51 protein-coding genes and 1 pseudogene (1 of these 52 cut by a window edge) are annotated in these 53,349 nt (G+C 40.1%); 25 read left to right on the forward strand and 27 right to left on the reverse strand.

The genetic code is table 11. The features are described 5' to 3' along the window. Window positions 1-979: the 5' portion of an HD-GYP domain-containing protein gene (locus tag H5125_RS07445; RefSeq protein WP_101086932.1), read on the reverse strand. Its footprint begins 245 nt before the window's first position; 979 of the gene's 1,224 nt are visible here — the first part of the coding sequence; its start codon is at window positions 977-979; the stop codon falls past the left edge of the window. A gap of 400 nt (window positions 980-1,379) precedes the next feature. Here H5125_RS07445 and H5125_RS07450 point away from each other — a divergent pair, with 400 nt between their 5' ends. The 7 genes from H5125_RS07450 to H5125_RS07480 all read left to right on the forward strand — a co-directional run bounded on the left by H5125_RS07450 (window position 1,380) and on the right by H5125_RS07480 (window position 6,211). Beyond that, window positions 1,380-2,096 (forward strand): SIMPL domain-containing protein, encoded by a 717-nt coding sequence (locus tag H5125_RS07450; protein ID WP_101086931.1) that lies wholly within the window; start codon window positions 1,380-1,382, stop codon window positions 2,094-2,096. 4 nt (window positions 2,097-2,100) lie between these two features. Beyond that, window positions 2,101-2,658 carry a histidine phosphatase family protein gene (locus tag H5125_RS07455; protein ID WP_182743911.1) on the forward strand — a complete coding sequence of 186 codons (558 nt, stop codon included), beginning with the start codon at window positions 2,101-2,103 and terminating at the stop codon, window positions 2,656-2,658. Between the two features lie 95 nt (window positions 2,659-2,753). After that, window positions 2,754-3,020: a Rho-binding antiterminator gene (locus tag H5125_RS07460; RefSeq protein WP_162023310.1), complete on the forward strand. Its 267-nt coding sequence runs from the start codon at window positions 2,754-2,756 to the stop codon at window positions 3,018-3,020. A 167-nt stretch (window positions 3,021-3,187) separates the two neighbouring features. Then, window positions 3,188-3,625 (forward strand): acyl-CoA thioesterase, encoded by a 438-nt coding sequence (locus H5125_RS07465; RefSeq protein WP_101086928.1) that lies wholly within the window; start codon window positions 3,188-3,190, stop codon window positions 3,623-3,625. A gap of 182 nt (window positions 3,626-3,807) precedes the next feature. Beyond that, window positions 3,808-4,470, forward strand: a complete 663-nt coding sequence (locus H5125_RS07470) for a response regulator transcription factor (protein WP_101086927.1) — start codon at window positions 3,808-3,810, stop codon at window positions 4,468-4,470. Further along, complete coding sequence (locus H5125_RS07475; protein WP_182743912.1) at window positions 4,470-5,084, forward strand: DUF938 domain-containing protein; 615 nt, start codon at window positions 4,470-4,472, stop codon at window positions 5,082-5,084. Before H5125_RS07470 ends, H5125_RS07475 begins: the two co-directional genes overlap by 1 nt. Window positions 5,085-5,365: 281 nt before the next feature. Beyond that, window positions 5,366-6,211, forward strand: a complete 846-nt coding sequence (locus tag H5125_RS07480; RefSeq protein ID WP_101086925.1) for a D-hexose-6-phosphate mutarotase — start codon at window positions 5,366-5,368, stop codon at window positions 6,209-6,211. A 182-nt stretch (window positions 6,212-6,393) separates the two neighbouring features. On the opposite strand, the gene H5125_RS07485 is transcribed toward H5125_RS07480, so the two are convergent. The 6 genes from H5125_RS07485 to H5125_RS07510 all read right to left on the reverse strand — a co-directional run bounded on the left by H5125_RS07485 (window position 6,394) and on the right by H5125_RS07510 (window position 11,736). Beyond that, entirely contained in the window at window positions 6,394-6,567 is a 174-nt protein-coding gene (locus H5125_RS07485; protein WP_174839642.1) for a hypothetical protein, read from the reverse strand. Window positions 6,568-6,765: 198 nt separating this feature from the next. Beyond that, entirely contained in the window at window positions 6,766-8,484 is a 1,719-nt protein-coding gene (gene ushA / locus H5125_RS07490) for a bifunctional UDP-sugar hydrolase/5'-nucleotidase UshA (protein ID WP_101086924.1), read from the reverse strand. A gap of 311 nt (window positions 8,485-8,795) precedes the next feature. After that, the gene (locus H5125_RS07495) at window positions 8,796-9,464 is read right to left on the reverse strand and encodes an alpha/beta hydrolase (RefSeq protein ID WP_182743913.1); all 669 of its coding nucleotides are present in this window, start codon (window positions 9,462-9,464) and stop codon (window positions 8,796-8,798) included. 130 nt (window positions 9,465-9,594) lie between these two features. Beyond that, window positions 9,595-9,822, reverse strand: coding sequence for a DUF3389 domain-containing protein (locus H5125_RS07500; RefSeq protein WP_101086922.1), 228 nt, complete (start codon window positions 9,820-9,822; stop codon window positions 9,595-9,597). A gap of 99 nt (window positions 9,823-9,921) precedes the next feature. Next, window positions 9,922-10,404: a peptidylprolyl isomerase gene (locus H5125_RS07505; protein ID WP_101086921.1), complete on the reverse strand. Its 483-nt coding sequence runs from the start codon at window positions 10,402-10,404 to the stop codon at window positions 9,922-9,924. Window positions 10,405-10,488: 84 nt separating this feature from the next. Beyond that, complete coding sequence (locus H5125_RS07510) at window positions 10,489-11,736, reverse strand: lytic murein transglycosylase (RefSeq protein WP_182743914.1); 1,248 nt, start codon at window positions 11,734-11,736, stop codon at window positions 10,489-10,491. Window positions 11,737-12,223: 487 nt separating this feature from the next. Between H5125_RS07510 and H5125_RS07515 the strand changes: the two genes are divergently transcribed. Together H5125_RS07515 and H5125_RS07520 are read left to right on the forward strand one after the other, a co-directional pair. Further along, the gene (locus H5125_RS07515; RefSeq protein WP_041413601.1) at window positions 12,224-12,583 is read left to right on the forward strand and encodes a DUF2750 domain-containing protein; all 360 of its coding nucleotides are present in this window, start codon (window positions 12,224-12,226) and stop codon (window positions 12,581-12,583) included. A 64-nt stretch (window positions 12,584-12,647) separates the two neighbouring features. After that, on the forward strand, window positions 12,648-13,307 hold the full coding sequence (locus H5125_RS07520) for a hypothetical protein (RefSeq protein ID WP_101086919.1): 660 nt from the start codon (window positions 12,648-12,650) through the stop codon (window positions 13,305-13,307). Between the two features lie 25 nt (window positions 13,308-13,332). Here the strand turns inward: H5125_RS07520 and H5125_RS07525 are convergent, their stop codons facing one another. Beyond that, window positions 13,333-14,274: a chemotaxis protein CheV gene (locus tag H5125_RS07525; protein ID WP_101086918.1), complete on the reverse strand. Its 942-nt coding sequence runs from the start codon at window positions 14,272-14,274 to the stop codon at window positions 13,333-13,335. A 516-nt stretch (window positions 14,275-14,790) separates the two neighbouring features. Between H5125_RS07525 and H5125_RS07530 the strand changes: the two genes are divergently transcribed. From H5125_RS07530 to H5125_RS07545, 4 genes are all read left to right on the forward strand, one after another. Continuing rightward, entirely contained in the window at window positions 14,791-15,381 is a 591-nt protein-coding gene (locus H5125_RS07530) for an LON peptidase substrate-binding domain-containing protein (RefSeq protein WP_101086917.1), read from the forward strand. Between the two features lie 137 nt (window positions 15,382-15,518). Then, entirely contained in the window at window positions 15,519-16,181 is a 663-nt protein-coding gene (locus H5125_RS07535) for a sigma-70 family RNA polymerase sigma factor (RefSeq protein WP_101087219.1), read from the forward strand. Next, complete coding sequence (locus H5125_RS07540) at window positions 16,174-16,857, forward strand: ChrR family anti-sigma-E factor (protein ID WP_182743915.1); 684 nt, start codon at window positions 16,174-16,176, stop codon at window positions 16,855-16,857. The genes H5125_RS07535 and H5125_RS07540 overlap by 8 nt, the downstream gene beginning before the upstream one ends. Before the next feature lie 682 nt (window positions 16,858-17,539). Next, window positions 17,540-17,713, forward strand: coding sequence for a hypothetical protein (locus H5125_RS07545; RefSeq protein ID WP_011637775.1), 174 nt, complete (start codon window positions 17,540-17,542; stop codon window positions 17,711-17,713). 223 nt (window positions 17,714-17,936) lie between these two features. Here H5125_RS07545 and H5125_RS07550 read toward each other — a convergent pair whose 3' ends face one another. After that, entirely contained in the window at window positions 17,937-18,908 is a 972-nt protein-coding gene (locus H5125_RS07550; RefSeq protein ID WP_182743916.1) for a 1-aminocyclopropane-1-carboxylate deaminase/D-cysteine desulfhydrase, read from the reverse strand. 196 nt (window positions 18,909-19,104) lie between these two features. Here H5125_RS07550 and H5125_RS07555 point away from each other — a divergent pair, with 196 nt between their 5' ends. Both H5125_RS07555 and H5125_RS07560 read left to right on the forward strand, forming a co-directional pair. Beyond that, window positions 19,105-19,518, forward strand: a complete 414-nt coding sequence (locus H5125_RS07555; protein ID WP_101086914.1) for a YccF domain-containing protein — start codon at window positions 19,105-19,107, stop codon at window positions 19,516-19,518. A gap of 156 nt (window positions 19,519-19,674) precedes the next feature. Continuing rightward, a complete protein-coding gene (locus tag H5125_RS07560) occupies window positions 19,675-20,142 on the forward strand; it encodes an EVE domain-containing protein (RefSeq protein ID WP_182743917.1) in 468 nt (155 codons plus the stop codon). Between the two features lie 187 nt (window positions 20,143-20,329). On the opposite strand, the gene H5125_RS07565 is transcribed toward H5125_RS07560, so the two are convergent. Next, on the reverse strand, window positions 20,330-21,118 hold the full coding sequence (locus tag H5125_RS07565) for a TIGR00266 family protein (RefSeq protein ID WP_011637779.1): 789 nt from the start codon (window positions 21,116-21,118) through the stop codon (window positions 20,330-20,332). Between the two features lie 173 nt (window positions 21,119-21,291). Continuing rightward, window positions 21,292-22,221 carry a LysR family transcriptional regulator gene (locus H5125_RS07570; protein WP_101086911.1) on the reverse strand — a complete coding sequence of 310 codons (930 nt, stop codon included), beginning with the start codon at window positions 22,219-22,221 and terminating at the stop codon, window positions 21,292-21,294. A 219-nt stretch (window positions 22,222-22,440) separates the two neighbouring features. On the opposite strand from H5125_RS07570, the gene H5125_RS07575 reads away from it, so the two are divergent. The 3 genes from H5125_RS07575 to H5125_RS07585 all read left to right on the forward strand — a co-directional run bounded on the left by H5125_RS07575 (window position 22,441) and on the right by H5125_RS07585 (window position 25,433). Beyond that, the gene (locus H5125_RS07575) at window positions 22,441-23,601 is read left to right on the forward strand and encodes a homogentisate 1,2-dioxygenase (RefSeq protein WP_101086910.1); all 1,161 of its coding nucleotides are present in this window, start codon (window positions 22,441-22,443) and stop codon (window positions 23,599-23,601) included. Window positions 23,602-23,671: 70 nt separating this feature from the next. Then, window positions 23,672-24,712, forward strand: coding sequence for a 4-hydroxyphenylpyruvate dioxygenase (gene hppD / locus H5125_RS07580; protein ID WP_182743918.1), 1,041 nt, complete (start codon window positions 23,672-23,674; stop codon window positions 24,710-24,712). A 103-nt stretch (window positions 24,713-24,815) separates the two neighbouring features. Further along, window positions 24,816-25,433, forward strand: coding sequence for a LysE family translocator (locus H5125_RS07585; RefSeq protein ID WP_101086908.1), 618 nt, complete (start codon window positions 24,816-24,818; stop codon window positions 25,431-25,433). Between the two features lie 41 nt (window positions 25,434-25,474). On the opposite strand, the gene H5125_RS07590 is transcribed toward H5125_RS07585, so the two are convergent. Next, complete coding sequence (locus H5125_RS07590; RefSeq protein ID WP_182743919.1) at window positions 25,475-26,653, reverse strand: GNAT family N-acetyltransferase; 1,179 nt, start codon at window positions 26,651-26,653, stop codon at window positions 25,475-25,477. A gap of 112 nt (window positions 26,654-26,765) precedes the next feature. Here H5125_RS07590 and ggt point away from each other — a divergent pair, with 112 nt between their 5' ends. The 5 genes from ggt (at window position 26,766) to H5125_RS07615 (ending at window position 35,366) form a co-directional block, all read left to right on the forward strand. Further along, complete coding sequence (ggt, locus tag H5125_RS07595; RefSeq protein WP_182743920.1) at window positions 26,766-28,517, forward strand: gamma-glutamyltransferase; 1,752 nt, start codon at window positions 26,766-26,768, stop codon at window positions 28,515-28,517. Between the two features lie 457 nt (window positions 28,518-28,974). Next, the gene (locus tag H5125_RS07600) at window positions 28,975-30,591 is read left to right on the forward strand and encodes a methyl-accepting chemotaxis protein (protein ID WP_182743921.1); all 1,617 of its coding nucleotides are present in this window, start codon (window positions 28,975-28,977) and stop codon (window positions 30,589-30,591) included. A gap of 80 nt (window positions 30,592-30,671) precedes the next feature. After that, a complete protein-coding gene (locus H5125_RS07605; RefSeq protein WP_162023324.1) occupies window positions 30,672-31,895 on the forward strand; it encodes a hypothetical protein in 1,224 nt (407 codons plus the stop codon). A gap of 11 nt (window positions 31,896-31,906) precedes the next feature. Further along, complete coding sequence (locus H5125_RS07610; RefSeq protein ID WP_182743922.1) at window positions 31,907-32,302, forward strand: phosphate ABC transporter substrate-binding protein; 396 nt, start codon at window positions 31,907-31,909, stop codon at window positions 32,300-32,302. 964 nt (window positions 32,303-33,266) lie between these two features. Further along, the gene (locus H5125_RS07615; protein ID WP_182743923.1) at window positions 33,267-35,366 is read left to right on the forward strand and encodes a bifunctional 2',3'-cyclic-nucleotide 2'-phosphodiesterase/3'-nucleotidase; all 2,100 of its coding nucleotides are present in this window, start codon (window positions 33,267-33,269) and stop codon (window positions 35,364-35,366) included. A gap of 126 nt (window positions 35,367-35,492) precedes the next feature. Here H5125_RS07615 and H5125_RS07620 read toward each other — a convergent pair whose 3' ends face one another. Both H5125_RS07620 and cobB read right to left on the reverse strand, forming a co-directional pair. After that, complete coding sequence (locus H5125_RS07620) at window positions 35,493-35,939, reverse strand: ATP-binding protein (protein WP_162024356.1); 447 nt, start codon at window positions 35,937-35,939, stop codon at window positions 35,493-35,495. A 31-nt stretch (window positions 35,940-35,970) separates the two neighbouring features. Beyond that, window positions 35,971-36,693 (reverse strand): Sir2 family NAD+-dependent deacetylase, encoded by a 723-nt coding sequence (gene cobB / locus H5125_RS07625; RefSeq protein WP_182743924.1) that lies wholly within the window; start codon window positions 36,691-36,693, stop codon window positions 35,971-35,973. A gap of 358 nt (window positions 36,694-37,051) precedes the next feature. Here cobB and fur point away from each other — a divergent pair, with 358 nt between their 5' ends. Next, on the forward strand, window positions 37,052-37,483 hold the full coding sequence (gene fur, locus H5125_RS07630) for a ferric iron uptake transcriptional regulator (RefSeq protein WP_101086900.1): 432 nt from the start codon (window positions 37,052-37,054) through the stop codon (window positions 37,481-37,483). 80 nt (window positions 37,484-37,563) lie between these two features. Here fur and H5125_RS07635 read toward each other — a convergent pair whose 3' ends face one another. The 9 genes from H5125_RS07635 to sdhC form a co-directional block, all read right to left on the reverse strand. After that, window positions 37,564-38,490, reverse strand: a complete 927-nt coding sequence (locus H5125_RS07635) for an AEC family transporter (protein WP_162023328.1) — start codon at window positions 38,488-38,490, stop codon at window positions 37,564-37,566. Window positions 38,491-38,627: 137 nt separating this feature from the next. Next, window positions 38,628-39,500, reverse strand: a complete 873-nt coding sequence (sucD, locus tag H5125_RS07640) for a succinate--CoA ligase subunit alpha (RefSeq protein ID WP_101086898.1) — start codon at window positions 39,498-39,500, stop codon at window positions 38,628-38,630. Next, a complete protein-coding gene (gene sucC / locus H5125_RS07645) occupies window positions 39,500-40,666 on the reverse strand; it encodes an ADP-forming succinate--CoA ligase subunit beta (protein ID WP_101086897.1) in 1,167 nt (388 codons plus the stop codon). Before sucC ends, sucD begins: the two co-directional genes overlap by 1 nt. Before the next feature lie 76 nt (window positions 40,667-40,742). After that, window positions 40,743-41,939, reverse strand: a complete 1,197-nt coding sequence (gene odhB, locus H5125_RS07650; protein ID WP_182743925.1) for a 2-oxoglutarate dehydrogenase complex dihydrolipoyllysine-residue succinyltransferase — start codon at window positions 41,937-41,939, stop codon at window positions 40,743-40,745. Window positions 41,940-41,967: 28 nt separating this feature from the next. Continuing rightward, window positions 41,968-44,790 (reverse strand): 2-oxoglutarate dehydrogenase E1 component, encoded by a 2,823-nt coding sequence (sucA, locus tag H5125_RS07655; RefSeq protein ID WP_182743926.1) that lies wholly within the window; start codon window positions 44,788-44,790, stop codon window positions 41,968-41,970. Window positions 44,791-44,992: 202 nt separating this feature from the next. Continuing rightward, the gene (locus H5125_RS07660) at window positions 44,993-45,700 is read right to left on the reverse strand and encodes a succinate dehydrogenase iron-sulfur subunit (protein ID WP_101086894.1); all 708 of its coding nucleotides are present in this window, start codon (window positions 45,698-45,700) and stop codon (window positions 44,993-44,995) included. A 16-nt stretch (window positions 45,701-45,716) separates the two neighbouring features. Beyond that, window positions 45,717-47,483, reverse strand: a complete 1,767-nt coding sequence (gene sdhA, locus H5125_RS07665) for a succinate dehydrogenase flavoprotein subunit (RefSeq protein WP_101086893.1) — start codon at window positions 47,481-47,483, stop codon at window positions 45,717-45,719. After that, the gene (gene sdhD, locus H5125_RS07670; RefSeq protein WP_101086892.1) at window positions 47,484-47,831 is read right to left on the reverse strand and encodes a succinate dehydrogenase, hydrophobic membrane anchor protein; all 348 of its coding nucleotides are present in this window, start codon (window positions 47,829-47,831) and stop codon (window positions 47,484-47,486) included. After that, window positions 47,825-48,199 (reverse strand): succinate dehydrogenase cytochrome b556 subunit, encoded by a 375-nt coding sequence (gene sdhC, locus H5125_RS07675; protein WP_101086891.1) that lies wholly within the window; start codon window positions 48,197-48,199, stop codon window positions 47,825-47,827. The genes sdhD and sdhC overlap by 7 nt, the downstream gene beginning before the upstream one ends. Before the next feature lie 429 nt (window positions 48,200-48,628). Here sdhC and H5125_RS07680 point away from each other — a divergent pair, with 429 nt between their 5' ends. Next, entirely contained in the window at window positions 48,629-49,915 is a 1,287-nt protein-coding gene (locus H5125_RS07680; protein WP_101086890.1) for a citrate synthase, read from the forward strand. Between the two features lie 680 nt (window positions 49,916-50,595). Here the strand turns inward: H5125_RS07680 and H5125_RS07685 are convergent. The 4 genes and pseudogenes from H5125_RS07685 to H5125_RS07700 form a co-directional block, all read right to left on the reverse strand. Next, window positions 50,596-51,033 carry a hypothetical protein gene (locus tag H5125_RS07685; protein ID WP_182743927.1) on the reverse strand — a complete coding sequence of 146 codons (438 nt, stop codon included), beginning with the start codon at window positions 51,031-51,033 and terminating at the stop codon, window positions 50,596-50,598. Beyond that, the gene (locus tag H5125_RS07690; RefSeq protein WP_182743928.1) at window positions 51,020-51,910 is read right to left on the reverse strand and encodes an N-acetylmuramidase family protein; all 891 of its coding nucleotides are present in this window, start codon (window positions 51,908-51,910) and stop codon (window positions 51,020-51,022) included. Before H5125_RS07690 ends, H5125_RS07685 begins: the two co-directional genes overlap by 14 nt. A gap of 88 nt (window positions 51,911-51,998) precedes the next feature. Beyond that, the gene (locus H5125_RS07695; RefSeq protein ID WP_182743929.1) at window positions 51,999-52,475 is read right to left on the reverse strand and encodes a hypothetical protein; all 477 of its coding nucleotides are present in this window, start codon (window positions 52,473-52,475) and stop codon (window positions 51,999-52,001) included. Window positions 52,476-52,561: 86 nt separating this feature from the next. Then, window positions 52,562-53,203, reverse strand: a pseudogene (locus H5125_RS07700) (ADP-ribosylglycohydrolase family protein); the annotation flags it as partial. Window positions 53,204-53,349: the final 146 nt, after the last annotated feature.

The following is a 53,349-nucleotide window of genomic DNA, read 5'->3' on the forward strand; positions in this document are numbered from 1 at the left end:
CACTGCCATCCCACTTTTCATGGTGAGCGCCGGCAATGTCACGTCCCATTCGTATAAATGTGCACTGAGGGGCATACGCTAATAAACTGTTAAGCACTTTTTCTCCAATCACTGGATGAGCCTTAATCTGCTCAAATTCTTCTACCGATAAGCGCCCTGGTTTTAACAAAATATGATCGGCGATACCCACTTTGCCAATATCATGCAAAATGGCTGAGAGGCTAATTTCTTGAATAAAAGCGTCAGTTAACTCTTCTGGAACATGTTCATCGGTTAATCTTTGTTTTGCCAGCATATTGGCATACTGCTGCATTCTAATCAGATGCGCACCGGTTTCATTATCACGATACTCTGCCAATTTAGCTAAGCCCATAACCGTTGCCGTACGAGAGGCTAAAGTGGACTCTAATGAGTGAGTTAACTTACCCAATAAATAAGAGGTCGACTGAGTCACTATTGCATTAGTGACGAGAAAGTTAATCACCACTACGTACCAAATTAAGGTTGAAAACCCGTTTATATCAGGCCATACAACAAGCTCATAATGATAAGCGATACCGATTAATAATAACGATATACCATTAGCCACCTGGGCCCATACCGCCATTTTTTCGCCAAGAAGAATACTGCTCAAAGGAGGGAAAACGAATAACCAGAAAAAACCTGCCCCAGAAGGGCCAATAGCGAGTAAAAAACCGATGCCGATACCAAATGCAAGATAACACCCAATAGTAAATTTTTGTGTATCGCTAATTCGTGGATAAAACAAAATGAATAATAATACCCCGTAAGCCACAGTATCAAATAGTGCCATGCCCCAAAGGTTTTGAACAATACACAGATATACGCTGGTGATGTAAATCGGGATACATAACAAAGCCAACACACTAAACAGTCGCGTGAAAATGATCCGACGCCATATTGGTAAACCATCATCAAAACCATGTTGAATAAGCGGTGCTGTTAACCGAGATGACATATTAATTCCTTTTAAAACGATGTAAATCTAACACCATTACATTCCATTAATCGCGCAAACAGACTTATTTAGATGACCGAGTCGTATAAATGTCAGATCGATTTAAATAACAACATGAGCCAGTCATACGCCAACCTAAGTATTGTTGCTAGACAAGCATTAAGCAAAACTAGGATTAAAATTAATCCATAAAACCAATATTCAACTCATATTCGATTATGATTGTCATTAATTTGGGTGCTTACCATTGCCAATAATCCATAATATTAGCGAAAATATTGACGTTTCATGACGTTCCATGACGGTGTGATGCGACAATTAACACGCTATAACAAAAAGTAACGTTAGCCACAAAGCCAACGCTACTCCATCACTCCCCACCTATAATAAGGATGTTGTTATGCAAAGTTCGTCTCGTAGTGCTGCTATTTTCGGAATATTAATTGCACTGGGCTTAGGCGCATTAGGCGTATTACTCAAACAAGCCATTGTTGAGTACAAGTTACTCGACCGCAGCGTCACGGTAAAAGGCCTGGCAGAAAATGAATATCCTGCCGACATCGTCATTTGGCCGATACAATTCACCGCAGCCAATAATAATCTCGATGAACTCTACAAACAGCTTGAAACACAAAACAACCAAGTGGTTAACTTTTTAGCCGAACAAAATATCGATCCCAAACAGATCACTCTCGCCGCGCCCACTATTACCGATAAATTGGCGCAACAGTATGGTGGAAATCAACCAGTAGAATTGCGCTATACGGCGTCGCAAACCATTACGGTATATTCTAATGACATAGATAAAGTTCGCGGGGCTATGCCTCAATTAACTGAGCTAGGTAAAATGGGAATTGTTTTCTCACAAAATAACTATGATGCCCAAGTCGAATATATTTTCAGCCGCTTAAATGACGTTAAACCGAAAATGATCGAAGAGTCGACCACTAATGCACGTTCAGTTGCTGAAAAATTTGCTACCGATTCACAAAGCCGATTAGGTAAGATAAAAAAAGCGACTCAAGGACAATTCAGCATTAACAATAGAGATAAAAACACGCCATATATTAAACAGGTACGGGTCGTATCTACCATCGAATATTATTTAGCGGATTAACACCATGAAACAATCAATCATTAGAGCCGTTTTCGGCTGTATGAGTTTAATCAGCGTATCACTAATGGCACAGACGCCAATCGTTGCTCCGATTGCGCTTAACAATACCGCCGTAAATAGCGATAACAATACTAAGAGCAATCAAGTTATTTTTATTGTCAGACATGCAGAAAAATTTGCTGGAAAAGACCCTAGTTTATCTGCACAAGGACAATTACGAGCCCTGCGTTTAGCTAAAGTACTGTCCAGTACGCATTTAGATAAAGTGTACACAACGGATTATAATCGCACCCGTGAAACGGCCACCGCCGTAACGCAAGATCAGCAAGTGGATTTAAGTGTTTATGACCCACGTGATATGGCGGCATTTACCCAACATCTATTAACTCAACAGGGTAATATTTTAGTGGTCGGACACAGTAATACTTCAACAGATTTAGTTGAAGGTCTCGGGGCAGAAAAACAAATACCCATTGCAGATGCAAGTGAGTTTGATCGCTTATACATAGTGACCCTCAATGCGAACAAGCAAATGGTTTCTACTGTGTTGTTACGCTATTAGCGGGTCATTGAAAGTGAGTAAATGATAGCTGGTAAATGATTGTTAGTGAGTGATGGTTTTTAGCAAAAGACATAGCAGACAAATAGGAGACGGACATGAACCCAATTAAATGTGAGATTTACGATTATATTGAGATCATCTGTTTGTATCGCTATAGGGTCAAACTAACATTAACAGATGGAACCCATCTTCAAGGTCAATTTGATCGAACATTGTATGTCAGTCGCAATCAACAAAAACATGAAGCCATTGCGGGTATTAATCAACAACAGCAAGCGATTGAAGTGATATTAACCGATATCACTTCAATTGATGTTCTCAGCAAAAATGCCTCATTTAGCCATATCTCGTTAATCGAATAGTTTACTCTACCCAACTCATCGGAACATTTACCTTAAAGGCCCGCGAAATTTGGCCCTTGGGTGACTAAACAGGCGCTACAACATCGACAGAGATCCGCGCAATACAGTATAATACGCGGCTTTTTTCGCTGAATTCTTTGTTGATCTGCATAACATTAGGTAGTTGTATGTCCCTTGCTCAAAACCCTGCTCAAACTCAAAACCATTTCCCTGATGACATTGCTGCACGTATTGCTCAATCAGAAGCGCGCGTTATAAAGGCTATTTTCCCGTCTAATACCAATCACCATAACACCTTATTTGGTGGTGATGCTTTAGCATGGATGGATGAAACAGCCTTTATCGCCGCCACCCGTTTTTGTCGTAAATCATTAGTGACCGTCAGTTCTGACCGTATCGATTTTAAAAAAGCGATACCCGCAGGCAGCTTAGCAGAGCTGATTGCTAATGTGATTCATGTTGGTAATACATCACTCAAAGTTGAAGTGAACATTTATGTCGAAGATATGTACAACGATCATCGAGAACATGCAATACGCGGAGTATTTACTTTTGTTGCGGTAGATGAAAACAGAAACCCAACCCAAGTGTGGCCACACAATTAATACATCCTTGCTAATGTAGTCAGATAGATGGCTGCATTAGCACTTTATTTACTCGACTAAAGTCTATAATTTTACGGTTTTTATTCAAATCAATCACAATGTGACATAAAGCAATAGAATACTCGATTACTTTTCTGTTACATTGAGTTTATCTTCACGTGCAACATAGAATAAAAAACGCCATGAAGCTCGAAAATTTAAACATCATCATTGCAGATGATCATCCATTATTCCGTAATGCCTTAAGGCTAGCGCTGAGTAATGCGTTTGAACAAACTCAATGGTTTGAGGCCGATAGTGCCGAAGCGTTACAAAGGGTTCTTGATCAAAAAGAGACCCCATTTGACTTAATCCTGCTGGACCTACAAATGCCTGGATCGCACGGTTACTCAACCCTGATCCACCTTAGAACTCATTATCCAGATATCCCCGTAGTGGTGATATCTGCCCATGAAGACATCAATACCATCAGCCGAGCGATACATTATGGCAGTAGCGGATTCATTCCTAAATCTGCGTCAATGGAAGCGTTGGCAGAAGCATTAAATGCGGTGTTATACGGTGATATTTGGTTGCCAAAAGGTACTCAAATCGTGCCAGTTTCTGATGACCCAACCGATAAAATGGCCAGCCGATTATCAGACTTAACCCCGCAACAATATCGCGTGTTACAGATGTTTGCAGAAGGGTTACTCAACAAACAAATTGCTTATGATTTTGGGGTATCAGAAGCAACCATCAAAGCGCATGCCACGGCGATATTCCGTAAACTGGGTGTTCGCAATCGCACTCAAGCGGTGATAGCATTGCAGCACTTAGAAATGGACAGAATTGATATCTCGTAATGCCTCAATCATTATCGCTACAACAGCTGCCTTTTTCACAAGCGTGTGAAAATAATAAACAGCCTATCTTAACCCTATTGGCAGAGTGGTTTGCCAATAGGCAACATATACTCGAAATAGGCAGTGGTACAGGCCAACACAGCGTCTATTTCGCTGAACACCTTCCTCATGTCCGCTGGCAACCAAGTGACCAACAACATTATTTACCTACCCTACAAGCTCGACTCAATTTGCAAACACAACCCAACTTACAACAGGCAATCGGGCTTGATGTCACTCAACCATGGCCCCTGCTTGTATCTGATATAGATGCCATATTCAGTGCTAACACCTTGCACATTATGAGTAAGCCAATGGTTGAAGCGTTCTTTGCTGGCGTTGGTAGTGTATTGCTTAATTCAGGCTCATTAGCAGTTTATGGTCCCTTTAATTATCAAGGCCAATTTACCAGTGACAGTAATCAACAATTCAATTTATGGCTGCAACACAACAACCCTGATAGTGGTATCCGTGATATTGAATGGATCTGCCAGTTAGCACAACAACAAGGGCTAATACTTCAAAAAGACATCGCCATGCCAGCCAATAACCGTCTGCTACATTTTAGTAAATAACCTAAACTCTACATTAGAGATGGGTTAAATCGATACAGTGTGATGATTTCAAATCTGTAATATCAAAACGCGTTATTTTGCTCACAAGGCGAATTGAACTCGTAATAGCCTATCGATGGCAAGTGATGCAATGCTTGGTACTGAATCAATAGCGGTTTGATGTTTACTTATTGACTAAAGTTGACCGTTAACACCCGTAAATCATCCAAACGATTAGTGACTTACTTGCCAAAAACCTTGTAAGCTATCGACTAGAGTCAAAATACACAAGGACACACGCTATGGGTTCGGTTACCACTAAAAGACATCCCAATGGTCTTGATTATGTTGCTGTTGACACTGCACTTTGCCAAGCACGTATTTTTATGCAAGGTGCACAAATAGATCAATTTATACCTGTAGGCAAAGCACCACTATTATGGGTTTCAAGTGCAGATGATTACCAACCTGGTAATGGTATCAGAGGAGGAATCCCCATTTGTTGGCCTTGGTTTGGTATGAGCGACACTCCAGGGTTTCCGCAGCATGGTTTTGCACGAAACAAAACCTGGTCGCTTGAATCAGTCAAAATGCGTAACCAATTAGTAGATTTAGTTTTCACCCTGCCCGCCAGTGAAATGGATAAACAATATTGGCCCCATAATACCCAAGTAAAGGTGCTATTCACCTTAGGCGAAACCTTATCAGTCAGCTTGGTGAATACTAATAATGGAAATGATAACGTGAAGCTTACCCAAGCATTGCATAGCTACTTTCCTATTGAAGATATTCATCAATTGCAAGCGAGTGGCTTTAGCGGGTCACAATACATTGAATTTGGTGAAGGGCCGTTTAAACAAGTCGATGATGTCGTTAAATTTGAACGAGAAACCGACAGGGTTTATACCCTATTAGGTGATACTCAGGAGTTACATACACAAAATGGCACCATTGTAGTCAGTCGCGAAAACAGTCAATCAGCGGTTCTTTGGAACCCTTGGATAGACAAGTCGATGCGCCTTTCACGCTTTAATGCAGACGATTACTTAACCATGGTGTGCTTAGAAGCCGCTAACGTGTTGGAAGACTGCGTGGTGTTAGCACCTGGACAAAGTCATACATTAACCACTCATATTGGCTGGAAATAACACACCTAATTGAGTGAGATAAACAGCCATTCAGAGAACGTCATAGCTTTATAATAGAAAAGGCAACCTAGGTTGCCTTTGTTACTTTCAAATATCCATTTACGATTTCAATATTCTGCCCAATACCATCATAAGCAATTCAACAAGCAACCTCTGATAACCGATAACTGTTTAAGTTAATATTAACTAATGCTTCTATTTTTAGATTTTTTAAACAAGCCAAACCAAAAGGCTGTTTCAAGCAATCCACCTGCCACAAAAAAAGTCACCGCTCCCGTTTGGCTACCGGCTAGATAACACGTTAGTGCAAGCACAATTAAAGTGACTAACAACAATAATCTGTAGGTACCTGTCATATTAATTTCTCTCAATCCTATACATGCACTGTTCAACAATAGTAACAAAACCTATTGATTACATTACCGCTTTATTAAACCACGAGTCAACTAAACTCTCGCCAATAAAAAAGGCAGCCGAAGCTGCCTTTGTTGCAATCTAACCTTAGCTCGGAATAATAAATGGGTACCCCATCTATTAACCTAAATTGAGTTTAATTAGTTTGCAGTAACTTCACAACCTAGTGGGCTGTTTGAGTTTTCATAAACAATGTCACCTATTGGCGCATAGTCAGCGGCAGCAATAGTGCCTTTGTCTTTGAAGAAAGTGTATAACACTTCAGCATCAACATAACCTGTTTGGATTGGGTCTAATGTTGGATAACCGTCACCGCCAGCAGCATTAAAGCTTGGTACAGTGAAGCTATATGAATCAGTGGCACTGTAATCTTTACCATTAATTTCACTGATAGCGACTGTTTGCGCAGTACAATCAACCGTCATTTTCACACCAGTGATTTGGGCATAAGCACCAGAACCACGTTGGAAAGATGCTACAGTATTAAGATACTCAGTCACTTCTGCACCTGTCATAGTGCTCAACGTTACCATGTTGCCAAAAGGCTGCACAGTTAACACGTCACGATAAGAAATATCACCAGCTTGAATAGAGGCTCGTACGCCACCAGAGTTCATCACGCCGATATCTGCACCCACTTTAGTACGCTGTGCTTCAGCAACTAAACGACCTAAGTTAGTTTGCATATTACGTACATTTGCACGCTCACCGTCTAATAATGCATCTGTAGTAGCAATAATCTCATCAAGTTGGCCTTGACCACGTTCTTGGTAATAAGAAAGTAGTGCTTTTAAATCTGCATCGGCTGTGATTTCATCAGCAACTAAAACTTTAGTTTTGTTACCTTCAGCATCTTCAACCGTTTTCTTCAAATTAACCGGAATTAACTTGTAGCTTGCAAGATGAAGCTCACCGTTGAAATATTCAAAATCAGCACGGCCAACATACTTACCCCATTCATGAGCTTGCATAATGTAAGTGCCATTTTGCATGTCAGGAGTACAAGCGTCACCAGGAGCAAACTCTGCATAGTCGTTAGTATCTGGTTCCATACATACAGGGTTTTGTGAGTGACCACCAATAATGGCACTTAAATCACCTGCAGCTAGTGCGCGAGCTAATGTTACATCGCCAGGAGCATTACTACCATTTTGCGCATCAGCATAGTGACCCATATGAGTCGTTGCGAAAATTAAATCAGCGGTATCTGCAGCTTTAATTTCTGCAATCACTTTAGCTGCTTCAGTTGTTGGGTCAGTAAAGGTTAAATCTTTAATAAATTCTGGGTTACCGATTTTAGCCGTGTCTTCGGTGGTTAAACCGATAACAGCAACACGAACACCGTTAACGTCAAACACTTTATAAGCATCAAAATAACGAGTACCGTCTGCTTTATAAATGTTTGCCGCAAGCATTGGGAAGTTTGCTACTGAACGTTGAGAATCTAATACTGCTAATGGGTTATCAAATTCATGATTACCGACAGCCATTGCATCATAGGCAATTTCGTTCATACCGATAAAATCTGGTAATGCATCTTGTAAATCTGATTCTGGAACACCTGTGTTGATGTCACCGCCAGATAGCAATAACGTTTCGCCACCGTTTGAACTGACTTCAGCACGAATTTGGTCGATCAACGTCTTACGCGCTGCCATACCATATTCGCCATCACTGTTAGACCAAAAACGGCCATGGTTATCATTGGTGTGTAATACTGTGAATATTTTACAATCTGCACCTGCTTCGGCACATGTTGTTGGTGCTACGACTGCTGTATTGTCGTCGTCACTGCCACAACCGGTTAACGCTGCTAGTACAGCCGTTGCGACTAATCCTTTGATTAACATATTTGTCATGATTTACCCCGATGTTATAATTTATATTTTTAAATCCGTGAATTATCCTATTCACGGCCAGAATGATAACAAAGATTGGCGGATTTTGATGTCACTTTTATGACAGAATGTGATTTTAAATACACTATTTAACAGCAGCTTACCCTTTAACAATTCCCTGAGAAAAACAATAACCATGTTAATGGGCTTGTTAATGCAAAGTAAAAAAATGGCTTAAGCATTTTTACTGCTAAGCCATTTAAATAGATTGGTTTTTTAAATACTACGTAACATCATCGATTATCCCAAAACAAGAACAATACTTATTTGCATTATTTCAAAACTTGTTGTAACCATTGACCAATATCAACAAGTTGATTAGGTAATACGCTATGAGCCATAGGGTAGGTTTTCCAAACACTCTGATAACCTGCTGCGATCAGAGCATCATGTGCCATTTTTCCGGCAAACATAGGGACTACATCATCTTGCTCACCATGATTTTGGAAGATGGGAGTATGAATATTGGCATCAGCAAGTTGCTCTGGCAATGCTTCTCCACCAGGTAAATAACAAGATAATGCCATAATACCTGCCAGTTTTTGTTCAAAACGCAGACCGGTAAACAAACTCATTACTCCGCCTTGACTAAAACCCGCTAAGACTATTTTATCTGCTGGTATACCGCTGCTGATTTGATCGACGATTAGCTGACGTATTGCTTGCTCAGACGCCATAACACCTTGGATATCTGCACGGTCATGCAAATCCATGCTTTTGATGTCGTACCATGAACGCATCACAAACCCGCCATTAATCGTCACAGCTTGCTCTGGTGCATGAGGGAAAATAAAACGAATACTATGCTGACTATTTAAGCCTAATACTGGTACTACTGGTGCAAAACCAGCACCAGAATCGCCTAAACCATGTAACCAAATGACACAAGATGTTGCAGGTGATTGCGGTTCAATCACGATTTTATCTAACTGAGCAGTCATATTTATTAATCCTATCAATACAGTCACAATATTGGTGGCTATCTTACGTTAATTGATTTTTAACATCGAACGATTCACGTTTAAACATCATAAATAATCTAGTGTATTCAGATAGATTTATGACTAATGGCTATTGTGCGTGGATCCCGGTGTGATCAAGTAACGCCTCTAATTGCGCTGGATTATCGAGTTTGAGACTCCACCGCACCGTCCCCGCATCGGCAACAATCACTAAACCTTGATGAAAACAGCTAATATCATCTACTGACGCAGCAAGCACCAGTTGACTATCATGAAACCGGCATTGAATCTCATGCACAGTGACAATAATTTTACCCAAAGAAAAATCAATAACCATAATAACTCACTGTAAAAACAAAAATCCCAAGTATTCACTTGGGATTTATACAAGAATTAAGTTGCTGTTAAATTAAGAATTAACAGCAAATCAATCTCATTAGTGGTGATGACCACCGGCACCATGGGCGTGGCCATGAGCAATTTCTTCATCTGACGCATCACGAGCACCGACAATTTCGATGTCGAATGTTAATTCACGGCCAGAAAGTGGATGATTAACATCAACCGTTGCCATGAATTTACCCACTTTAATGATGGTAACTTGACGTTGACCTTGTTCAGTGTTCACCACTGCAGCCATGCCAGGTTTCCATACTTTTGCGCCGACAAGATGTTTAACTGATACACGCTGCTCTGAATCTTCTTGGCGTTCACCATAAGTGTCAGCGGCTGGCGGAGTAATAGTAAACTTTTCGCCAATTTCTTTACCATTAATAGCAGCTTCGATACCAGGCATCATGTTGTCATGCCCATGCAGATATGCAATCGGCTCACGACCTTCATTTGATTCAAGCACATCGCCTTTTTCATCACGTAGCGTGTAATTAAACTGCACTACCATATCGTCTTTAATGATCATTATCGTTCCTTAACTCTAAAATTTGCCGAAGCTTAGCAAAAGCGTGCTAATGCATCCACAAAAAAGTAGCCTTTTAGGTGGCCATTATAATTTGATGCCTAATGCATTAAATGTTTGTTCGTCAGGAAATCCATCCGCAATTAGCCCTTTTTGCTGCTGAAAAGCTTGCAACCCTAGCACTGAATTACGACCTAAAATGCCATCTGGCTTACCGACATCAAACCCAGCATCATTCAGTTTTTGTTGTAATTGCTTTACCGTTTCTCGGCTTAACCTTGGCTGCTTAGGTACCGCACGTGTTAATTCCGCACCACCATTAATTCTGTCGGCTAAATGACCGACTGCTATGGCATAAAATTCAGAGCGGTTCCAACGCATAATCACATTAAAGTTGTCATACCCTAAGAAAGCTGGACCCGTATGCCCTGCTGGTAAATATAAAGCGGCTTGCATATCTGGTGTCGATAACTGCTGACCATTAGATTGTTTAATATCAAGCGCTTGCCATTTTACTAATGGTAACGGGTGTTTACCGCCCAAGTAAGCAAACGGGTAATCAACAGGTAATAATACTTCTCGTCCCCATCGCTCATCTGCTTTCCAACCTAGGTGTTGTAGAAAGTTAGCTGCAGAAGTTAATGCATCCACTTCACTATTCCATAAATCGGCAATACCATCACCGTCACCATCTACTGCATACTTACGATAGTTAGTTGGCATAAATTGGGTGTGCCCCATCGCCCCAGCCCACGATCCAACCATTTTGTTATCTGCGAAATTATATTGCTGCTTTAACTTCAACGCTTGTAATAACTCGCCAGTGAAATAATCGCTACGCCTTGGATCGCATGCTAGCGTTGCCAATGAATCGAGCACTGGCATGCTACCTTTGTAACTACCAAAGTTGGTTTCTAGGCCCCAAAAAGCAACAATATATTGCCCAGGCACACCATACTCTTTTGTTAGCTTAGTTAATAATGACCCATGTTTGGCCATCATTTTTCTGCCTTGTTCAACCCGCCATGGTGTGACGCGTTTGTCGAAGTAATCACCAAAGCTAGTGGTAAATTCTGGCTGCTGATTATCTAATTCAATCACCCTAGGGACAAACTTTAAATTTGCCACCGTTGTATCGATAATCTGCTGTGAAATCCCTGCCGTTTTTGCTTTTTGCTGTAAATTAATCACACAGGTAGCAAAATCGGGATGCTCTTGAACTGGAGTAACATCAACAACAGGATCGGGTGATGCCGACACAGCACAGGCACTCAATAAGGTGCTAGATACAAACATTGAAGCAATAAACACAGAAAAACGTCTTTTATGAGCCATGAACAACACTTATTTTACAAAAAATGAATATTGAATATCGTGACGCATCGGCTTTCAGTAAACAAGACCTGTTAACATTAAACCCTGTTTATTTATGCCAAATTCAAGTGAAAAATAACAACACCGATGACAAGGTGATTAATAATGAAGCCGTCACTCAAAACCACAGACACTCGTCTTAATCGCTGCACTTGATTTGAGTCATACAAACAGCTTGATAAATAAGCGGGTCAATAACGCCAAGACTATCGATTGATTTAAATGACCCAACGAACGACAGCGAATACAGTTACAACATTGACGCATTTAATCGTGTTAGTTTCTAATAAGAGACTAAATGCCCGATTTGCGTCTAGATTCTGGGGCAATTTAGTTTCTAAATGACCACCAAGGATCCTCATAAACAAAATTGTCATTAATTAAGCCTTTTCCTTATTCATTGAGTCCGTATAATGATGTTAATTCTCACTCATTTAAGCGATTTATCATGACAGAACAAACAGCAGCACTAACAGGCTTTATCGAAAGCGTAAAACAACATCAAGTCTTATGGGGCTTACAAGATGAAACAGGTGAAGGTTGGGTTGTATGTGACTCATCAGAATTTGAAGAAACTGATGTTATGCCACTTTGGTCAAGTGAAGCTGCTGCAAAAAGCCATTGCACTGATGAGTGGGCAGACTACAACCCAGTGACTATTACACTGACTGAGTTTTTAGAATACTGGGTAAGTGATTTAAATGATGACGGTGTATTAATAGGTGTTGATTGGGAAGCTGAACAAGAATGCCTAGAAATTGACCCTATCGTATTGGCTAAAGAATTAGTTGATTTTGAAAAAGAATAATCATTAATTGATTTGATCTTACTACCCAAGCTGTTCAGCCATTGAACAGCTTTTTGATATTATTATGCCCATGCCTACACTGATTGATATTCCTTTTGACAAACGCCACACCTGTTGGTTTTGCAACGAACCCAGTAATCATATTTTTGATTACTATAGAATGACTCACACTCCCCACCCCTCTCTAGCCATTCCTGCTTGTAAAGAATGCCATATGTTAGCCAAGAAAAATCTGCTGACCTCTATTTGGGATTGTCGAGATGCGGTTAAAGATAATTTAATGCATATTTATAGCAAAGACTTGGCGATTGGCATTAATTGGACTGAGCAAGAACTCGAAGAATCAGATTTTGATTGTATGATTTTTGGTGGATTTAAAAAAAGTGCCTGGATGATGTATCAAATAGCCCAAAGTCGCATGAATGCACGGGGCTGGCCATTAAGTCTGGACGGGGTTTTACTTGAAGGCGAAATAGCGGGTGACAGTAGTCAATATCATACCGGTTTCGAGTTTGACGATATAATGTTTACCTCTCTAACAAAAGCCATTAGCCACTATAGCAAGACCTTATCTTTAGACAGTGGTTTTTTACAGCAACTGGTTACCTTACTTGGTAAAGCTCAATTTGGCCATGCTGTCAAAATAGCGAGACTCAATATTGGTATCACCCCAGGGCATCAACGTCGTATTCTTGACGAGTTAATCGAAGATATGGATCAATAAAACCACTTAATCATTCAATTGTGGCCTAACTAAGAATACTCCGTAAACGATCTTGAACAACGCTGACTAATAAGTCAGGCTGGAATTTAGAGATAAACTCATTACAGCCGACTTTTTTCACCATCGCTTGGTTAAAGCTACCGCTTAAAGAAGTATTGAGAGTAATAAAGAGTGCCGCCATTCGAGGATCGTTACGCACCTCAAAGGTCAACTTATAACCATCCATTTCGGGCATTTCGGCATCAGTAATCATCATTAGCAATTCATCGGCAACCTGTCTGCCTTCATCAGCCCACGATTGTAATAATCGCAAAGCTTGTAATCCATCTGACGCCTCAATAATCTCTATACCAAGTTGATTGAGAGTGTCCCTTACTTGTTTACGCGCCGTTGACGAATCATCCACAATTAATATCTTACGACCAGGCATGTAAGAAACGAGCGCTTCATCTAACACACCGTCAGATAACTTCACATCGTAATCAATAATCTCAGCTAATACCTTCTCAACATCAATAATAGACACTAATCGTAAGTGTCCTTGGTCTTCAATTTTCGTTATTGCGGTTAAGTAATTATGTCCGCCAGTGGTTTTGGGCGGCGGCATAATATCACTCCAGGTCATGTTAACGATATTCTCGACTTTACCAACTAAAAAAGCCTGCACACTGCGGTTATACTCGGTAATAATCAAGTTACAATCGTCATTCACTGGCATCGGCGAGAAACCAATCGCTTGTCGTAAATTAATCACTGGGATCGACATCCCTCTAATGTTGGCTACTCCATAAACATTATGATTACTGCCGGGTAACTTATTTAAGGGTGGCAACTTAACCACTTCTTTGATTTTAAATACATTAATGGCAAACAACTGGGTTGAGTTAATGCGAAACAACAACAATTCTAAACGGTTTTCGCCAACTAACTTAGTTCTTTGATCTACCGTATCGAGCACTTTTCTCATGAACAGGTTCCACCTAAAAACATACAAGCAACATCAAAGATGCGTCATCATTAACAAGGGTAATTATACTTAAAAAATATCATTAAACAGTGTTGAATCAGGATTTATGCCGCAAAAATAAAAAATATATATAAACAAGATCAAAAAACACCCCTAATACGTAAAATGTTTAATTCGAAACTCGAGTTATTTCATCTCACAAACGTTCTACTAAAGTTAACACCAATAAAAAGACTCCTGAAACCGCGGCATCAATTCACCCTCGGTTTTGCTTTGTTAAGTCTGTCGGCTGTTATCCTAATAGATAAGCCTGTTACTGTTGTAAAACCATTTAACTCAATTAATACTTAAGACGTTCATATGAATAGCCCGTCTTGATAATGCATTTGAGCATAACTTTTCACACATAACACAATATAATTTGGCATGTTTAAACCACAGATCAAGGTGATCATTAACCTGTTTGTGTACGTACAACAGTGTAGATTATTCGTTAAAAGTCATTCAGGGGCCGTTATGATCATCCCATTATTCCCATTACCGATTTGCTTGTTACCTCAAGGATATACCCAGTTACGTATTTTTGAACCTAGATATAAACGCTTAGTATCAGAATCGCTAAAAAGTGGTGTTGGTTTTGGCTTATGTATGTTGGCTGATGATAAAAAAACCATATTACCCATGGGCACATTAACCCAGATTATCGACTTTGAAACGCTTGAAGATGGCTTATTAGGTATTAGTGTGCAAGGGCAAAAAACGTTCATTATTAACAAAATAAGTGTTGATAGTGACGGTTTAAAGCGCGCCGATGTCAGCTTAATTGATTCTTGGCCGTGCGATATCATTGAACGACAAACTGAACAGAGCCACGATCACACTGATGAGCGTAAAAAAGATAAAGCACTTAGCAATACGTTAAAGCAAATTTTACAGCAATACCCACAGCATCTTGCCCACTATTCTGAAGAAAACTTTAATGATATTGCGTGGGTTTGTCAGCGATGGCTTGAAATTATCCCATTGAGTTCCAAAGAAAAATATCAGTGTATCAATAGCCATGATCATCAATTAGCTAAATCATTCTTAGCCGACATAATAAAATAATACAGAACTGTGATCCGAACCCAATAATGCCACGTACAAGATAATGATACTGCAGCTTGTTTGAGCTCAGGATAGCCACAGCATAATGACGTAATCTCTTATGCTCAATGAGTTATTTATTGGATGCGGGTGAAATAATGGAAAATGTTCAATCACAAAGCACACAAAGTCGTTATGATAAGGGGCATCTTGCACAAAGATCCCTAATTAAACTAAGCGGTGCTATGAAATCAAACGAACCCAATCCAATGGCTGATGAGCTTGCGTCATTAATGATGCAGGTGGCTAATGATCGATGCAAAGCATCTTTTGCAAAACTTTTTTCGCATTTTGGCCCCAAAATTAACTCTTTTGGTGTTCAGCGCTTAAGCCAACAGGGCTTAGCCATGGATTTAGTTCAAGAGACAATGACTCGAGTATGGACAAAAGCCCATCTTTACAATGCAGACAAAGCAGCGGTAAGTACTTGGGTATTTACCATCATGCGTAATCAATGTTTTGACATGCTCCGTAAAGTACAACATAACCGTGAAGATTCTTTCGGTGATGATATTTGGCCTTTATTTGAGTCTGATGAAGCTGAAAACAACGACGATGATTTTTTATTATCGGCAACTTTATTGCTGCATGTAGAAGAATTACCTCCTCTACAACGCCAAGTAGTACAAGGTATTTATATGCAAGAGCTTACTCAACAAGAGTTAGCAGACAAACTTAACATTCCAATTGGAACGGTTAAATCACGACTTAGACTTGGCTTGGAAAAATTAAAAAGCTTTATGGAGAAACACTATGATTAATTACCACCCAGACCAGCATTTGCTGTCTCTCCATGCTAAAGGCGAGTTGCCGCTATCGATGTCGATTGCTATCTCCGCTCATGCTGAATTGTGTCCTCATTGCCAGCAACAACTTGACCAGGTGACAATTGCGTTGTCTGAGCAACAGTTTGAGTCGGCCGTAAAAACTCAGTCGGTAGACACTAATAATAATCAATTAGACGCACTACTCGAGCAGCTACTAAATTCAACCTTAGATACTTTAGAGGTTGAACAAGCTAGTACAGTTGATCCGATTGAAGACAATAGCGTTAGTATTAAAGGTCAGCATTATCCGCTGCCTAAGGTATTTCGTAAGCAAATTAATGCTTCTTGGCAGGGTATTGGTAAAGTCAGCCGTTTGAGACTCGATACCGGAGAGCCACAAGCAAGAGCAAGCTTGTTGCATATCGCAGCCAATGGTGAAATTCCTGAACATACACACAAAGGTGCAGAGCTAACATTACTGCTCGCAGGTGAGTTCAGCGACTGTTACAACACCTACAAGCCTGGTGACTTTATGTTGCTTGATAAAGATCACCAACATTCACCAAAAACACTTGAAGGTTGTTTGTGCTATACCATTGTCGATGCCCCGTTATACTTCACTAAAGGGTTCAGCAAACTATTAAACCCAATTGGCGATTTACTTTACTAACCATTACGTTAGTTTCTTAAAATGTTAACTACTAAGGTTTGTGTATCGACAACTTGGCCGCTATTTATCATTAAGTTGTACCAGCAATAAGGGATGATGAGTGATTTTCGTCATCCCTTTTAACACTATCGACATCCGAGCAAGGTGAGAATTGTTGATAATTAGTCACTAATTGCTATTTTTTAATCGAAAACTGCATTAATTTGATTAAAAATTGAAAAAGACTATTGCCATATGCAAACACTCAGTATATTATCCACACAGATTTAGTTTTCTTGTTAATTTTGGTTACCTACCTGTAAGTCTGCTCAACTTCACTTCGTAAATAAACCCAAGACAAGCTTCTGTACATCGTTTTTGATTTCAATTGATTTCTGTTGATATGATAATTTAAATTATATTCACGTCATCTTGTTGTCATAAAACTATGTTTAACTTACAAAGTTAAGTACTAAATATGTATTAATTTTTTTATGGCTATATGTCATGTGACAACATCAATGTTGCAAGCATAAAATAGACCTTAATCAACTATTTACATATCAACACTTGATTAGTGAGTAAAGGATAGGTTAAGTTAAATCTCGAAACATTAATCTTTTGCAACACTAAAAAATGCCAAGGATATTTTATTGAACAATTTTCTCACCTAATGGTGAATATATAAGAAGGAGTGTGACCTATGTCATACAACATGAATGGACACGAAATTTCAGTTAGCTTTCCGGTTAACTCTATCTCGTCAAACAAGAATTCAATTGCTTTTACCGACAGCCTAGGTAAAAACAAAAAAACCTTTTCAAAACGTATTGAAGCATTAAACTTCATGAAATGGTTAATCTCTGCCAATAAGTAATACCCCCTAACGCTTTGCGTTAATCATTTGCTCTGTTATTTAATAAACTCATTTCTCGGTATTCTCCTCTCACTTACCGATGTTTATTAAAACAGAGCAAAATGAATAACTCACTCGCATCATTTTAAGTTATTCTTCAGCGTTACATCCCAGTTAACCCCTCTAAAACATCTAATTTTATATCAACAACTTATAGAAAAAACATCTTGCATTCATCCTGTAATCAAACCGAGTGCGAAAACTTTCGTTGGTATCTTGGCAACATCGTTTTATTTCCCAAGACTCCCCCCTGATGTATATAAAGAATATCGGTTGCACTGACAGTATTACTATTCAAATAATGTTGTAACACTAGAAATCCAACCGGGTCGTACAATAATTCAAATTCAATTCCCGACTGGCATACTGTATTCCACATATCAAAACAACGTCGTGATAGTTTGCCAAAATGATATTTATAACCATCATTAATAATTTTAGGAAAATAAACCTCATCGACTAATTGTGAGAATTGTTGACGTAAATATTCATCCCCTCCCACAGTACTGCAAGTTAACACCTCAATGGTAAAAACTTTCGTTAATGATAAATGAGCCAATTGTTGAGTAAGTTGTTTATTTAAATAAGCCGCAGTGGTCCCCGTACCTGAGGGTAAAAATACCTTTAGCTTATTTTTTTGTTGATCTTGCGCCCATTGAATAATTTCACAGGCAAGTTGTGTTATCCCGGTTTCGGCATACTCACAACGCCCACCTTCAGGAATAAAAAGTAATTGTTTTTTATCTGCGTAGCTTGGATTCGATGAAACAATATATTGCATCGCATCGTCTAAATGCATACTTTGAAGATTTTCAACATCGGTCAAATGACTAACATCAATAATATTGGCGCCATTTTGTATCGCAGCGGCATAATTGCCTTGAGGATGTTGTAATAAAAACTCGCTGATATGGCTTACATAGTAATCAAATTTCCACCCTTGCCGCTTAGCCAATACTGACATGGAATATAATGAGTTGGCTTGGGCCGAACCCGATGCCACTAGCTGGGTAACATGTGAATAATCATGATGCAAAAAATGATAAAATTTACGTGCTTTATTACCACTAAAGTCAGCATGTAATAAATCATCTCTTTTAATGTAGATGCTGCGTCCAGCAAAGTTCATCGTTTGCACTGGGCTTATCGAAAACATGAATTGTCTCAATCAACTGTAATATGAGCATTTTAACTAAAAAATGATAAATCTCATCGATTCATTTGCGTGAATCCTCGCACTGTTCTACTTTTACAATACCACAGCAACACTTAATCCTTAATAATCAACAAATTGAAAACATGGCATGAAAATGGCTTTATATTGAGAATATTGACTATTGATAGGAATGAAAATGTCTCTTTTACGCTTAATCTTTAATATTGCTTGGTTTTTAATGGGTGGTTTTGTTATGGGACTAGCTTGGTGGTTTGTTGGAGTACTGTGCTTTATCAGTATCATTGGCATCCCATTTGGTCGTGCTTGTTTTGTTATTGGCGAACTGGCTTTCTGGCCATTTGGACAAGAGACCGTTAACCGGAAACACATTTCAGGCCAAGAAGATATTGGCACTGGCACGTTAGGTTTGGTGGGTAATGTAATATGGTTTTTATGCTTTGGTATTTGGCTCGCGATTGGTCATCTAGTCCATGCTCTGGCTTGTTTTGTAACGATTATAGGTATTCCGTTCGCGTTACAACATCTTAAGTTGGCCTTATTAAGTTTAACCCCTATTGGTCAAACCGTTATTGCCAAACCGACTTATTAACATTCGTTAATAACCGCTGAATGACCACTATTGTAAAAAGCCGATAGCATAATGCTGTCGGCTTTTTATTTGCCTAATCGTATCTGCACCGTGTACATTGCCATTCTTAAGCACTGAAAGGTTATTAAGTCACTTTAAAGACAATAATGGGATCACATGAACTATTGGTTAATGAAGTCTGAACCAGACGACTTTAGTATTGATAATCTACAGATGAGTAAGCAGCAAACTGTTGCTTGGCAAGGTATTCGTAACTATCAAGCACGTAATTATATTCGCGATCAAATTACACTGGGCGATGTAGTGTTGTTTTACCACTCTAGCTGTAAAGTTCCTGCCATTGTGGGTTTAGCAAAAATTAGCAGTGAAGCTCAAATTGATAGCAGTGCTTTTGATAACCGTTCACCGTATTTTGATGCAAAATCTAACGCTAATGCGCCTCGATGGTGGCAAGTCGATATTCAATTTATGGCCAAATTTTCTAAGCCTGTGAGCTTGAAGCAATTGAAAGCCGATCCCGCGCTGCAAGATATGGTATTAGTGGCTAAAGGTGCCCGCCTGAGTATTCAGCCCGTCACACAGTTGCACTACCAACACATTATGCAACTAACAACCTTAGAATAATAACGTTAGATTGATGACCTTGCATCGGTAACCTTGAATTAAAACAGACCAGCTTGTCAGCCGACCAGTAAACATCTTCTTTAAATCAGCCTCCTAAAGACAGCTCAGACTACGTAAACACTATTAGCTATAAATAGTCTGAGCTCAAATACTAACGGCACAGTGATAAGATCACGCAATGCCCATACTAGTTAATCATTCGCCCTATTCCGCCAAGTACAGAACCTTCACCTTGGTCTTTGCCACCACTTGATGGTGCATGAGCAATAATTCTGTCAGCCATACGAGAAAACGGTAAGCTTTGTAACCACACCGTCCCATGGCCTTTTAAGGTTGCAAGGAACAAACCTTCACCACCAAATACCATCGACTTTAATGAGCCTGCACGCTGTATGTCATAATCAATCCCGGGAGTGAATCCAACTAAACAACCGGTATCGACCCGCAATGTCTCACCGTGTAATTCTTTTTTAATCAGTGTCCCACCAGCATGCACAAACGCCATGCCATCACCTTTAAGGCTTTGTAGAATAAATCCTTCACCACCAAAGAAACCGGTGCCTAATCGCTTATTAAACTTCATGCTTACTTGCGTGCCTAAGGCTGCCGTTAAAAAGCTGTCTTTTTGGCAGATAAGTTCGCCTTGATGTTGAGCTAAGTCTATCGCCAAAATAGTGCCAGGAAATGGCGCAGCAAATGCCACTTTTCGTTTTTGTTGACCTTGATTAGTAAAGTGGGTCATAAAAATACCCTCACCCGAAATGGCGCGTTTACCTGCACCAAGTAGCTTGCCAAAAAAACCGGATTCTGGTTCAGAGCCATCACCCATTCTGGCCTCAAACATAATGTCTTCTTCGAGGTAAGTCATCGCACCTGCTTCAGCAATAACAGACTCATTTGGGTCTAATTCAACTTCAACCAGCTGCATGCTAGAACCTATAATTTCATAATCTACTTCATGACTTTTCATGCTCATTTTCATTCCTTAAAAATTTATTTAATGTTTGCAGTTGCCCAATTCAGTATTAAGGCATTATTCCTTATGGATGATTTAAGGTAACAAAATGATCATCCATTTAACATGACAACATTTCAATAAAATATCCGCGTTCTGTTGCCACTGCATTTGTTTACCAATTGTGTCCATCGTTAACCTAAACCCGCACCGCTCAATCCTGATTGTTGTTGCAATTGATATTGAGCAAATTCTTGCAAAATAAGCTCGGTAAATAACTGCCCAGCTCGCCCAAGCGGACGTTCAAGTGTAGAGACTAATTGCGGTGTAAAACTAAACCGATTACCACCAATAAAATCAACTTCAATAAGTAGTCCTTGATGTAATTCTTCGGCAATTAAAAAATCCGGCATCCAACCAAAACCCAGGCCTTTTAGTAAGGCATTTTTTTTCATGATAAAGCCTGACAAATAAAAGACTTTATCGCCGCCAAATTGCATTTCATCGCGGTCACGTTTACCAGGAGATGAATCTTCGATGGTTAACTCAACATGTTGTTGCAATTCAGGCAAACTAATGTCTTTAAGCTGACTTAAGGGATGTTGTGATGACGCGACAAGCACGCTGGTAATAGCAGGTAGCGGTTTAGGATGATAAGAGGGGCCAGTACGATAATCCTTAACCAGCATTAAGTCGGCCTGGTCGCGCTCAAAACGATGCTGTACCCCGCCTAAAAACTCCATATTAAGCTGCACTTTAGTCGGTATGTTGTGTTCTGACATGCGCTTAAGCGCGGTCATGATCGGTTCCATCGGTAAAGCACCGTCTATCACTAACTCAAGTTTGGGCTCCCAACCCTGACTAAAGCGACTGGCAAGATGTTCAATATTGGCTAAATGCTGTAACAGTCGTTGCCCTTCTGCCAAAATAACCTTCCCTTCGGGTGTTAATTCCGCTCGATAATGATCTCGATTAAATAATGTCACGCCGAGATGTTGCTCTAGTTTTTTAATCTGATAGCTTACTGCCGATTGCGCCTTGTGTAATCGCTCTGAAGCTTTTGCAAAACTTCCTTCTTCAACAAGTACTTGCAGTACATTAAAGGCATCGATATCTATTCGCATAAGATTTCCACTGTCCCGTTATCCATACACAAATGTAAAGTTAACATAACAATCTAAAAAATAGATTGTGTTGAGTTATTTATTATTCTTTTTTTTGTTGATCTTTACCACTAAATTGTAAGTTAGATCACATATTGGTTTGCCCAATGCGATTAGGCCATAACAACAAATAACATAAACGCCACGACACTCGCAGTCGATTCACCATAGGACAATCAGATGCCATTCTATGTTAAACAAGGTCAGATCCCGACCAAACGTCACATTGCCTTCGAAAAAGACAATGGCGAGTTGTACCGTGAAGAATTATTTTCAACCCATGGCTTTTCGAATATCTACTCCAATAAATATCATCACAATATGCCAACCAAAGCGATAGACGTTCAACCTTACTCGTTATCTCATGGTGAACAATGGCAAGACTCATTAATTCAAAATTACAAATTAGACTCGCGCCAAGCCGACTGCCAAGGCAACTTTTTTAGCGCCCGAAATAAAATATTTTTCAATAATGATGTCGCCATGTACACCGCGAAAGTGACTGAAGACACCAATGAATTTTATCGAAATGCCTATGCTGACGAAGTGGTGTTTATTCACGAGGGTGAAGGCCAATTATTGAGTGAATACGGTGTCATTGAAACCAATAAATGGGATTACTTAATTATTCCACGCGGGACCACGTACCAACTTAAATTTAACGATTATCAAAATGTACGCTTGTTTGTTATTGAATCATCCTCAATGGTCGAAGTGCCAAAGCATTTCAGAAACGAATACGGCCAAATGCTTGAATCTGCACCTTACTGTGAACGAGACATTCGTACGCCAACCTTGGCTGATGCCGTGGTTGAAAAAGGTGCGTTTCCGTTAATGTGTAAATTTGGTGATCGCTATCAAAAAATGACACTGCAATGGCATCCATTTGACTTAGTAGGCTGGGATGGTTGCGTTTATCCTTGGGCATTTAACATCAGTGAATATGCACCCAAAGTCGGCAAGATTCATTTACCACCGTCTGAGCATTTAGTGTTTACTGCACACAATTTTGTCATTTGTAACTTTGTGCCACGCCCATACGATTTTCATCCGAAATCGATACCAGCACCTTATTACCACAACAACATCGACAGCGATGAAGTCTTGTATTACGTCGATGGTGACTTTATGAGCCGTACAGGTATTGAAGCGGGCTATATGACGTTACACCAAAAAGGTGTGCCGCATGGGCCTCAACCTGGTCGTACAGAAGCCTCTATCGGCAAAACCGAAACATACGAATATGCGGTGATGGTTGATACCTTCGCCCCACTGAATTTAACCGCTCATGTCAAAAATTGCATGAGTGATGATTACAACCGCTCTTGGTTAGAAAACTAAGACCACATTTATAGCTAACCCAAGTCACCAAAGAGTGATGGCGTGTTGACATAAAATAAAGGAAAACAAAATGGCAAGCGAACTAAATCCACTGGGCCTTTTAGGCATTGAATTCACCGAATTTGCTAGCCCAGATACAGAATACATGCACCAAATATTCATTGATTTTGGTTTTTCGATGTTAAAAAAAGCCAAAAATAATGACATTGTTTACTACAAACAAAATGACATTAACTTTCTATTGAATAAAGGCCGTGCAGGGTTTTCTGCAGAATTCGCCAAATCTCATGGTCCGGCTATTTGTTCAATGGGTTGGCGTGTAGAAGATGCACAGTTTGCATTTACAGAAGCCGTTGCCCGTGGTGCAAAACCAGCCGATGATGCCAATAAAGACATGCCCTACCCAGCTATTTACGGTATCGGCGACAGTCTGATTTATTTTATTGACACTTTTGGTGAACAAAACAATATTTATCAAACTGACTTTGTCGATTTAGAACAGCCTATCGTAACGCCTGAGAAAGGCTTTATGGAAGTCGACCATTTAACCAATAATGTCTACAAAGGCACCATGGAAAAATGGGCTAACTTTTATAAAGACATCTTTGGTTTTACCGAAGTACGTTATTTCGATATCAGCGGCGCTCAAACTGCTTTGGTATCTTATGCGCTACGCTCTCCAGACGGCAGTTTCTGTATCCCGATTAACGAAGGTAAAGGCAATAACAAAAATCAGATTGATGAATACTTAGGTGAATACAATGGCCCAGGTGTTCAACATCTGGCATTCAGAAGCCGTGACATTGTGGCCTCTCTCGATGCTATGGAAGGCACCTCAATCAAAACACTGGATATTATTCCTGAATATTACGACACCATTTTCGAGAAGTTGCCACAAGTGACCGAAGATCACGACCGTATCAAGCATCACCAGATTTTGGTTGATGGCGATGATGACGGTTATTTATTGCAAATTTTCACCAAAAATTTATTTGGGCCTATCTTCATTGAAATCATTCAACGTAAAAATAACCTTGGCTTTGGCGAAGGTAACTTTACCGCGTTGTTTGAATCGATTGAACGCGATCAAATGAAACGCGGCGTGCTGTAATTTTATAGACACGAAGTGATACATAAAAACCAGCAAATTGCTGGTTTTTATCATTTTAGGCCTTTACACTCTGCCATCTACATTCTAATCAAAGACCTTTCTAATGCCAGATTACGCCGTACTCGCTGTGTTTATTCCAACGTTCTTTTTTGTGTCTATCACCCCCGGTATGTGCATGACTTTAGCCATGACACTCGGCATGAGTATTGGTGTACGCAGAACCTTATGGATGATGTTAGGTGAATTAGTGGGCGTGGCGTTGGTCGCCATTGCAGCAGTACTTGGGGTTGCTAGCATCATGCTAAATTACCCACAGGTGTTCGATATTCTTAAGTGGGTGGGTGGCGCTTACCTTGGCTACATTGGCATTAATATGTGGCGTGCTAAAGGCAAAATGGCCATCATCACTGGTATTGAAGTTAAAGCCAGTCGCATGAGCTTAATCAGCCAAGGATTTATTACCGCGATTGCCAACCCTAAAGGTTGGGCTTTTATGATTTCGCTATTACCGCCGTTTATTAATGTTGATAATGCCGTTGGGCCACAACTCGCCGTTTTGCTTAGTATTATAATGGTCACCGAAAGTGTGTCGATGCTGGCTTATGCCAGCGGCGGTAAGAGTTTACGATTATTTTTAAGTCGAGGCGATAATATCCGCTGGATGAATCGTATCGCCGGAAGTTTAATGATACTGGTTGGTATTTGGCTAGCGCTAGGCTAACCCAGAAAGCACATTTGATGAGTAATTAACCTCATATTATTTTATGTATTTTCAATCGATTTATACGGCAGTTGTTCGCACATTTGCTGTATATAAATGTCGATATGAGCTTGCTCTTGTTGACAAAAAGCACCGATGGCATCATTAAAACCTTCATGAGCAACAAAATGGCTTGAGGTGGTTTTCACAGGACGAAAACCTCGAGCCACTTTATGTTCGCCTTGTGCTCCTGCATCAAAAACTAATAATTGATTAGCGATAGCGTACTCAATACCTTGGTAATAACATGCTTCAAAATGGACATAGTCGCATTCTGTTAACGCCCCCCAATAACGACCATATAAATGCGTGTCTGACACAAAATATAATGCTGATGCCACTAATTGTGCGTCACTATTTTCAATCAATAATAATCGGATCATTGAGCCCATTGTTGCTGCTATCTGCTCAAAGAATGCTGCCGACAAGTACCCTTTATGACCCGAACGCTTTAAATAAGTATTTTGATAACAACGCACAAAATCCTGCCATTGCTCTGCACTCGCCTTATCGCCATCGATAAATCGGAATTGTAGCTGTTGTCTTGCAGAAATTCGTTCTTTAGTGATGTTTTTGCGTTTACGTGACGTTAATGTACTCAGAAAGTCATTAAAATCAGCATAATTTTGGTTGTGCCAATGAAACTGACAACCAACACGCTCCATTACCCCTGCTTGTGCAAACTGTAGATGTTGCTCGGTATTGGTAAATAAACAATGCCAAGATGACCAACCCTGTTTAATGACAGTTTGTGACAGATAGGTTTGAATACCGTCAATCAAGGGCTGTTGATCGTGTTTTGGTAACCTTGGGTCAATACCAATACGTCGCCCAGTTGTAGGAGTAAAAGGTATACTGCCCACAAGCTTAGGGTAATAGCCTATATTGTGACGCTCATAAGCTTCTGCCCATGCCCAATCAAACACATATTCCCCCCAAGAATGACTTTTAAGGTACAAGGGCATCAATGCAATAATATTATCGCCATCCATCACCATAAGGTGCATCGGCGTCCAACCCGTTTCAGCACTAACACAGCGACTCATTTCCAGAGCGGATAAATATTCATGCCGGGTAAAAGGATGAGATGATCCAAAAAAGATATTCCATACTGAAGAATCTATATTGCTAATACTATTAACAAATTTATATTGATAAACTCGCGTTTGTGTTTGTTCCACCCACACCTACCCTATAATAATTAACACTCAACCGCTAAAACTCATACCAATTATTGCTATCATGTGGCATGTTCTATCACAGTATCTTCTCAATACACACCAAGGATTGATCGTGACACGATTCCCTAAATTAACACCGCTTTTTTTGAGCACCGCATTAACACTCACACTTTGTTATCCTGCGCTTCATATTGCTGACAGCCAAGCAAATGAAGCTTCAATCTTCAGTGAAATGGCAACGGCTCAGCCAATCTATGCTAAGCATGGCATGGTTTCAAGCCAAGAAGCCATAGCTAGCCAAATTGGTGTTGATATTTTAAAACAAGGTGGCAACGCGGTCGATGCGGCCGTAGCAGTGGCATATGCACTTGCAGTAACCTTACCTCGCGCGGGTAATATTGGTGGTGGTGGTTTTATGCTAGTGCATTTAGCCGAGCAAAATAAAACCATTGCTATCGATTACCGTGAAACAGCCCCTGCTAAAGCGCACAAAGATATCTTCCTTGATGAACAAGGCAATGCAGTTGACAAGCTCAGTCGTGAGCATGGACTAGCTGTGGGCGTACCTGGAACCGTTATGGGGATGGAACTGGCCTTAAAACAATATGGCACCATGAAAATGGCGCAAGTGATCAAGCCTGCGATTAAGCTCGCCAAAGACGGTATAGTTGTTACTTCAGATCTATCAAACTCATTAGCGGGCCTTAAATCTCGTATTACTCAATGGCCAAGTTCAGCAGCAATTTTCTACCATGCCGACGGCAGTAATTATCAAGTCAATGAATTGCTCAAACAACCTGAGTTAGCACAGTCTTTATCGTTGATTGCCCAGAAAGGTAGTAAAGGGTTTTATCAAGGTGAAACGGCTGAAAAAATTGTCTCTGCGGTCCAAAATGCTGGCGGGGTAATGAGTTTAAATGATTTAGCTAACTACAAAGTTGTTGAGCGCGAACCGGTTCGAGGTAATTATCGAGGCTACGAAGTGGTATCTATGCCGCCGCCATCTTCAGGGGGTATTCATATTATCGAAATGCTCAATGTACTCGAGCAATTCCCCATTGATAAATTAGGCCACAATAGCGCAAACACTTTGCATCTTATGGCCGAAACCATGAAATATGCCTATGCTGATCGTAGTGAGTATTTAGGCGACCCAGATTTTGTTACTGTTCCTGTAAAACAATTGACTAGCAAACAATACGCAAAAGAGATTGCCAGTAAAATCGCCATCAATAAAACCACCCCTAGCAGCGAAATTAAGCCGGGGAAACTAGCACCATATGAGAGCGATCAAACTACCCACTTCTCGGTTATCGATAAATGGGGCAATGCAGTTGCTAACACCTATACCCTTAACTTCAGTTATGGTTCAGGCTTAGTCGCTAAAGGTACTGGGATTTTATTAAACAATGAAATGGATGACTTTTCGGTTAAACCAGGTACCCCTAATGGTTATGGCTTAATTGGTGGGGAAGCAAATGCAGTGCAAGGAAATAAGCGCCCTCTTAGCTCCATGAGTCCAACCATGGTAATGAAAGATGGCAAACCTTTCATTGTTACCGGCAGCCCTGGTGGCTCACGGATTATTAATATTACGCTGCAAATGATCATGAATGTGATTGATCATAACTTAAACATTGCCGAAGCAACCGCTGCTGCACGTATGCATCACCAATGGTTACCTGATTTTATTTGGGTGGAACATACATTGAATCGCGATACTATTTCATTACTTGAAGCCAAAGGTCACAAAGTGAAAGTGCAAGAATCGATTGGCAGTACTCAATCGATAATGATGACAGAGCAAGGTCTTTTTGGCGCTTCAGATCCAAGACGCGCGGGTTCTGCCGCCATCGGCTATTAATACCATTAACCATTACCCTTAAAGCAATAGCGGCTTTACATAATCTAAAGCCGCTATCATTGATAATAAAGTAACAAAAATCATTAACAATATCGTTCTCACGCTAGCGGTACTTACCTAATTCGAAATCATTTCGAATACATAAAAAGTTCATCTTGATGGTTCACAATTAAAATATGTTAAATCAAACATAAACTATATTAACTCACAAAAAATAACATATTCATCGCCTATCAAACTTGTTTATAATCATAGTGTTAAATGGACATCTCATTCAGGGGTGAATAATATTTTATTATATTAAAACAAAATCAATATTGTATTTCCAACGAGTTGAACAATACTAACATCGCAATGTGATTGTTTATTAAGCTTTAGCTTTTGTTAGTGATTTTATCCCATTATTTAAAGTGATATTATTGTAACCATGTTAAATAAATTGATTACATAAGGTTATATGCTGCTGACAAATTTAAAAATTAAGCACAGAATTACCCTACTTACTGTTGTCGCCATTTTGTCGTTTGTGATTTCTTTAATTATTAACAATCAAACTGGTGAAAACAATGCACAACGGTTAAACGGACTTCAAAACCAACTTTATCCCGCACTTAATCTAGCAACCATAAATCAAGGGTTGTTACTGCAATTAGATCAAACTATTCAGTCAGCAATAACCACAGGCGAAGAAGACAGCTTAGACATAGCTAAAACGATGGTGAAGCAAATTACGGATAATTTAAATGAGTTAGCCATTTTACTTCCAGCTGAAGAAATAAATACACAACAATTGATTCGTGACATTACCCTTTATCATGAAAATGCTAGAAGCCTTGCTGCCGAGTTTATAAAGGATGATGTTGACTTTAGTAAAATTCAAACTCAAGCGACAGATAATGCCAAGCGATATCAAACTTTAGTTAAACAATTTGCGGCCAAGAAGAAAGATTATTCAACAGAGTTTGAGCAACGGATCCAATTAACCATAGCCAGTACTGAACGTGCAGAAAATAGTCTAATGCTCATTGGTATTGCGGCTACAGTCGTCATGATTGCAGTAGGAGTCTTAGTTAATAAATCAATTATTAGTACTATCGACAATGTAACCCAGTCACTTCGTAACATATCCCAAGGTGAAGGCGATCTACGATCACGGATTCAGTATGCAGGCAAAGATGAAATAGCACAGTTTGTTTATTGGTTTAATCAATTTGTGTCTAAACTTCAATCGTCTATTGCCGATACAAAGAATACCACTGAAAATTTAACCGAAGTTGCAGCAACGTTACTCAGTGGTAGTCAATACAGTGAACTCAATGTACAGCAACAAAATGAATCCATTGAGCAGATATCACAAGCCATGAAAGAAATGTTTGTCAGTGTCACTCATATTGCTGAATACGCATCAAGCGCAGCGCTTGATGCTGAGAATGCCAACACTGAGGCAAAACAAGGCGTTGTTATTGTTAACGATGCTGTTATTACCATTAATACCTTGGCTGAAGAAGTACAGCAAACTGCGGTTGTCGTTAATCAATTGGACGCATATACCCATAATGTTAATGACATATTAGACACGATAAGAAGTATTGCAGATCAGACTAATTTACTAGCACTTAACGCTGCGATTGAAGCCGCGCGTGCTGGTGAACATGGGCGCGGGTTTGCGGTAGTTGCAGATGAAGTCAGAACATTGGCCTCTAGAACACAAACCTCGACCCAAGAAATCCAACAAGTGCTACAAGAATTACGCTCCACGTCTAAACAAGCCGTTGACGCGATGGCTCGTGGTATCAACACTGCAGCAATAGGGGTTAAATCAACCTCTTTAGCCGGTGAAGCCTTACAACGTATAACAGGTAAAGTGAGTGCAATATCAGAGGTTAATGACCAAATTGCGGCTGCCACCGAAGAACAACATACAACTTCGGTGTTGATTCAGCAATATGTAGCTGAAATGGAAGCCGGTTCACAGAAAGTCAGGGTAACGACGGCTGATATGGGAGGGATCAGTGTTGATATTCAAAATATAAGTGAAAGACTACAATCAATTACTAACCAATTTAAGGTGTGAGATTGATTGTAAATGCAGTAGCAGAAAACCAAAAATATAAGCCCTAGAGGCATATTGAGTGATGATCAAGGAGTAACACCATGCAGTTTAATTTAAAAGTATTATCTGTTGCAATATCAATGGCAATGATACCTAACCTAGCAACAGCAGATGAAGCTGCTGATGCAAAAATAGCTAAGTTAGAGCAGCAAGTTCAAACGCTGCAAAAACAACAAAATGCTAGCCTAACTGACAAAGTAAAATTTAACGGCTTTATTAGTGGAGCCTATATCAGCTCTGACAATGATGCTGGTTATAATAATGCAGATTCAAGTGCTGATTTTAACGAAGACAGTAAATTAGGGCTACAAGGTACCTTTAACATTTCTGACAATACTCAAGCAGTATTACAGTTAATGATGCGCGGTAAATACGACTGGGAAGTTGAAGCAGAATGGGCCTATTTATCTCATCGCTTTGAAAACGGCGTCAAGATTCGTGGTGGTAAACTGCGAGTCCCTTTATTCATGTACTCTGATTACTTAGATGTTGGCTACGCACAGCCATTTGCTCGTCCACCACAAGAAGTATACGGCGCTATTCCGTTTTCGTCTTACACAGGCGCTGGCGTGTCATACGATGTTGAATATGATGACTCAACCTTAACAATGCAAGCCTTTGGTGGTGAGTCAGATGTTAAAAATTCAGCGGTTGAACTCAGTAACCTTATGGGTGCTAACCTGAGCTGGACTGACGAAATATGGACTTTACGTGCCGTATACGCTCAAGCACAACTAGACGGACCTATTGTTAATGAAGTTGACGTAACATTAGCGCCTGGAGTGAACACCCAAGCGAACTATACGGTATTAGAACTTGATGATGATAAAGGTTCTTTCGTCGGAGTGGGTGCAAGTTACGACAATGGTGAAGTCATTGCGATAACAGAATGGACTCGTTCAGAAATTGATAACGCTTACCCTGATATTGATTCTGGTTACTTAACATTAGGCTATCGTATTAAGGAATTTACGCCTTACGCTACTGTTGCTTATACGAAAACTCAAGATAATGATGAGCGTCTACCTTTATCTACAGCGGCTGCAATTCAGATGGTCGCCTTTAATGCTGAACGTATGGCTTACAGTATTGGTTTGCGATGGGATGCAATTGATAACGTTGCGATTAAATTTGATGTCACCTACGCCGATGATTTTGGTGACACTTCAGGTGGATTCTTAGGCAACAACTTGGACACGTCAACAGGTAAATTCACTTACGATGACACCTTGATTTACACCGTTAAATTCGACGCAGTATTTTAAGGGGTATGATAATGAAAAAATTATTAACAATTTTAGCACTAAGTTTAACTGCCGTTACCTCAGCTAATGCTGCTGTAGTGATTATTGGCAATCCTGCTGCTGCAGATATTTCAATTAATGATGTAAAAAAAGCTTTTTTAGGAAAAGGTGATTCTTCAGTCGTCGTTTACGAATTAGAAGAAGGTAATCCTATTCGCAGTGAGTTTCATCAAGCTGTTACCGGTAAGTCAGATGCTCAACTGAAAGCATTTTGGTCTAAGCAAGTCTTCACAGGTAAAGGTACTCCACCTCCTGCGGTTTCTGGTGCAAGTGCGATGAAATCAGCAATTGCAAGCAATCCAAATGCCATTGGCTACATTGATGAAGCAGACGTTGATGCCACAGTAAAAATCATTATTAAGCCATAAATAATAATGAAACTGTGATTAATACCCACCAAATAGAGTAGAAACATAACCAGCGATGGTTTTGACAGTAACCAAAAAACAAACCGAGCAATTACCACGATTGCTCGGTTTTTTGTTGCTAACTCATCAATAAAACATTGAGCCGACTAAGTTAATAGCAACAAAATAGCACCAAAACATATCAACAATCCGTTTATTAATGTTTATGGTACTTTGCTGATATCCATAAACTAATAAATATTGCCAGCAATATGATATTCAGGCCATTGAGACTACGATTGATGAGTTATACCAGAGAGTTAGTACTCGCATTGATAATCGTTAAATATCTGCCTTGCCATATGATTGAAGCAATAGAATAATCATATTAATTTCACTCGCGTCAAATACATATTTTTAATTTAACAGATCATGTACCGATGAAATGGTACAGATAACTAAAAGGTAAAGATGCAAGTATTAAAACGCTGTTACCTAGCAAAGGTTGATTAAAGGATAAACCTTAATATATTAAGATTTTAATTCTATTATTAACCATACCCGTTATGGTTTTGGTCGTGTTAATTTTAACCAGCACAGTGAATATTATTACATTTATAATGACTATTTAGTCTAAATAAGCAGAATTTATATATTTAGTGACATAAGTGTTATTCATAGTAAACCATGAAATAAGTTCATAGTACCAGTCTCAGTCTCAGTCTTTATTAAGTAAACCGACAAATTAATATAAAATACAATGATAGCCAGTCAGCTTTTTATCACTTTTTATGGCTATTAATTGCGCGAACGCACTCATTAATCATATTAATTCAGCGTTCCATCACAATTTATTCATATCTTATGCTTATAATCAGCGCGGTGTTTTCATTTTATTATCAAAATAGTTAAGGAACGTTAACACTACGTAAGAGGCAAAAACAAAAAATACGCCTCGGGGTCAAATAAATATAGAGAGTAAATTATGTTAAATAAAACACTTCTTGCCGTTGTTATCGCTGGTGCACTGGGACTCGGCGGTTGCGGCTCTGATAATGACGATCAAACAAGTACTGTTACTGCAGACATCAAGTTACGTGTAATGGAAACGACTGATCTTCATACCAATATGATGGATTACAACTATTACTCAGGGAAAGATGATAAGACCATTGGTCTGGTACGTACAGCAAGTTTAATCAATGCAGCACGCGCCGAAGTCACTAACTCAGTTTTATTAGATAACGGTGATTTATTGCAAGGTAGCCCTATGGGAGATTACATTGCCAATAAATTCAAAACTGACAGCAACATGTTAACCGACACACACCCAGTGTACAAAGCAATGAATACACTAGATTATGAAGTAGGTAATATTGGTAACCATGAATTTAATTATGGCTTAACATTTCTTGAGCAATCAATATCGGGTGCAAATTTCCCCTACATTAACTCGAACGTAATTTGTGCTGATAAAGATGGTTGCTGGGGTGATGTGCTATTTAATGAAAACATGTTCACACCGTATATAATTAAAGACAAAGTTGTTATCGATGTTGACGGTAATGAACACACAATCAAAATCGGTTATATCGGTTTTGTACCACCACAGGTTTTACAATGGGATAAAGCTAACTTAGACGGTAAAGTTGAAGTCTTAGGCATTGTTCAAGCGGCTAATAAGTTTATTCCGCAAATGAAAGCTGAAGGTGCTGATATTATTTTAGCCATTCCGCATTCTGGTATTGGTTCAAGTGAAAACCCTGGCGATCCATGGGCAGAAAACGCCACTTATGCACTCACCAATGTTGATGGTATTGATGCAATATTCTTTGGCCACAGCCACTCAGTTTTCCCAGCCGCAAGCTATAGCGATTTACCGAACACCGACGTAGAAAAAGGGCTATTAAACGGCATTCCAGCTGTAATGCCTGGTCGTTGGGGTGATAACTTAGGTGTGGTTGACTTAGTTGTACGCCAAGTAGAAGGAAAATGGACCGTAATTCATGAAGAATCAACGGCTAAAGCACGCCCAATTTACGACAATGCTAATAAAGTAGCATTGGTTGAAGGTGAAGCGAGCTTACGTGATGCAATTGAAATTGAACATAATGGTACTATCGAATATGTTAGCCAACCTATTGGGGTTGCTGCCGCTAACATGTACAGCTTCTTAACGTTAGTTCAAGATGATCCAACGGTTCAGATTGTATCTAATGCTCAAATAGCGCGTGTTAAAACATTAATTACTGATGATTTAAAAGATTTGCCAATCTTGTCAGCTTCGGCACCATTTAAAGCCGGTGGACGTTATGCTGAAGGAGATGCAAGCCAATATGTACAAGTTGATGCTGGCGACCTTTCGTATAAAAACGCAGCTGACTTATACCTTTATCCAAATACTATGGTTGCAGTTAAAGCCACCGGTGCGGAATTAAAAGATTGGTTAGAATGTTCTGCCAACCAGTTTAATCAAATTGATCCAACCATCAGTGCCCCACAAAATTTAATTAATCGCGCAGGCCACCCAACCTATAACTTCGACGTTATTGATGGCCTAACTTACAAAATTGATGTAACTCAACCAACTAAGTTTGACCGTAGCTGTGAAGTTGTTAATGCCGGTGCTAACCGTATTGTTGACTTAGCTTACACTGCTGCCGATGGTACGGTTATTACGGGTGATGATTTAGCCGCTATGTCATTTGTAGTGGCATCAAATAACTACCGTGCATTTGGTGGTTCATTTGCGGGTACCGGTTCTGACCACGTAGTGCTAGAACTGCCAGATACCAACCGTGATGCATTATCAGCTTATATTACTGAGCAATCACAACCAAATGCAACTGGCGGATATGATGCTATGGTCGATCCATCAGCTGATTACAACTGGGATTTTAAAACTATTGATAATGCGACTGTTGCATTAGACATTCGTTTTGAAACTCAAGATAGCGATGTTGCTGACAAGTTTGTTGCTGATAATCAACAACGTAAAATGGTGAAGTTACCTACAACAGCTGATGTTGTCGCAGGCTTTGCGATTTATAGCATCGACCTAACGACACCTGTTGCTGCTAAATAATTATTAGCGGACTCAATACAAAGAAGGCGCTTTATGCGCCTTCTTTATTTTTATAGTTCTGGCCTAAAATATGGCCACACAACTTAAATACAGTCACCATTATTTAAACAATGAGTTTGCAAACTATTACTCTTCAAACAACTGCGCCATTTTTTGAATATGCACTAATGAAACGTGATGTTGATTTCGTTGTGCACAAAGCTGTTGATGTTGGTCATCATCTGGATTCCCTACTAATACCACTTTAACTTGATAGCCTAATGCTTTTGCTGCTGCGTCATAAGCCATAAATTCCCATTTCGCGATATTAGTATTATCACAAATAACTATTGGTTCATTTCGCGCCAACGCCTGAATAAAAGCCGTTAAATTAGCCTGATGATATTGGCCAATTTTTTGCGGATTAAAGCGATATTGTCCCTGTTGATAAAAATAGCGATCTGTAGAGAATAGACCATGCTGTCGGATATGAATCGCCTGCTCAATGCCTTGAGAAATAATAAATTGTTCAACCCAATAAGACTTACCACTGCCAGGTAAACCACGCATTATAATCGCCAGCTTTGACGGCATCACGTCATTTACCGCTCTATCAACTAACTTTTCACTCACTTCCAACCACCTTACCTGCTAAAATATCGTCAACTAACTTAGGTAAAATATCACCCGCTTTTCCGGTAAAATGATATTGAAACTGACTATGACGGTCTGCAGGATCAAGGTTAACCTCCACAGTTTGAGCACCGTGGTGATTCGCGCTATCGACAAAGCCTGCCGCGGGATAAACCGTACCAGATGTGCCAATCGCAATAAATAAGTCACAGTGGTCTAAAGCGTCGTGGATTCTGTCCATACCAAAAGGCATTTCCCCAAACCACACAATATGTGGCCGCAAGCGTTTTCCCGGGATACAACAAGTGCAACAGTTTTCAGCACCAAAAGGTTCACGTAATACAAAGGTTTGTAATGATTGTGGGCATCGACCTTTTGCTAATTCGCCGTGCATATGCAGTAATCGTTTAGACCCTGCCCGCTCGTGTAAATCATCAACATTTTGGGTTATCACTAGCAATTCACCCGTAAATTCTGTTTCAAGTTTCGCGAGTGCTAAATGTGCTGCATTTGGAATGACATCATCACTGTGTAATTGTTGCCAGCGGCTATTATAAAAACGCTCCACTAACTCGATATCTCTTGCATAGCCTTCAGGAGTGGCAACATCTTCAATATGATGCTGTTCCCATAAACCATGCTGATCTCTAAACGTGCTCATACCCGACTCAGCTGAAATACCTGCGCCGGTCAGCACTACAATTTGCCGGTACATTGTTTGTCCTTTATTGTGATGATGTAAAATAAAATGTAATGACTTTTAATACCATATCAAAAATACGTACTCAGGTTACAAAATGTTGTCACTACACGGTCTAAAAATTCACATAAAATTCATGTTATAGATTTGATAATAATATCGGATATCCGAATAGGTACAATAATCCCTTAGTATAAGTAAGCTTATTGAGAGATCCTTAACAAATAATATCAGCTTAAGTGACTGTTTTACTAAATATCCTCTATATAGGTTGATAAAGCAGCTTAAGAGGTTTATGTTTTTAGACTCAAGACATATAATGATTAGAATATCCACCGATGAACCGATTGGTTCTGCAATCAAGAGATTAGCAATGACAGATGGAAATCAAGCACTCAAAAAAGCCGGATTAAAAATAACTCTGCCGCGAGTTAAAATTCTAGAACTGATGCAATCCCCAGACAACCAGCATATCAGTGCAGAAGACTTATATAAAAAGTTACTCGAAATAGGCGAGGAAATTGGTCTCGCTACTGTATACAGAGTATTAAACCAGTTCGATGATGCGGGCATTCTAAATCGTCATCATTTTGAAAGTGGTAAAGCGGTGTTTGAAATGTCGACTCAACAACACCATGATCATTTAGTGTGTTTAACCTGTGATAAAGTGATTGAGTTTACTGACGACGTAATTGAACGTCGCCAAGATGAAATCGCCATGCGTCATAACATCAAGCTGACTCACCATAGCTTGTACCTTTATGGCCATTGCACCAATGATACTTGTGATCACGCTGACGAATAGTCAGTATGTGAGCAACAAACAAACCAGCAAATTTGCTGGTTTTTTATTGGTTAATATTTGTCATAAGATTGAAAATTTAGTTAAAGCAACAATGTCAGCCATAGGCTAAAACTAAACACAGATAACAAGGTCGATAATACCACTGTGCTACCTAAAGTTGATTCATGTTGCTTAAGCTCTGTGGCAATAAGATAAGCGTTGACGCCAAGAGGAGAGGCACTGAGTAACACCAACATCGCGGTGCTTGAAGCTGCTAGCTCAAACACAAAATGCGCCATCACATACACTAACGCTGGCAATAAAATAATTTTTAAGCTACTTGCCATTAAGGCTAAACGCCAATGTTCACCTACGCGATAAAAACTTAAATTAGCACCTAGCACAAACAATGCACACGCCAAAGCGGGCTTAGCTAATAGCGCTAAACCATCATCTAATTGTGGTCCCAAGTTAATACTTAATGCATTCGCAAAAATGCCTAGCCCTATACTCATTACTACCGGATTAAGTGCCATAGAGCGAGCAAACCGTCGCCACGAGAAACCCTGAGGCTGCGCTCGTGCAGCTAAGATAAAAGTCAGTGCAAACAGGGTGGCGCTATGAAAAGTAATGATCATAAATACCTGCCCTATCATTGCTGGGCCTAATGCAGCGATAATAATGGGTAAACCTACCAATACCGTATTGGAATAACTGGCGCCCAACGCGAATACCGCACTGGCATCACGCCCCTGCAGCGCTATTGGACTAAAGAGGCGATTAATTCGGTAACCTATAGCAAACACTAACAACACTGGTAAATAAAAAGCCAGCAATGCAAATGGATCAATGCTTTGCGCTAATGGTGCTGCCAGCATATTGATAAATAAAAATGCCGGAATACTGACATAAAAAGTAAATTTGCTGATCCCAGCAATGTGTTCTTTATTAAAGAAACCCACTCGGGTTAATACAAAACCTAATACCACCATAAAAATTAACGGAAATATAATACTGATGATGGCCATACTTACCTTACAAATACCGAACTAAATGCCAACTGATTGTCTATTATAATAATATGAAAAATATAACAGTATGAAAAATAGTGTAAAAAAAACCAATAAAAAAGGCGCCTAAGCGCCTTTTTCAAGCCGAGTAAATATTACCAGCCAGTACGAATACGTAGTGCTTTACCAATGTCAGCTAAAGAGCGAACAGTCGTAACGCCTGCAGCTTCAAGAGCAGCAAACTTATCTTCAGCAGTACCTTTACCACCAGCGATAATTGCGCCAGCATGGCCCATGCGCTTACCTTCTGGTGCAGTAACACCAGCAATGTAAGATACAACAGGCTTAGTTACGTGTGCTTTGATATATTCAGCTGCTTCTTCTTCAGCATTACCACCGATTTCACCGATCATTACAATCGCTTCAGTCTGTGGATCGTTTTGGAACATTTCCAATACGTCAATGAAGTTAGTACCAGGAATTGGATCACCACCGATACCTACACAAGTAGATTGGCCGAAACCTTCATCAGTAGTTTGCTTAACTGCTTCGTACGTTAATGTACCAGAGCGTGAAACAATACCAACTTTACCAGGTAAATGGATGTGACCAGGCATGATACCAATCTTACATTCACCAGGCGTGATAACACCTGGGCAGTTAGGACCAATCATGCGAGTGCCAGTTTCTTCAAGCTTCACTTTCACTTGCAGCATATCAAGTGTTGGGATGCCTTCAGTGATACAAACGATTAGCTCAAGGCCAGCGTCGATTGCTTCAAGGATAGCATCTTTACAAAAAGGTGCTGGTACGTAGATAACAGTTGCAGTTGCACCTGTTGCCGCTACAGCATCTTTAACTGTGTTAAATACTGGAAGACCTAGGTGAGTTTGACCACCTTTTCCAGGAGAAACACCACCAACCATTTGCGTGCCATAAGCAATCGCCTGTTCAGAGTGAAAAGTACCCTGACCACCAGTGAAACCTTGACAGATTACCTTGGTATCTTTGTTAATTAAAACAGACATTATTTGCCCTCCGCAGCTTTAACAACTTGCTCAGCCGCGTCAGTTAGACTTGTAGCCGCGATGATATCAAGACCAGACTTAGCCAATACTTCACGACCTAATTCGGCGTTAGTACCTTCAAGACGAACAACAACTGGCACTTTAACGCCAACTTCTTTAACCGCACCGATAATACCTTCAGCGATCATATCGCAACGCACGATACCACCGAAGATGTTAACCAATACTGCTTTAACATTGCTGTCAGAAAGAATGATCTTAAAGGCTTCAGCAACACGTTCTTTAGTTGCTCCACCGCCAACGTCTAAGAAGTTAGCTGGCTTGCCACCGTGTAGGTTTACGATGTCCATTGTACCCATTGCTAGGCCGGCACCGTTAACCATACAACCTACGTTACCGTCTAAAGCAACATAGTTTAATTCAAATTTTGCAGCATGTGCTTCACGAGCATCATCTTGTGATGGATCGTGCATCGCTTTGATTTTTGGCTGACGGAATAATGCGTTGCCATCAATACCAATTTTGCCATCTAAACAATGAAGGTTGCCTTCAGTGGTGATAACAAGTGGATTGATTTCTAATAACGCAAAATCATGGTCGTTAAACATGTTCGCTAGACCCATAAAGATCTTAGTAAACTGCTTCATTTGTGTTGGGTTTAAACCTAACTTGAAGCCAAGATCGCGAGCTTGGAAAGCCTGAGGACCTGTTAACGGATCAATGATAGCTGTGTGAATAAGCTCTGGCGTATGTTCAGCCACAGTTTCAATATCAACACCACCTTCAGTCGACGCCATGAACACTACACGACGTGTGCTACGGTCAACAACTGCACCTAAGTACAATTCATTGGCGATGTCAGTGCAGCTTTCAACTAGAATTTTAGCAACTGGCTGACCTTTAGCGTCAGTCTGGTACGTTACTAAGTTCTTACCTAACCAGTTTTCAGCGAATGCTCTGATTTCGTCTTTACTTCCGGTAACTTTAACGCCACCTGCTTTACCACGGCCGCCAGCGTGTACTTGACACTTAACAACCCATAGGTTCCCGCCAATGTGGCCAGCTGCTTCAACTGCTTCTTGAGCGGTATCACATGCAAAGCCTTCAGAGACTGGTAAACCATATTCGGCAAATAAAGATTTTGCCTGATACTCATGCAAATTCATGATGATCTATCCATATACTTCTAATCAAATCCAACTGGCTCAATATGAGCCAGCGACGAGGGTTTTATCTAACTACTTATAGATCAAGTAGCAGACGAGTTGGATCTTCTAGGAAGTCTTTAATCGCGACTAAGAAGCCAACTGACTCACGACCATCAACAATACGATGATCGTAAGAGAGTGCTAGGTACATCATAGGCAGGATTTCAACCTGACCATTGACTGCCATTGGGCGATCTTTAATGGCATGCATGCCTAAGATTGCGCTTTGTGGTAGGTTCAAAATGGGTGTAGACATTAGCGAGCCGAAAACACCACCGTTGGTTACAGTGAAGTTACCGCCAGTCATGTCTGCAACAGACAGTTTTCCGTCACGGCCTTTAATGGCTAATTCACGTACCGCTTTCTCAATCTCAGCTAGGTTCATGGTATCAGTGTCACGTAATACTGGTGTCACCAGGCCACGTGGAGTCGATACTGCAATGCTGATATCAAAATAGTTGTGATACACAATGTCATCACCATCGATAGAGGCGTTAACTTCAGGGAAACGTTTTAGCGCTTCAGTCACCGCTTTGATATAGAAAGACATAAAGCCTAAACGAATACCATGACGTTTTTCGAAAATGTCTTGGTACTGTTTACGAATATCCATGATTGGCTTCATGTTAACTTCGTTAAACGTGGTTAACATTGCCGTTGAATTTTTCGCTTCTAAAAGACGTTTAGCGATAGTCTTACGAAGACGTGACATTGGTACACGCTTCTCACTACGGCCTTCTAATACTGCAACAGGCGCTACCGGCGCTGCTGCTTTAGCTGGAGCAGACTTAAGGAATGCATCAACATCATCCTTAGTAACACGTCCACCAACACCAGAACCTTTAATTTTACTGGCATCAAGATTATGCTCAGCAATAACACGACGAACAGATGGACTTAATGCATCGTTAGATTCATCAGTAGCGACTTCAGTCGTTGCATTAGTAGAAGGCGCTGATGCTTCAGCTTTAGTCACTTCTTGGCCAGACACTGCACCAGCGACGAAATTAGCAATCACTTGCTCACCTAAAACGGTGTCACCTTCTTGGAATAACAATTCAGAGATTGAACCGTCTTCTGGTGCAACCACTTCTAATACAACTTTGTCAGTCTCGATATCAACTAAGTTTTGATCGCGTGTCACCTGTTCACCAGGTTTAACATGCCAAGTAGCAATAGTTGCATCAGCAACAGATTCTGGTAATACGGGTACCTTAATTTCGATACTCATGGAAAGCTTCCCTTATATAAATTATCTATTACGACAGTTTTAATGCGCTATTTACTAATGATTCTTGCTGCTGTACGTGCAACCCAGGATAACCACATGCTGGTGCAGCAGAAGCTTCACGACCGGCATAAGTTAGTTGAGCGCCTGCAGGAATATTAGCCCAGAAATGATGCTGACTACAGTACCATGCACCTTGGTTTTGTGGCTCTTCTTGACACCAAACAAAATCAGTAACATGTTGATATGTTGCTAATGCCTCACGCAATTCCACGTCAGGGAACGGATATAGCTGCTCAACACGCACAATGGCAACGTTGGTAACATTCTCTTTGCGACGTTTTTCAAGTAACTCGAAATACACCTTGCCGCTACAGAATACAACGCGGTCAACTTGGCTTGCATCTAAGGTATCAATCTCACCAATAATATTTTGGAAAGTCCCTTCAGCAAGCTCTTCTAAGGTAGACACCGCTAATGGATGACGTAGCAAAGATTTAGGTGACATGACTACCAGCGGGCGACGCATTGGACGCACAACCTGGCGACGCAACATGTGATAAACCTGCGCCGGAGTTGATGGCACACACACTTGCATGTTGTGGTTAGCACATAATTGCAAGAAGCGCTCTAGACGTGCACTTGAATGTTCAGGACCTTGGCCTTCATAACCATGAGGTAATAGCATCGTTAGACCACATAAACGGCCCCACTTTTGCTCACCAGATGATAAGAATTGATCAATCACCACTTGGGCACAGTTGACGAAATCACCAAACTGCGCTTCCCAAATGGTCAAGCCACCTGGTTCTGCCGTAGCGTAACCGTATTCAAATGCCAACACAGATGCTTCAGATAATACTGAGTCAATAATATCAATTGGCCCTTGTTCATCAGCAACATTACGCAAAGGTAAATAGGTAGTGCCGTCTTTTTGGCTATGCAATACAGCATGACGATGGAAGAACGTACCACGACCAGAGTCTTGACCAGTAATCCGCACACGCTTGTTATCTTCAAGGATAGAAGCATAGGCCAAGGTTTCAGCGAAGCCCCAGTCTAATAACTTTTCGCCTTTAGCCATCGCAGTACGGTCAGCACAAATTTTGGCAACACGAGATTGAAGCGTATGGTTTTCAGGAATATCAACTAACTTATTGGCTAAGTTTTGTAGACGTTCCATTGACATAGCACCCGCGTAATCTTCATCCCATTCGCGATTAAGATACGGCGTCCAGTCAACAGTATGTAACGTCATAGGACGCCATTCATTAACCACACAATCACCAGCATCTAATGCATCACGATAATGGTTAATCAAACCAGTCACTTCATCGGCTGGAATACTATTTTCAGCGATTAACTTATCTGCATAGATTTTACGTGGCGTAGGGTGCTTTTTGATTTTAGCGTACATCAGCGGCTGTGTAGCACTAGGCTCGTCAGCTTCGTTATGGCCATGACGGCGATAACACACTAAATCAATAACCACATCACGTTTAAATTCATTACGATAATCCACTGCAAGTTGAGAGATAAACGCAACCGCTTCAGGATCGTCAGAATTAACATGAAAAATTGGCGCCTGAACCATCTTAGCGATGTCAGTACAGTATTCGGTTGAACGTGTGTCAGCCTGATTAGATGTGGTAAAACCAACTTGGTTATTGACCACTATTCGAATGCTACCGCCAACAGTAAAACCACGTGTTTGAGACATGTTAAACGTCTCTTGCACAATGCCTTGGCCAGTTATAGCAGAATCACCATGAATAGTAATTGGCATGACTTGCAGACCGTCTTTACAACCACGACGATCTTGACGAGCACGAACAGAACCAATAACCACTGGATTAACGATCTCTAAATGAGATGGGTTAAAGGCAAGTGCTAAATGAACGTTTCCACCTGGCGTTTCAAAATCAGATGAGAAACCTTGGTGATATTTTACATCGCCAGAACCGTGAGTGTCGGCATGCTTACCCGCAAACTCATCAAAAAGTTCAGCAGGACGTTTACCTAGCACGTTAATGAGCAAGTTTAAACGACCACGGTGAGCCATACCTACCACGATTTCTTTAGTACCCGCTTCGCCTGCACGGTAAATGATTTCACGCATCATCGGAACGAGCGAATCACCACCTTCTAAAGAGAATCGCTTAGCTCCAGGGAATTTAGCACCAAGGTATTTTTCGATACCTTCTGCAGCATTCAACCCTTCAAGAATACGCTTTTTGACGCTGTTATCGTACTGGGCTTTACCTAATGTGGGTTCAAGACGTTGTTGGATCCAACGCTTTTCATCGGTATCAGTAATATGCATGTATTCAGCACCAATCGAGCCACAATAAGTGCTCTTTAGTGCGTGAATAATATCAGCCAGTTTCATGGTCTCACCACCTAGGGCGAATGAACCAGTATTAAACTGACGCTGCATGTCATCTACGGTTAAGCCGTGATAAGCAGGATCTAACTCCTGAACTTCCTCGCGCTTCCACAATCCTAATGGATCTAAATTGGCATTTTGATGGCCACGGAAACGGTGAGCATTGATCAGTTGCAGAACCTTAACTTGCTTCGCATCTAACTCTGGATCGCCGACGCTGGTAGCGTTTTTTAAACGACCTTGTAGAGCTAAACTGCGGAAATAGTCACGAACTTTAGAGTGAGCAGTTTCGGGTACTTCTACTGAGGCACCGTTAACCGGAGGGAGATTATCAAAAACAAGCTGCCAATCAGGGGTCACTGATTGCGGATCTTCTTGATAGGCTTCATACATCTCTTCTACGTAGGTCGAGTTCGAACCACTTAAATGTGACGACTCGAGCCAGGCTTTCATGATGCCTTGGTGCATTGTTATTCCTTTCAAACTTGATACACGTGCTAGCCATAAACATAACAGTGAGTAACGTAAGTTACATCACACGTAGACTGAAACTATCTTTACAAGATAGTAGCAGGAGGTCTTACATAAACACGCAAAAGAGCCATCTCCAATAATGAAGATGACTCTTAACAGAGCTAATAAGTCAGACTATTTTGCTCTTCGTCGTGCATTAAACAGCTCGCTTCAGTAACATCGACTTGATATGACCAATCGCTTTAGTTGGGTTTAATCCTTTAGGACAAACATCAACACAGTTCATGATGCCATGACAACGGAACACACTGTAAGCATCATCTAGATCAGATAAACGCTCCTCAGTTGCCGTGTCGCGGCTGTCAATCAAGAAACGATAAGCATGCAATAAACCGGCTGGACCGATAAATTTATCCGGATTCCACCAGAAAGATGGACACGAAGTTGAACAACATGCACACAAAATACATTCGTATAAACCATCTAAATGAGCACGCTCTTCAGGTGATTGTATATGTTCACGAGCTGGCGCCTTTTCATCATTGATCAGATAAGGCTTAATTTTTTCGTATTGCTTGTAGAACTGAGTTAGGTCAACGACCAAATCTCGAACTACTGGCATGCCTGGTAAAGGACGGACTTCAATTTTCTTCCCTTTAAAGGTAGATATTGGCGTAATACACGCTAATCCATTTTTACCATTCATGTTAACACCGTCAGAACCACACACGCCTTCACGGCATGAGCGACGAAACGCAATCGTTGAGTCTTGTTCTTTCAGCTTAATTAACGCATCCAACACCATCATATCAGAACCATCAGGCACTTCTAGGGTGTAATCCTTCATGTAAGGCTTGGTATCTACATCAGGATTATAACGATACAATGCAAATGTTAATTTCATCTTTTGCAACTCCTGCCTAATAGGTACGTTTTACTGGTGGGAATGCATCACGTAATTTAGGTGTCATGTTGACATCACGTTTGCTCATATTCTTAGTCACTGGGTCAAATAAGCTATGACACAACCAATTGTCATCATCACGATCTAAATAATCTTCACGAGAATGCGCACCACGGCTTTCAGTACGGAAGTTAGCTGCATAAGCAGTTGCCAGCGCTGTTGCCATTAAATTATCTAATTCTAAACATTCAATACGCTGAGTATTAAATTCATTTGAGTTATCAGATAACTTAGCATTATCAAGTCGCTTTTGAATAGCTTGTAGCTGCTCTAGACCTTCAGCCATGGCTTCACCACTGCGGAAAACAGAGAAATTTAACTGCATACACAATTGAAGCGCTTTACGAATAACCGCAGGCTCTTCGCCGTCTTTGTTGCTTTCCCAACGATTAAGACGAGCAAGTGATGCACTAATTTCTATGTCTGATGCCGCTTTTGGATCAGGTGTAGCGTCTAACGCTTTACCTAAATGTTGACCCGCAGCACGTCCAAAGACCACTAAATCGAGTAATGAGTTACCGCCTAAGCGGTTTGCACCGTGTACAGATACACAAGCGATTTCACCAACCGCAAATAAACCTAATACATCTTGCTCACTGCCATCTTTATTCTGACGAATAACTTGACCGCTCACTTTAGTCGGTAAACCGCCCATCATGTAGTGGCATGTTGGCAATACAGGAATAGGACCGTCTGCTGGATCGATATGAGCGAAAGTACGTGATAATTCACACACACCAGGAAGACGCGCTTCAAGGGTTTCTTTGCCCAAATGATCAAGCTTTAGTAACAAATGCGGGCCTAAAGGACCGTCTAAACCACGACCTTCGCGAATTTCAGTCATCATTGAACGTGCTACCACGTCACGAGAAGCTAAATCCTTCGCATTCGGTGCATAGCGCTCCATGAAACGTTCGCCATCTTTATTTAATAAGTAACCGCCTTCGCCACGACAACCTTCAGTTACCAAGGTACCTGCACCAGCAATACCCGTTGGGTGGAACTGCCACATTTCCATGTCTTGTAATTGAATGCCAGCACGCGCTGCCATACCTACACCGTCACCGGTGTTAATATGAGCATTAGTGGTCGAAGCATAAATACGCCCTGCACCACCCGTTGCGAGTATCGTTGCTTTGGCTTTGAAATAAACAATATCGCCTGTTTCAATTTCAATTGCGGTACAACCCACTACAACGTCATCTTCATTTTTAACCAAATCTAAGGCATACCACTCAGAATAAACGTTAGTTTTATGTTTAACGTTTTGTTGGTATAAACAATGAAGCAATGCATGGCCTGTACGGTCAGCAGCAGCAGCGGTACGAGCAGCTTGCTCGCCACCAAAGTTACGAGACTGACCACCAAAAGGACGCTGGTAGATTGTGCCATTTTCGAAACGAGAAAAAGGTAAACCCATTTGCTCAAGTTCAATAATCGCTTCCGGACCCGTTTTACACATAAACTCAATAGCTTCTTGGTCGCCAATAAAATCAGAACCTTTAACCGTATCGTACATGTGTTGTTCCCAATGGTCCTCGTGCGCATTACCTAATGCTACGGTGATACCACCTTGAGCAGAAACGGTATGTGAACGAGTTGGGAATACTTTAGATAACAGCGCACAGCTCTTACCTTCTTTAGAAATCTGTAATGCTGCTCGCATACCCGCGCCACCGGCGCCGATTACGATTACATCAAATTCGCGTACTGGAATACTCACTTAAACACCCCACACTATTACAATGCCTGACGCTAAATAACTGATCGCGACCATAACAAAGGTAAACTGTAATACACCACGTAACGCTGTGTGTTTGACATAATCAGTCAACACTTGCCATACACCAATCCACGCATGAATAAGTAAAGCAACTAACGTTATAAGGGTAAAGACTTTCATTGGAAGTGAACTAAATAAGCCACTCCAAATTTCGAAAGTTAACGGGGCACTACACGCGATAAAACCTACTAAGAAAATAGTATAACAAGCGAGGATCACTGCACTTGCGCGTAATAGAATATAGTCATGAACACCACTGCGTCCAAAACTTGCTGCATTTGTTACCATACCCAAATCCCCGCTATGATTGAAAAGACTACTGCTAACACAAAAGTAGCCTTAGCTGATGCAACACCCGAAGTTAATTCTTCCCAGTGTCCGGCATCCATAATCAAATGACGAATGCCACCTAATAAATGATAACCCAACGCAGTTAGAATACCCCAAATGATGAACTTCATCACGAAACCATCGAACAAGGATTGTACGCTAGCAAACCCCTCTGGTGATGTTAAAGTCGAATTTAACAGCCATAGAAGAATACCAATTGCGAATAGCATGATAACACCGGAAATACGGTGTAGGATTGACGCGATAGCTGTCGCAGGAAAGCTTATCGTCTGCAGGTCTAGATGGACAGGTCTTTGCTTTTTCACGTTCTGCTCACTCAGCTCCGTCGAGCATTATTTTTGTTATCTATCTGTTTTTTGTTTAACTATTAACGCTAACACTAGGCATACGTTTTAAAACAAATAACGGACCACTCTGAAACATCTAATCAATTGAGAAACCACTATTTAGTTCGTAAATTCATCATTCCTAAACTGTGATGTTCGTCGCCCTTGGGGGCGCAGGCAAGTATACTCGTGGGAATTGTCAAATACAAACCTCACATTATGCAAAATAAGTTTTTTTAGTATTTTTTTATTCTAATCCAAGCGCAGAGCGGTTTACAGGGCACATATACCATGGTCTAACAAATTTAAACGCTTATTTAAATTGATCTGTGATCCCGATCCACTGTAAAGTAATGACCGCTTAACATGCCGCACTCATATAGAAGAATGAAGTAAGGAGAACGGGGTATGGCTGATAATATAGCCAAATTAGAGTTACCAGGAAACGAATCAATCGACCTACCTATCAAGAAAGGTACTGAAGGTTTTGACGTTATCGACATCAGTACACTTGGAAAAAAAGGGTATTTCACCTTCGATCCAGGCTTTTTAGCTACTGCATCTTGTGAGTCAGCAATTACTTATATTGATGGTGAGCAAGGTATCTTGTTACACCGTGGGTATCCAATTGAACAACTTGCAACTGAATCGACCTACTTAGATTTATGCTACTTGCTATTATATGGTGAATTACCGTCTAAAGCTGATTACGAACAATTTGTTTCCACAGTGAAAGAACACACTATGGTTCATGAACAAATTGCATTCTTTTTCAGAGGTTTCCGCCGTGACGCACACCCAATGGCAATGCTATGTGGTGTAACAGGTGCATTATCTGCTTTCTATCAAGATTCTCTTGATGTTAACAATCCAAAGCATCGTGAAATTGCAGCTTACCGCTTAGTGTCGAAAATGCCGACAATAGCAGCGATGTGCTACAAGTACTCAATGGGGCAACCTTTTGTTTATCCACGTAACGATTTAAGTTATGCGGGTAACTTCTTGTCGATGATGTTTGCTACTCCGTGTGAAGAGTACAAAGTTAATCCTGTTGTAGAAAAAGCAATGGACCGTATTTTTGTATTGCATGCTGATCATGAGCAAAATGCATCTACATCTACTGTTCGTTTAGCTGGCTCTTCAGGTGCTAACCCATTTGCATGTATTGCAGCGGGTATTGCTTCGTTGTGGGGCCCAGCTCATGGTGGTGCTAACGAAGCTTGCTTAGAAATGTTAGAAGAAATCGGCAGCGTTGATCGCATTCCTGAATTTATCGAGAAAGCGAAAGACAAAAACGATCCATTCCGTCTAATGGGCTTTGGCCATCGCGTTTATAAGAACTTCGACCCTCGCGCTAAAGTGATGCGTGAAACTTGTCATGAAGTCCTTAAAGAACTTAAAGTGGTTGATCCATTATTAGACGTGGCAATGGAACTTGAGCGTATCGCTCTTGAAGATGAATACTTCATCTCTAAGAAGCTATACCCGAACGTTGATTTCTACTCTGGTATCATCATGAAAGCCATTGGTATCCCTAACGATATGTTCACAGTGCTATTCGCATTGTCACGTACTGTTGGTTGGATTTCACATTGGAAAGAAATGTTAGATCAACCAGGCCACAAAATCAGCCGTCCACGTCAGTTATACACTGGTGAGTCTGCACGTGAATTTGTGAGCGTTGATAAGCGTTAATCTTTTGATTAACCAAACTAAAAAAGCGCCGAAAGGCGCTTTTTTGTTATTTAAATTTAGATATCGGTGACTATTCAACGTAGTGAATAAATCAGCCCTAAACACCTTCAATGATTTATAATCGGTTAGAGGTGATGTTTAATAGAACATTTAATTTTACAATTTTTAACAGATTGAAGTCGTATGACAGTAATCAATTTTGAGTTGGTGGTAGTTACACTCAAATTAGTCTTCGCTGATGACGCTATTACAATCCGGATCACCATTACCGGTGTGCAAGTTAAGAGGTACTAAACCTCTCCAAGAACCCATATTAATGGCTTTTTTACACCATAGTTCCAGCTTTTAGGAACATTAATTAAGCTTTTTTGGCACTGCTCCGCGGCAACATTAATTGTTAAGTTGTGATCATCTATATAAATTGAATTATTCCACCTCGGACCTGTTTCGTTGGCGAAAGATATAACAAAGAAAAAGCAAACAAAAATGTTTTCCCCATGTCAAAGTCCCTTCTGAAGAAACTCTTTTTTGAGAAATATAAACTGTAAAAGAAAGCATAGGCGAAGGTATGAATGAGCCTGTTCAGCAAAATAGACCTGCTTTTCTAATTCATCATCTTGGTACATTTATTCCACTTTAATCACTTTGATTTTAGCAAGATAATGAACATTTTTAATTCACTAGAAATCTTCAATAGAGCCCAACTTACTAAAACCTGAATCATCACAAAGCCAATATTCTTTTGTACCAATTTTTTGTATTGTTACTGATGTTTCTTTAGTAATCATATTAAGTTCTTCGCTGTAGTAGTCACTCACTATGACTTCACTATCGTCGTATGTGAAAGTCATACTGTGCTCTGTAACTAAAGAACGGTGGTAGCTCGATTTACTCACATCACTAATTAGCGCTGCATTAGCAAGCTTTGAACTCTCAATATTAAATTGCTCTAATTTAAACGTGTTATCCATTTTACTAATAACAACATCAATCGATTTGGGCTGATCAGCGTGGCATTTAAATATAATCTCTGCCACATCACGCTGAGAGGCACTACACGATGCAACTAAAAATAAGGGTAAAACCCACAAAGCGTTAGAGAGTTTACTTTTTGTCATATTTTTCAAATGCCTTATGTAATTTAATATCATACTTATTCTGTTCGTACTGTGAACCGTTATAACCTTTCGCAAATGAAGCCCAGTCTAGCGTTATTAGGTACTTTTCTAGCCCTTTATTCTTTACAAAGCTAACGAAAGCATCAAGCTGTTTTCTTTCTGAGCTGAACATTGCTTTAACAAAAGCTTCTACGCTAGTAAAACCTGACTCACTATAATTAAAGCCCATAATTTGAAAGCGCCCCCATGAAGTCGACTTCAAAGCCTCTGAAGTATCTAAACTCATGGCAATTTCAAGCCTTGCATACTCTTGGGAGCCACCGGTATATAAGCTTCGATTCCAGGTTTTGCTGGATACAGATGGATGACTCTGATCATACTTGTGATTTGTCAAACGAGCAAAAATATGGGCTTCAAATAAGATTTTCGGCTTTCCGTTTGAGAAAAATGCATCACCAGAAGACTCTACGTCCGCAACAGCTTTAACAGCAGCGACTTTACAACCAAGTTGATTCGCAATATCTAGATAATCAGAATCTGATATTTTTTGAATTTCGCTAGATGCTACTGGCAACTTAAAGTGGGCTTTGCTTGAGACCGCTATTAGCTTTTCATTTAGCTTTCGATGAGTTCGACCATTTACGTCAATTTTGCCATCTGGACGTACCATGTTGAGTACTTTACTTTGAAATAGCTTTATCGCTGCAACAGTTTTAGCGCTTTCAGGCCTAGAGCCTAAACGGCCATCAACAATTAATGATTTTGTAGGAGGAATGGATTTGAGTAGTTTGTTTAAACCAGTTTGTACTGCTTTTACATCGTTTAAACTGTTAGCGCCACCCAGCCCGACAGCTTGAGATATTTTTATTGATGACATCGTATTATCCTTGTCATTGTGAAATTCATACACCTTATTATATAGTTCTTCTAACTGCTTAATTTTTTGATATAAATGTTAATTAATTTCACAATACTCTAGCCTCCAGGTTGTCAAAAAAACCATCAGGGGCATCTTCTAACTTTACGACAGGCATAGAAGATGAATATTTGAAGGCTGCTGAAGCATCTGAAATAAGCATATTACCTTTAGCGGTTTCCAATAAAATTGCAGCCTCAAAACTATCGACAAATTTTTTATCTTCAACGGGGTTTTTAACAGTAAACACTGTTATCGACATGACTTTTTCATTAATTATTCCACTCCAGTTATCTTTTACTGAGTGTATAGGGTCGTCATATGAAAACTCATCACCAGATCGGCATAAATAAAAATGCTCTTTAACACCGTCTTTTTCATCAAACCAAGTAACAACAGATCTTTTTACATCATTTGACGCAAAACCAATCACATCACCATTATCTAAATGAACAAATATTTTTTTACCTGAATAGGAAAACATGTCTTCATCTTTTACATCACGCATTTTTTTATAGCGACTCATACCAAATTCACTATATGGTTTAGTCATATTGATATTACGTATAAAAATGTTTGCCCATTGTTTTGATAAGAACTTCGACCCACATGCTATCTAAACTTTATATTTAGTTTTTCTTCAAGTTCATCTAAAAAACAAATACCATATTGGGTTTCATCTAATCCTAAGAATAAATGTGAAGGTATATTGCTTTCATATTCATCAAAGCAACAAGCTAAACCAACGGCTATTGATGCAACACTGTCAGTATCTCCGCACAAATCAACACAATTAACTAATAACTCCTTGATATTATCATTGCTCAACAAACAGCTGAAAACGGCACTAACAGTATCATATGCAGCAACAGAAACTTCGCCTCTCCAATCAAAATTCCAATCACCATAACCTTCATTTTCCAAATAAAGTCGCAATTCAGATAGTTTTCCTTTTTTTTGAATAGCAAAATAACTCGTTAAAGCAATCGCACAGCTTGATTTAATTGCAATTTCAGTGTTATGTGTTATTTTTGCTTGCATTGCTGCTAGTTTTAAAAGCTGAATTTTATCTTTTAAAAAACCTAATGGAACCGATCTCATTGCGGCACCATTTCTCTCACTATTTGGGATGATTCTTGATAGTAATTCAGTTCCAGACTCTACATTAGTTAAGAGTTCGTAAAATCCTCTAGAATATCCCCTACGTTTATCTCTTTTAAAGCATTCTACAAATTTATTTGCAATGACTTCGACACTATATTCACCATCTGTTAGCGGCGTTTTTCAAGACAGTTGTCGCCTAAATTGTTAAGCAGCTTCTTTATGTTGCTCTGGATTTAACTCCACAGCGCCTATTGGCTGCCAGTTTCGCTCTTCTTTTGACCATCGCTCTGGATGTT

Origin of the sequence: Shewanella sp. SR44-4 (assembly GCF_014163715.1) — a bacterium.
Taxonomy (GTDB): Bacteria; Pseudomonadota; Gammaproteobacteria; order Enterobacterales; family Shewanellaceae; genus Shewanella.

Bases quoted from the DNA above. Each gene is read 5' to 3' on its own strand.
- H5125_RS07450 (WP_101086931.1), top strand. From the start codon at position 1,380: ATGCAAAGTTCGTCTCGTAGTGCTGCTATTTTCGGAATATTAATTGCA.
- H5125_RS07455 (WP_182743911.1), top strand. From the start codon at position 2,101: ATGAAACAATCAATCATTAGAGCCGTTTTCGGCTGTATGAGTTTAATC.
- H5125_RS07460 (WP_162023310.1), top strand. From the start codon at position 2,754: ATGAACCCAATTAAATGTGAGATTTACGATTATATTGAGATCATCTGT.
- H5125_RS07465 (WP_101086928.1), top strand. From the start codon at position 3,188: ATGTCCCTTGCTCAAAACCCTGCTCAAACTCAAAACCATTTCCCTGAT.
- H5125_RS07470 (WP_101086927.1), top strand. From the start codon at position 3,808: ATGAAGCTCGAAAATTTAAACATCATCATTGCAGATGATCATCCATTA.
- H5125_RS07475 (WP_182743912.1), top strand. From the start codon at position 4,470: ATGCCTCAATCATTATCGCTACAACAGCTGCCTTTTTCACAAGCGTGT.
- H5125_RS07480 (WP_101086925.1), top strand. From the start codon at position 5,366: ATGGGTTCGGTTACCACTAAAAGACATCCCAATGGTCTTGATTATGTT.
- H5125_RS07485 (WP_174839642.1), bottom strand. From the start codon at position 6,567: ATGACAGGTACCTACAGATTATTGTTGTTAGTCACTTTAATTGTGCTT.
- ushA (WP_101086924.1), bottom strand. From the start codon at position 8,484: ATGACAAATATGTTAATCAAAGGATTAGTCGCAACGGCTGTACTAGCA.
- H5125_RS07495 (WP_182743913.1), bottom strand. From the start codon at position 9,464: ATGACTGCTCAGTTAGATAAAATCGTGATTGAACCGCAATCACCTGCA.
- H5125_RS07500 (WP_101086922.1), bottom strand. From the start codon at position 9,822: ATGGTTATTGATTTTTCTTTGGGTAAAATTATTGTCACTGTGCATGAG.
- H5125_RS07505 (WP_101086921.1), bottom strand. From the start codon at position 10,404: ATGATCATTAAAGACGATATGGTAGTGCAGTTTAATTACACGCTACGT.
- H5125_RS07510 (WP_182743914.1), bottom strand. From the start codon at position 11,736: ATGGCTCATAAAAGACGTTTTTCTGTGTTTATTGCTTCAATGTTTGTA.
- H5125_RS07515 (WP_041413601.1), top strand. From the start codon at position 12,224: ATGACAGAACAAACAGCAGCACTAACAGGCTTTATCGAAAGCGTAAAA.
- H5125_RS07520 (WP_101086919.1), top strand. From the start codon at position 12,648: ATGCCCATGCCTACACTGATTGATATTCCTTTTGACAAACGCCACACC.
- H5125_RS07525 (WP_101086918.1), bottom strand. From the start codon at position 14,274: ATGAGAAAAGTGCTCGATACGGTAGATCAAAGAACTAAGTTAGTTGGC.
- H5125_RS07530 (WP_101086917.1), top strand. From the start codon at position 14,791: ATGATCATCCCATTATTCCCATTACCGATTTGCTTGTTACCTCAAGGA.
- H5125_RS07535 (WP_101087219.1), top strand. From the start codon at position 15,519: ATGGAAAATGTTCAATCACAAAGCACACAAAGTCGTTATGATAAGGGG.
- H5125_RS07540 (WP_182743915.1), top strand. From the start codon at position 16,174: ATGATTAATTACCACCCAGACCAGCATTTGCTGTCTCTCCATGCTAAA.
- H5125_RS07545 (WP_011637775.1), top strand. From the start codon at position 17,540: ATGTCATACAACATGAATGGACACGAAATTTCAGTTAGCTTTCCGGTT.
- H5125_RS07550 (WP_182743916.1), bottom strand. From the start codon at position 18,908: ATGTTTTCGATAAGCCCAGTGCAAACGATGAACTTTGCTGGACGCAGC.
- H5125_RS07555 (WP_101086914.1), top strand. From the start codon at position 19,105: ATGTCTCTTTTACGCTTAATCTTTAATATTGCTTGGTTTTTAATGGGT.
- H5125_RS07560 (WP_182743917.1), top strand. From the start codon at position 19,675: ATGAACTATTGGTTAATGAAGTCTGAACCAGACGACTTTAGTATTGAT.
- H5125_RS07565 (WP_011637779.1), bottom strand. From the start codon at position 21,118: ATGAGCATGAAAAGTCATGAAGTAGATTATGAAATTATAGGTTCTAGC.
- H5125_RS07570 (WP_101086911.1), bottom strand. From the start codon at position 22,221: ATGCGAATAGATATCGATGCCTTTAATGTACTGCAAGTACTTGTTGAA.
- H5125_RS07575 (WP_101086910.1), top strand. From the start codon at position 22,441: ATGCCATTCTATGTTAAACAAGGTCAGATCCCGACCAAACGTCACATT.
- hppD (WP_182743918.1), top strand. From the start codon at position 23,672: ATGGCAAGCGAACTAAATCCACTGGGCCTTTTAGGCATTGAATTCACC.
- H5125_RS07585 (WP_101086908.1), top strand. From the start codon at position 24,816: ATGCCAGATTACGCCGTACTCGCTGTGTTTATTCCAACGTTCTTTTTT.
- H5125_RS07600 (WP_182743921.1), top strand. From the start codon at position 28,975: ATGCTGCTGACAAATTTAAAAATTAAGCACAGAATTACCCTACTTACT.
- H5125_RS07605 (WP_162023324.1), top strand. From the start codon at position 30,672: ATGCAGTTTAATTTAAAAGTATTATCTGTTGCAATATCAATGGCAATG.
- H5125_RS07610 (WP_182743922.1), top strand. From the start codon at position 31,907: ATGAAAAAATTATTAACAATTTTAGCACTAAGTTTAACTGCCGTTACC.
- H5125_RS07615 (WP_182743923.1), top strand. From the start codon at position 33,267: ATGTTAAATAAAACACTTCTTGCCGTTGTTATCGCTGGTGCACTGGGA.
- H5125_RS07620 (WP_162024356.1), bottom strand. From the start codon at position 35,939: ATGCCGTCAAAGCTGGCGATTATAATGCGTGGTTTACCTGGCAGTGGT.
- cobB (WP_182743924.1), bottom strand. From the start codon at position 36,693: ATGTACCGGCAAATTGTAGTGCTGACCGGCGCAGGTATTTCAGCTGAG.
- fur (WP_101086900.1), top strand. From the start codon at position 37,052: ATGACAGATGGAAATCAAGCACTCAAAAAAGCCGGATTAAAAATAACT.
- H5125_RS07635 (WP_162023328.1), bottom strand. From the start codon at position 38,490: ATGGCCATCATCAGTATTATATTTCCGTTAATTTTTATGGTGGTATTA.
- sucD (WP_101086898.1), bottom strand. From the start codon at position 39,500: ATGTCTGTTTTAATTAACAAAGATACCAAGGTAATCTGTCAAGGTTTC.
- sucC (WP_101086897.1), bottom strand. From the start codon at position 40,666: ATGAATTTGCATGAGTATCAGGCAAAATCTTTATTTGCCGAATATGGT.
- odhB (WP_182743925.1), bottom strand. From the start codon at position 41,939: ATGAGTATCGAAATTAAGGTACCCGTATTACCAGAATCTGTTGCTGAT.
- sucA (WP_182743926.1), bottom strand. From the start codon at position 44,790: ATGCACCAAGGCATCATGAAAGCCTGGCTCGAGTCGTCACATTTAAGT.
- H5125_RS07660 (WP_101086894.1), bottom strand. From the start codon at position 45,700: ATGAAATTAACATTTGCATTGTATCGTTATAATCCTGATGTAGATACC.
- sdhD (WP_101086892.1), bottom strand. From the start codon at position 47,831: ATGGTAACAAATGCAGCAAGTTTTGGACGCAGTGGTGTTCATGACTAT.
- H5125_RS07680 (WP_101086890.1), top strand. From the start codon at position 48,629: ATGGCTGATAATATAGCCAAATTAGAGTTACCAGGAAACGAATCAATC.
- H5125_RS07685 (WP_182743927.1), bottom strand. From the start codon at position 51,033: ATGACAAAAAGTAAACTCTCTAACGCTTTGTGGGTTTTACCCTTATTT.
- H5125_RS07690 (WP_182743928.1), bottom strand. From the start codon at position 51,910: ATGTCATCAATAAAAATATCTCAAGCTGTCGGGCTGGGTGGCGCTAAC.
- H5125_RS07695 (WP_182743929.1), bottom strand. From the start codon at position 52,475: ATGAGTCGCTATAAAAAAATGCGTGATGTAAAAGATGAAGACATGTTT.